Genomic DNA, 42,281 nt, shown 5'->3' with positions numbered 1-42,281 from the left:
CCTACACGGACAGCGACGCGCTCAACGGACTACACCCTCGTTCGAGAAGAGCCGGTATTGGGCCCACATGGATAGTTAGGCCAAGGGTTGCCATGCCAGCTGCAGCGGCTGACGCGAGGTGGAGTCGGAGTGTTTCTTCATCGAAGTTCTCCGGTGAAAGCAATGGATCCGTGGCGAGTGCGGGTGCATATGCCAGGGCGATGAACGCTTCTCGTTGAGCGTCCGTCATCTGCCGACTTAACGTCATTCCTCGCGATGCCGCGCGGTGGTTGATGACGACGTTTGCTATGGCGGTCAGCAGGTGCCAGTCGAGCCACCCTTCCGACTGGAGGCGTCTTGCGGTGCGGGTGAACTCTGCGTTGGCGAGCAAGGAAGCGAGTGTTGGGCCGATCACCGCCGGGAGCGTCTTGTAGCGATAGGCGATGTTCTCAAGGATCTTCTCGCTGTTCTTCTCGTAAGTGGAAGCGAGATTCTTCGGCCATTGCGTTGCGGGGCTGGGATTGACGAGGTCGACTGGGGCGCTCCAGCCGATGGGAAGCTCGGGGCGATCGGACATGACTTGGATCTGTTCGGCGGTGAGGAAGTCGGCTAGCTCGTCGTAGGGGCGGACGATTGCGGACTTGTGCATAAGGCCGCTAGCGAAAACGGTCTCCATGAGGGATGAGAAGTCTTGTTGCGAGAGCAGGGATTGGCTGACGAGGAAGTGCATGACGGCGCCGACAGTCTCGAGGTGCATGGCTTCGAGGTCGCAATCAGCAGCGGGGGTGAGGTGCAGCCTCCATGCTCCATCTGATGCTTGTTCGATAGAGTCGGCACCGCCCTGACCGTTGATCGCGTCGGCGTCGATCTCGATGTCCAAGTTCCCGCGGAAGAAGTGCGGATCGTGCCGAGCGAAGTCCGCAAGGACAACTTGAGCTGCGGCGATGAAACGTTCAGTGACCAGGACCGCCTCGCGAGCGTTCGGGCATCGAACCGACCAGGTCAATCCGAGCGCGCTCCAGTGATACTTGCGCTCCGGACCAACATCGCTGAAGAGCCGGCCCATCCCGGATCTGTCGGTGATCTCAGCGATTTCCTTCTCCGTAGACGTAGGGAGTTCGCTGACAGCGTCAAGCATGTCTGTGATCGCTGGCATCAGCCCGGAGGGCTCGAGGATTGACTCGAGCAGCGGCACGAGGGTTGGGCGAACCGTATGGGCAGCGCGGAGAATATGACACTGGTCTTGCAGCATGTTCATTAGCGCTGGATGACTGCTGAGGCTCATTGGATCTTCGAGGTAAGCGTGCTGGGCGAGCACACCTAGATAAAACGTGTGTGTGGCTGTCAGAGACTGGCCAGCGTGGTGGTCGCAGGTGGCAGCTACGAGTAGCCCGTCTGCCGTGTACCGGTTCAGCGAAGCGTCGGTCGCGCCACGGGCTGCGACAGCGGCGGCGAGCGCGTGTTGCTTGGCGGCGTGTGGGAGGTTCAGTTGGTAGTAGATCCTCGCTGCGAGCAGCAGCATGTTGATTCCACCCTCGATGGTGTCGCCGTGCCACCAGTTGATCTTTGCTGCGTGAATTTCGTGGAGCGCGTCGAGGAGTTGTCCCTCACCGTGGAATTGGAAGGCGCGATCAAGAGCCCGGTCGCCACGCGCTCCTTCGCCCTCTACCCGTTCTATAGCCGCGTCGAGACCGTCACGCACGTGCTCGTAATGGGGGTGCTTCGCCAGCTTTGTTGTGTATAGGCCGAAGATCTCCGCGGTGTCCTTGACCGGGAACAGCGGCGTGTCTTCGAGGATGTCGACGAGAGCGCGCAGCGCGGCCATGCCTTTGTCAATGTCGATCAGTTCGACGCTGGACATGTCTGCCGATCGGATTCGGTCAAGAAGCGCAGCCTTGGTTCCGGAGAACGGAATCACCTCACCATCCTCATGACGCAGGTCAGCTGGATACTTCTGGTGCAGCGCTAGGTATGCCTCCTGCGACAGTAGGAGCGCCCGCATGTTCGGGTAGGGGTCCGCGGCGAGTTGATCATCGATGCTCTTGACAAGGGTCTGGTGCCAGGCCTCTAGCTCGGAGCGTGAGATATCCGTGACGCCTCGGAGCATGGCTCCGTAGCCGAGATCCAGCAGCATTGTCGCGTCGCGAAGAATTCCGGGATCATCGAGTGTCTCGGGGACAAGCGAGAAGAATGCTCGTACGTGTCTGTCTGCCGGGCGCAGCGTCTTGGTGCCCCGCATCGTTGCCCACGCGATCTCGAACTGCGCGCGGATAGCTACTTCGTCACTGTCGGCATGCTCAAGAAGTGTTTCTGCGAAAGCGATCCACTCGGGCAGATCAGGCACGAGCGCCGGGTCTGTGCTTGCAGATCGGAGTCCGTCACGCAGATCGATGAGGTCTCCGAGGCTGGATGCGGGGAGTGTCCGGGCCAGCCACCGGGCGAAATCCTTCTCGTACCATTCGGGTCGCGGGGTAGAGGATGCTGGCCGTTCCGGGGCAAGCTCCGCTGGCAGGTGGAGATAGTCGACGGCGAGGTGGTACAGGTCGTGTTCGGCGAGCTCTTTAGACATCGCGAGGGCGTCCCAGATATCTAGCACGATGTCGTGATCAGCGCGTGCTTGCTCCTGAAGTTCGTGGCGCTTCCCGACGGCGACCGGCGCCAGAGTGAAGTAGACGACGCGATTGACGGTCTCACCGCGGCCGCAAATCGACTGTATGTCGGACCGGATCTTGGTCGTGACGTCAGCTTGCTGAGTCGTGCATGCGAGGACGACGTTCTCGTCTGTGGCGCCGACAATGAAGAGCGACGTCGGCCCCTCCTCATTGGTGAGGTTGGTCCAGTAGCTTTCCGCGTCACGTCCTTGGTCACCGCCGGCCGCAACGGGCCCGGTTGCTGGCATGAGGTTGGTGGCGATGCGCTTGCGAGCGAGTCCTAAGCTGATGGTTTCGAAGTCGTGGTGTGAGTTGGTCTCAGTGAGCGTGCTCAGCCCAAACCGGATGCGTCGCTCAAGTTCTGTTGGGCTGGTCATGGGCCAATCATCCCCCGGGCCACGGACACTGCGCGAGCAGGCCCCGGAAGGCTGCCTGACGCGGTCGGACTTGTGCCCGGACTCGTACGACGCGGCGATCGCGACGAGTTGCCCTGCCATGAGGTCCGTGAGCTTCGTCGGGCCAACGAGATTCTGAAGAGAGCCGAGTCTTTCTTCGGGGCGGAGCTCGACCGCCAACACCGGAAGTAGTCACGTTCATCGAAGCGAACAAGAACGACGTCGTCGGAGGCCGAGCCCCCGGAGTCGAGCCCATCTGCAAGCTGTTGCAGGTAGCTCCGAGCACGTACTACGCAGCGAGGGACCGTGCCCCGTCGGCGCGGGCGGTCAGCGACGCAGCGCTGACGCCGGAGCTGGTGACGCTATGGAACGCCAACTATTGCGTCTACGGGGTCCGCAAGCTCTGGAAGACGGCCCGGCGGGCGGGGATCATGATCGGCCGTGATCAGACGGGCCGGCTCATGCGGGCGGCGGGTATCGAAGGCGCGACCCGGTCGAAGCGGGTGAAGACGGCCAGACCCGATCCGGCCTCGGCGCGGCACCCGGACCTCGTGAAAAGTGAGTTCGCCGCGACCGCGCCGAACCGGCTCTGGGTGACCGACTTGACGTTCGTGCCGACCTGGGCGGGTGTCGCGTACGTCTGCTTCATCATCGACGCGTTCAGCAGGATGATCGTCGGCTGGCGGTGCGCGTCACACATGCGTACCGAGATGGTCCTCGACGCGATCGAAATGGCACGCTGGTCGAGAGGCCATCACACGAGCATTTGCGATGTCACAGCGACGCGGGGTCTCAATTCACGTCGATACGCTACGGCGAACGCCTCGCGGAGATCGGCGCGACCCCGTCAATCGGGACCGTCGGCGACTCATATGATAACGCCCTTGCCAAGACCCTAAACGGCTACTACAAGACCGAACTCGTCCGCGGGCTTGCCCGATCGGGGCCGTGGAAGACAGTCGAGGACCTCGAACTTGCTACCCTCGGGTGGGTCCACTGGCATAATACCCAGCGCCTCCACGGTTATCTCGGTGACGTCCCACCCGCCGAGTTCGAGAACGCGTTCTATGCTGGCCAAACCACCGCCGATCAGTTGGTGGAAATCAAATAGCGCGAGTCTCTATCAAATCCAGAGCGCTTCAGTTTGGCCACCAAGGCCTGATACTGCGCAGCAACTGCCCGGCTCTGGGGGCGCTTATGAGGAGCGTTCCGGAGCCGAGTCACTTCATCAAGCCCACTGTCCACGTGCCAGCAGAGTAGAGCGATACGATGTGGTGTGGTTGCGTGCCAGCTTGTCGATGAAGAGCTCTCTTGCCCTCTCCCTGCGTCCGAGGACCGACTGATGGAGTGCTTCCACGTCGCTGCGCGGTTTGAGGACGACTATCACGACCCGCAGAAGTTTCGGTTCAACCTCAATGCGCTCGTTACCACTATCAGTTCAGTACGCGAAATCCTCCAGAAGGAAGTCGAGAAGAGTGGGAAGGTGAGCGACTGGAACAGGCTCAGCGAGCCGTTCAAAAACGATCGATGGTTGAATGCCATCAAGCGTGCTCGAAATACCACGCTTCATCAGAAGGCGATTTTCGATGGCAGCCGAGTTGAGATCGGGCTGTACCGTGGGCGGCGGCACAAGCTTTCAATAGGTGCCAACGTGCGCGGCGATATTCACAGCAGGATACTGCTTGAGAAGTGGACGTCGAGCGATGCTGGTCAGCTCTTTCTGGACCCCGAGCACTCGGCTATTGGCGAGCAGTATGGCGTATGGCGTCGATACTATATCAAGGAACTCAGCGAAACTGAGGATGTCTTGATTGCCGTCCGACGGGGACTCATCCGTGCACATGACACGCTCGTCGTGGCACACGGTATATATGGGATTGACGCAGGTCACCTTCCCGACGAGCCGTTCCTCAGTGCGGATTCTCTCGCGAACGTGAGCGTACTCCTCGAAAGTGACATCGACCCCATGCTTCCCGCCAAATGGGGGTGGCCCGACGCCTAGCATGGTGCTTGCCTGGTGAAGACGATAGATCCTGTAGACCTTGACGTCGCCCGGTATCTTTGCCAGATAGGGAGACCACGCGAAGCCCACGATGAAGTGGCCAGATACTTGGCCTGGCAGCTCAATCAGGGCGCGGACGAAGAAGGCATCACTGTTCAGCACGTTGAACAGGTCAAGTCCGAGAGCGTTGTGGGCACAACGTACGAGGTGTGGGACTGCGTCACAACGGCCGGCCGATGGTGGGTGGTCACGCCGTCAAGCAATATGTACACGCAGGATGACTTCAAGAGCGCTGATGTGGTGCTTACCTTCCACGTCGGACTCACAGCGAGGATCCTCTCAAGGCAGGAGGCTCCTCTCGCCGCTGAAGGCGAAAGCATGTTCCCTGACGTGTGGCGTAAATGGGCAGACGCCGAGACCAAGATGCGTGATGCGATCGAGGCCGAGGATTTTCAAGCAGTCGGCATGCAGCTGCGCGAGACGATCATCGCCTTCATGAAGGCCAGCGCGCACGAGAGTCTGGTGCCTGAGGAGAGCCAAGCACCTCAAGCTTCGAACCCCGAATGGCTTCAACTGACGGCCGGAAAGATCGCCTCGGGTCCGTCGAATGCGCGCCTGCGTTTGTATCTCAAGTCGTTGGCAAAGGAGACCTGACAGTACGTCAACTGGCTCACGCATGCGGCTTGTGCGCAACGGGAAGACGGCGAGATCGCCGTCGTTGCGACAAGCCACCTTGTGGCGATGTACACCGCCGCCATGTTGCGGTTCACCCGCGGCGAGCCGATACGATGCCCTGTTTGCTCCTCATATCTCGTGCTCGCCGGACGTTGCTGGCGATGCGAGTGGATAGATGAGAACCACTCCGCACCCGATACGGAGCGCGTGAGCGAAGAGGAATTGGCAAAGCGACTCCTTGGGCCGCACATGCCAAGCTCGGACATCAGCACCTTCCTGTCACCGAGCCAGTACCGTTGGAACGGCTGATTGCGATGTCCGAGACGGAAGCCTCATCCGGCGGTGAAATGGGCTCGAGCATCTTCGAGGATCTGAGGCGACGCGCGGAGAAAGCGACCACCGAACTGTTGGCAAGTGATCTTGCCCAACTTGATCTGGAGGATCGGAACGCCTGGCTGCCGCGCATGACCTTGAAAGCGCTGGAGCAACGGAAACACGAGCTCAACGAAACATCACGCGCTGTTCTCGATAGCTGGCGTGAAGAGGAACGTCGCCGGTTTGAGCGCTGGCGCGCGTTGGCCGAAGCGGCTGACGAAACCTTCCAACGAGCGCTTCCTCCCAACTGGAACAACTCGCAAGTTGAGTTTCCGGAGACGGAGTTGGTCGAGGCTGTTCTTCTTGACGAAGGGCTGCCTCTCGCCTGGGTTCCACCGGCGGCCATCCTTGAGACGTTGCTGCGCGCCTCATCGGCGGATGAGCGACGTAAGCTACTGGAGGTCAACGCCAACGAGCTTGTGAGTGCATGTCTCAGCGAACTTGAGCGGCTAGAATCGAGCGAGACCGCGGAATGGCGTCCATTCGCGAAGGAGGCCGCAGACTCGATGCTCGCGGGCTATTGGTCGTCGGGGCAGGCTCTGGCGGCGAATGCGTTGGAGACGTTGGTTCGGCGGTTCATGTTACGAAGCGTTCAGGGCGTGACGAGCCGGAAGCTCAGGCCTGGTGGCCAGGGCGCTCCGGTGCCTAGTATCCGCGCAGTCGACGAGGTCAACGTCAAAGCTGTCCTCGCCACGCAGGGAATATGGGGCGCGTATGCCACATACCTTCCTGATGATCTCGATGGCATCCCAACGCGCTTCACCAGGCACGCATCGGCTCATGGCGTTTCCGTGAATCAATACAGCACGGTCAACGCTGTAGTTGCGCTCATGCATGTAGTTGCGCTCCTATGTCTCGTGGACGAAGGGTAACGAAGCGGTCCTAGCCTGGGTTGTGGATCTTCGCCCCAAGGTTCGGTAAAACGTGGAGACAGGAGGAACGGGTGAGTTCGGTAGGCGCAGAGCTAACCATGCATGGCATTCGCGAGGATGCGACGTTCGTCGGCCGCTACCTGAGCGCACTGCGGCGATCAGCGAACCGGTCGTTCGCGCCGCAACTCTCATTCTGCATGGGGAGCTACCTTGCTCTCTTCATCTACGAAGGGCTTCGCAAGCTCCGCTCGATCGATGAGACGCTCGCGCAAGAGCTTTCGTCGGGAGCAGAACAGATGATCGTGAGGTCGCGGCACAGCCTGAAGTTCTTCGAGGACACAAAGCGTGGCTTGGACGGGGTGCGGAGTGCTTTTGGCGAGGAGATCATTCCGGCCCACCGTGACTACTTTGTCGGCCTCTTGCGGTTCAAATGGCTGGAGCCCTTTGCCAAGGATATCGGCATATACCGATACGACGATCGAGTCATCTCTACAACGCACTCCGCTACCTTCGCTCTCGGGCTGGAAGCTCGCACGATCTCACAGGACGATGCTGGAGCACAAGTGCGGCAGTTCTCAGAGGAGTACGGGCAGTACTTCGGTCGGCTTGGTGCCCGCATCGACACGCATCAGACGTCTTTCCCAGACACACTGGATCCGATTGCGTTCTCGCAAAAAGTCGAGGATCTGCGCAGCGCGAAGTTCTATCCGGACACGTTCAACGGTGACAGCACGCCAGACCTCAACGCGGCACTGGTGCTGCTGCTCGGGCATCTGAACTTCATCACCTATGTCGTCGCTCCTGAGGGGTCAGAAGCGCCACAGAGCTACACGACGTTCAAGATTCGATTCCTTACGATCTACCAGGTGGTTCGGAGCCTCTCCATCCTCCGCGATGTACAAGCCGAGACGCTTCGACCTGACTCGCGGGCGGTGATTGACACGATCCTCCAGCATCCCGCCTCGATCAGCATCCTTCGAGATGACGTGCGACCGCTGCGGAATACGTTGATGCACTACGGGCTCGATTCCCGGCTTGACCCCTCCGCCGTCGATACCAGCGCGTTCATACGGTCACTCATCGCGGCGACGCTGGATGAGAATCAAGCTGATCAGTTCTTTGCCGACGTTGATAGTTGCATCTCGGTAGCGGCGCGATCCATGAACGACTGGTTTGGCAGGCCAACCTTACGACGGGGCCGTTGATCCACGATCCGATCACTCTGGTCGTGTCGTGATCTCGGCCGGCTGGGCATGGATGGGGCGTGAGTGACGGCAGAGGTCTGAGCCATGTGGTTCAGCGTGCGCATGCCTCGGAAGCGACGGCTGCGGAGACCCACGCCGAAGGGCGCTCCGGCGCATAAGCCCACACTTGAGCGACGAACGCTCGAGAACCGACTCGAGCGTCTAATTCGTGAAGTCGACAACGCGGATGATCCGGTTGCCATGCTGAACATGAGAATCGACGAAGAGCTAGGGAAGCTCGTCACGCGACTGGCTGGCCCGGCCCGATACCGTCCGCTACGACCACGTCGGCAGCAACGGAAAGATCAGCTTCCGCCGCGCCGGACGCATGCACCACCTAGGCGTCGGCGCCGACCACCGCGGCAAGCACTGCATCCTGATCGCCGTCGACACCGCCGCCACCGTCGTGCACCTGCCCATGGGCGAGATCATCGCGACCAACAGCATCGACCCCGCCAAGACCTACTGGCGCAACGCCATGAAGCCCCGCCCGCCGGCCGGAGGCTCCCACACGTGACCTATGACGCGGCGGAGCGAGCCCCCGACAGTAGCGGCGGCTGCTCTGCTGGGACCGTGCTGGAGGAAGTGGTGATGCGTCACCGAATACCCATCTCAGCCACCCGCCAAGACTCGCCACCAACCGGCTACACTCGGACTAAGCGAACCGCCCGGTTCCCTGTAAACACAAGGGAATCCGCGAGTTCCCGAGACGATCGGCGGAGGCCGGAAATCGACCGGATCCTTCAAGGGGTCGCCGGTTCAAATCTCGTCGGGGCGTTGACGCCTAGGCTTGCCCTCACGGTGAAACGGCAGGCGTCCTTCCTGCGTGAGATCGGCCGGGTCGACCATCAGCTATCAGCTGACACACCCCTGAAATACGCCCCCAGAACCCCCTCCGCATCCACCTCAGCCGCCCGCGCCGCCCGGTACATCAGCAGCGCATCCACCAGCGCCACCAGATTCGGCGCCTCGCGCTCCGCATCCTTCAAGCCGACCGCACGCAGAATCCGCGCCGCCGCATCGTGCAGCAGCTGCCGCACCGGCGCATCCTCCGTCAGCAGCCGCCGGAGCTCCTCATCGTTGCGGAGCTCGAACATGAGCGCGAACCGTGCCGCCTGCGCATCCTCCCGCGCGGCCATCCGCTCCAGCACCTCCACCGTGATGCGCGCCGCAGCCGAGGGAGTCAGTCGCGAGGGAATCTCCAGCCCCTCGACATCAGCCGCAGACCCGTCCGACAGACGCCGCACCACCAGCTCGAGCAGATCCCTCCGCGTGCGCGCGTAATACGACGTCGACCCCTTCGGCAGACCCGCCTCGGCATCGATCACCAGATGCGTGAGCCTCCGCATTCCCTGCCGCGCGATCAGACGAATCCCCGTATCGGCGATGAGCTCGCGCCTCGACATGCTTCTCCCTCGCTCTGGCCAGCAACTCTACGATCGTAGTAGCCTCTGTGATCATAGAGGATCGAAGCAGATCGGGAGGAACCATGTCGCATATCGCCGTCGTCGGGGGAGGGCGCTCCGGCCCCGCCATCCAACAAGCCCTGGAAGAGCGCGGCGCGCGAGTCACGATGCTCTCCCGCACCACCGGGTTCGACGTCCTCCACGACGACCTCGCCGGCCGAGTCCCCGACGCCGACGCCATCATCGAAGCCGCCGGCCGCTTCACCATCAGCCGAAGCGAGGCCACCAGCTTCTTCACCGCATCCACCCGCATGGTCGCCTCGGCCGCCAACCGGCTCGGCGTGCCGCACGTGCTGCTCTCGATCGTGAACTGCGATGCGCCATCGCTCCAGGGATACGGCTACCTCGCCGGCAAGGCCGCGCAGGAGCGCGTCGCCCGCCGGGAGAGCGAGCGACTGACCATCGTCCGATCGAGCCAGTGGTTCGAATTCGCCGAGCAGAACCTCGAACGGATGCGATTCGGCCCCATCGCCCTCGTGCCCGCCATGCTGCTGCAGCCCGTTGCGCTCGACGCCGTGGCCGCCGTCCTCGCCGACTGCGCGCTCGGACGGCGCGAAGGCGACCTGCACAACATCGTCGGCCCCGACCGGATGACGCTCTGGGAGATGACCCGGCAGCTGCCGACCGAGGGGAGCCCCAAACCCGTGCCGCTGCGCATCCCCACGCGCTACGGCCGCGCCTTCCACCAGGGCGCCTTCCTGCCGCGACGCGACTTCGAGACCCACGGGCCCCGATTCGCCGAATGGCTGCGCGGATAGCGCACGCCACGGCGACCCCCAGTCGCTCGGCGTCGAGGGGTCGGACGTGGAAAGCCGGCGCCGACAGCCCGAAGAGGGGCGCCCGCCAAAGCATGACTCACGAACTCACCGACTCAGCACCCGCGTGCTGCGGAAACGGCGCGCGGCGACCCGGATGAGCACGGCGCTCGCCGCCAGCGTCGCCACGAGGATGAGGCCGAGCGCGGGCAGCACCCAGTCCTGCAGGAAGAGCACGGAGGGCACGGCGACGAGCGCGGGCAGCAGCGCCACGAGCCGGATCGGACCGCCGTTGAGGCCGGCCCTGGTCTCCAGGCTGCTCGGATACAGCAGCGCGCCGAAGAGCGTCGCCGTCGCCGACCAGAGCCCCATCGAGAAGGGCACGACGACGACCGCTGCCGCATAGCCGAGCGAGGGCGACACCGACGCGCCGGTGCTCGCCGCGGTGATGCCCGCGGCGAGGAGGAAGGCGGCCAGCGCCACGCCCCACGCCGCGAAGGTCAGGACGAGCGCGGCCCCGAGATAGGCCGAGAACAGGCGGCGACGCGGGATCGGGCCGGCGAGCAGCACCTCGATGCCGCCGCCGGTGATGTCGTCCGCGACCACGCCCGGCAGGACGAGCGTGGCGACGATCGCGATCAGCGCGCCGAGGATGGCCGGCACCATCGTCAGCAGATACGAGGTCATCGGCAGGAACTCGCCGCGGCCGTCTCGCGCGGCGATGAGCCCGTCTGGAGCGCTCGGGACGAGGCCCGGGGTGTTCGCGAGCGTGTTCGCCCCTTCGGCGCCGAGCAGCACCAGCACGCCGAACCCCGCGCCCACGAGGGCGGCCAGCAGCACCGTCGCGGCGCCCTGCTGAATCCAGGACCGCCGGGTGAACGCCGATACGCGATACCGCGGTGCGAGCGAAGCGGTCATGAGTCGGCCTCCAGAAGCCGCAGGATCCGCGCCTCGGACACGGGCTCGCGCTCGGAATCGAGCTCCACGAGCCCTCGAGCTCCGAGGACGAGGAAGCGCCGCGCCAGGGCCAGCGCCTCTGGAACGCTGTGGGTGGAGTAGAGCACCGTGCGCCGCTCACCCCAGGCGCTCAGCAGCGCGCGGGTCCGCGCGGCGTAGACCGGGTCGAGGCCCGTCAGGGGCTCGTCGAGCACGACGAACCGCGGCTCCGTCATCGCCAGCCGCGCGAGGTCGACCCGCTGCCGCTGGCCGCGACTCAGCGCGCTCGCCTTCCGCTCGAGCAGCGCCGTGAGGTCGAACTCCCGGACGAGCCGATCCACCGAGACCGAGACGGCATCCGGGTAGGTGCGGGTCACCGTCGACCAGAACTCGAGATTCTGCCGCACCGTGAGGCTCGAGGCCAGCGCGGATTCGTGCCCGAGATAGCCGACCCTGGAGCGCACCGCCGCGCCGTCGGAGACGGGCTCGCCGAGCACCGCGCAGGTGCCGCCGAGGGGCGGAATGATGCCGCAGAGCGTGCGCATGAGCGTGGTCTTGCCGGCGCCGTTCCGGCCCAGCAGCGCAGTGATCCCCGGCCGCAGCGAGAAGTCCACCGGCCCCAGCACCTCCGTCTCCGCGTAGCCGACGACCAGCCCCGCGGCGCTCGACGTGTCCGCGGTCATCATTCGCCCTCCGCGGCCTCGGGAGCCGCGTGCGGGGGCTCGGCGGATGCGTACGCTCTCGGCATGAGGATCGTGCTGAGCGCGCGCCGGCGCCTGCCCGGGGCGGGGGAGTTGCCGAGCAGCGGCTCGAGCGCGGCCATGATCGCGCGGCCGAGCCGGTCCATCTCCTCATCATCGGCCCAGAACGCGGCCTGCGCGAAGCTCACGCGGTCGGCGTGCAGATCCGGCTCGCCGGAGTCGAGGTAATCGCCGAAATCGCGGATGAGGCCCGAGGTGAAGACCGTGAAAGCCGTGAGCAGTTCCTCGCCGCTCAGCGAGCTCAGCTCCTCCGGGGAGGGGTTCGCGAAGCCGGGGGCGAGCCGATAGGTCTTCTCGCTCGCGCCGCGCACCTGCTGCTCCTCGGCCACCTCGATCAGGTCGTGCTCGGCCAGGTGCGAGACGTGGCGGTAGAGGGTCGCGATCGGCACGTCCGCGAGCCGTTCGTGGAGCTGATGCGTCGTGAGCTCGCCTTCGCCGAGCAGCATCTGGACGATGCGGAGCCTTACGGGATGCAGAAGCGCCGAAGAAGTAGCCATGCCCTAATGTTATCAATATTGATATTGATAGCAATACGGCACTGCGGGCGACCCGAGCGGAGGAGCCGCGACCGCCCCATCCACTACGATCGCAACCACGGCAGACCGAGCCGAACCGGCGCGCACGACCGCGGCCGGCCTCGAACCTCAGGACAGGGGAGCCATGACGAGCGACGCGGGCGCATCGCCGCAGCCGAAGCGCGTGACCGGACTGCTCGCGCTGTGCGCGGCCTCCATCGCCACCCTCCTCGGCGGCTTCACCGCGCACCGCCTGCTCGCCGGTCTGGATCCCGAGGGCTTCTTCGGCGACCGGTTCTTCTTCGGCCCGCCCCTCGCGGTGCTCATGCTCGCGCTCATCGGCTCCAGCATCGCCCTCGTCGCCGCGCTCATGCGCCCGGGCGAGGCGAGCGGCGCCGTCTACCGGCGCGGCCCGTTCATCGCCCTCGCCCTCATGTGGGTCGCGATCCTCAGCATGCTCTCCGTCGCCGGGATCATCGTCGTCGAGCCGTACGCGACCTGGAGCATCGTCTTCCCCGCCCTGAGCCTCCCGTACATGGTGATCTCGGCCATCATCGCGATCCCGCTCGTGCAGATCCTCCCCGGGTGGCTGCGGCGCGCGGGGCTCCGCCGAGTCCAGGACTGAGCGGCCGCCGGGCCTCGCCCGCGCCGCGGATGAGGGCGCGGGGATGCGTCTCGTCGAGCCGCGGAGCGTCAGGGCTTCGCGGGCGGCCTCCCGCCCTCGCGCATCGCGGTCATCATGGCCGCGGCTCCTCCCAGCGCAGGGAGCCGAACGGCAGCTCCGCGGCGGCGGCCGCCGACGCCTCCGTGACGAGTCCGCGCTCGGCAAGCACGCGCACGCCGGAGTTCCGCGCGTCCACGAGCTGCCGCCGTACGGGCTCGGGCAGCTGCGCGAACGAGCGATCGACCCGGTGCAGGTCGGGCGCGCGCTTCAGGACGATGCGCTGCGCCGGCTCCTCCTCGACCGGCGCCCGCGAGCCGAGCGCGAGCACCGGCAGCACGGCGGCGGCCAGCCCCGCGGCGATCCACACCGGCAGCACCGCCGGCTCGCCGAGATCGAGCACGGCGAGGCCGCGGGAGTGCAGGGCGACGAGCGCCACGGCCGCGAAGACGATCACATAGGCCTGCAGGCCGAACAGGATGCGCTCCCGCGCGCGCCCGTCCCGGAGCCACAGCACGAGCGCGCCGAGCGGGATGAGGACGGCGACCCAGAACCCGACGATCGAGAGCGCGATCTGGGTGTCGAGATCGAGCTCCTCCGTTGAGAACCCCGTCCCGCCGTCGAGGCGCACGTCGATGCCGCTGAGGAAGCCGGCGATGCCGAGGATCGGGGAGACGAGCACGAGGATGCCGATCAGCACCGCCGCGCAGCCGCCCGGCCGCCGCGAGGACGCGGGCTCCTCGGCCCGATGCCCGCCGTCGCCGACCCTGCCCGGAGCGATACCGGCGCCGAGCGCCGTGAAGAGTGTGCGCACCGCGTTCCCCTGCGCGAGCTCGGCGCGTCGGTGCAGGTCGTCCGCCACCTCGTTGGCCGCGTGCGCCTCGCACAGCAGCGGATCGAGCTCGTCCCGAGGGGCCTCGCGTGCCCAGTCCACTGTGCGGGGAAGTTGCGGTGGTCGATCCATGCCCTCATGCTCCCGTCCCGGCAGGGCCCGGTCAACCGCCGCGCGCGCCGCCGGGGCGCCCGCGAAGATCGACCGCCTCGCGTGCGGGGCCGCCCGCCGTCGTGCAGCGGCGGCGTTCAGGAAGGAACCGCAGTCCACTCCTCGATGGCGCGGATGATCTCCGGGGCATCGGGAGCCGTGCGCGGCCGGAATCGCCTCACCCGCCCGTCGGGATGCACGAGGAATTTCTCGAAGTTCCATGCGACCCTGCCCGCCTTGCCCTCCGCATCGGGATGCGCGGTCAGCTGTCGATACACCGGGTGCGCGTTCTTCCCATTGACCCGCACCTTCTCGGTCATCGGGAAGGTCACTCCCCACGTGGTCGAGCAGTAGTCGGCGATCGCCTCGGAGGAGCGCAGCTCCTGCAGGAACTGGTTGCTGGGAAAGCCGATCACCGTGAATCCTCGTTCGGCGTAGCGCCGCTGCAACTCCTCCAGCTGCTCGTATTGCGGCGCGAGCCCGCACCGGGAGGCCACATTCACCACGAGGACGACCCGCCCATCCGCCAGTTCGCCGAACGTCGTCTGCCGACCGTCCAGCATCGTGACCGAGCTCGTATCGAGATCCGTCATATCCATTTCCTCCAACAGGCTGTTCTCGCGGCGAGGCGCCGAGAAACGCCCCTCCACGAATCAGGGCCGACCGATGCGGACATCGGGCCGATCTGAGTGCAGTCTCGCCCGAGGCCGCCACGAGCGCAAGGATGCTCGAAGCGGGCCTTGGCGCGGCGATCGGATCGTCCGGACCGCACTCATCCGATTCGGCTTCACGATGCGGATCTCGGCGAGTCCACGGCTTCGGGAACGCCGACGCCCGGGAGCGGTCATGCGTCCGGGCGCCGCTCCCGCACCGGTGCAATACGATGCTCCACGAGACGGCGGACAGCGGCTGATCCCGTGGCGAATACCATCGCCGGGACTCCCGAACCCGGGACATGGGCTGTGCGCGTCGTGAGGAGACCCCATGGCCGTTCCGCGGACCAAGAGCGAGCTGCTGCACGCGATCGAGGACGGATACGAGAAGCTCGCGGGGGACCTCGCCCGCGTCCCCGAGGAGCGAGCGCGCGAGGCGGCGCTGCCCGGTCACAAGGCCGGCACCGAAATGAGTCCTGCCGACCTGGTGTCCTACCTGATCGGCTGGAACGAACTCGTGCTCTCCTGGCACGAGCAGCGCCGTCGCGGCGTCGAGCCCGAATTTCCGGCGCCCGGGTTCGGCTGGAACGAGCTCGGCGACCTCGCCCAGCACTTCTACCGCGAGTACGCCGATCTGACCTGGCGGGAGCTGCTCGAGCGCTTCGCACGGGCCGAGAGGGGCGTCGTCGTCCTCGTCGCGGGGCTCGACGACGATGAGCTCTACGGAGCTCCCTGGTACGGCAAGTACACAGCGGGGCGGATGATCCAGCTCAACACCTCCTCGCCCTACGCCAACGCCCGCCGCCGAATCCGCGCGTGGCTGCGCGAACAGGGCGCAGGCGCATAGCCGCCGCGACGGCCGGGGCAGGCGCCGACGTCTCCGGTTCGGAGAACTCCTGCACTGCGCCGGATCTCCACCGGAACATCCCTGTCAACCGCCGCGCGCGCCGCGTCGGATGCGCGGGATAGCCTTGAGGGATGACCACCTCGCGTGCGGAGGCCGCCTATCAGCGTGCAGCGGCGGCGTTCAAGAATCCGACGCTCGACCTGCTGCACGGCCGGTACGCGCCGTTCGTCGTCGCCGCGCTCTCGCTCATCTTCACCCCGGAGCGGCCCACGGTGGCGATCTCGGACGCGCACGTCGAGGTCGGCGACGTCGCCGAAGAGCTCCGTGCCGCGGGCTACGACGAGGACGACCGCGGGCTCCCCGCCGGCACCGGCCGCGAGATCTGCCGCTACTGGGTGCGCGTGGGCTGGCTCGTGCCGCAGATCGACGACGGCGTCGAGGTCTACCGCCTCTCGGCGCAGGCCGTCGGCGCCCTCGAGATCGTCGGCCGCTCGGGCGCCGGCCGCGCGAAGGTGTCGCGCTCGCGCGTGCGCACCCTCCTCGAATCCGTGGAGCAGCTCTCGCAGCACGCCGAGACCGACCCCGAGCGGCGGATCGCGCGGCTGCGGGCCGAGCGCGACGCCATCGACGCCGAGATCGAGCGCCTCGGCAGGGGAGAGGTCGAGCCCCTCGAGGACGACCGGCTGCTCGAGGAGGCCGAGAACGTGCTGCACCTCTCGCGCGAGCTGCCCGCCGACTTCGCCCGCGTCGCCGAATCCATCAACGCGATGCAGCGCGACGTGGTCTCGGAGCTGCGCCGCGACGTGCGCCCAGCCGGCGAGGTGCTCCGCGAGTACCTCCACCGCGGGCAGCACGTCATGGAGGCCACCCCGGAGGGCCGCGCCTTCGCCGGCGCCCTAAAGCTCATCGGTGACCCCGAGCACATCGACCGCCTCACGGACCAGCTCGGCACGCTCCTCGCCCTGCCCTTCGCCCGCCACCTGCGCGTCGAGCAGCGCCGCGAGCTCGAGGCCATCGCGAAGCGCGTCGAGCAGGGCGTGCAGGAGGTGCTCACCGCGCAGCGCCGCGCCTCCCACGTCATCACCGCGCAGGTGCGCACCCACGACCCCGCCCGCGACCGCGAGGTCGACGACCTGCTGCGCAACGTCATGTCCGGCCTGCAGACGTGGATGCAGGATGCGAGGGGCAACGCCGCCGTCGAGCCGCTCCGCAGCCTCCCGACCGCGAACGTGGGGCACCTGCGGCAGTCGCTCAGCGACCCGCGGCCGCCCAGCGCGCCCGCGCCGCTGCGCCGGGACGAGGAGGCCGAGTTCCTCGACGCCGACACCCGCGCCTGGGGCGGGCCCTATTATCGGGAGCTCGAGGAGTACGTCGCCGGCCTCGGCGGCGAGCGCTTCGACCTCGCCTCGGCCTTCGAGGGCGTGGCGGAGGATGCGCGCCGCCCCGTGGACCTGCTCGGCCTGCTCGAGATCGCCCACCGCAACGGCATGGCCGAGGACGAGGGCATCTCGGTCGTGGAGGCGCGCCGCCCCGACGGCACCGTGCGCCGCTTCGCCTTCGGCGCCGTGAGCGCCCGCACCGCATCCCCGCACACCGACACCCCGGAAGAGCCGACCGCATGAACGACCAGATCGACCGCCCCGAGCCGGCCGAGCACGATCCCTTCATCGAGGCCGTCGCGATGGAGCACGACCCCGCCGAGTGCTTCGCGGGCGACCGCGGCGTGCTCGACCCCGAGGTGCGCCGCGTGCTCGTGCGCCTGCTGCAGCGCCGCTTCCTGCTCGCCGACCGCAACCGGGACGACTGGACCGTGCTCATGGAGCACCAGCAGGTGATCGAGTCCCGGCTGCACGACCTGTTCGTCCGGCTCGTGGTCGACTCCGAGCGCGGCGTCGCCTACAAGCAGCAGGTGCGCTCCGACGAGCTCGACGTGCCCATCCTGCTCCGCGACGAGGCCTACTCCCGCGCCGAGACGCTCGTGCTCGTCTACCTGCGCACGGTGTACCAGCGCGAATCCACGGCGGGGGAGCCCGCCGCGCGCGTCGACGTCGAGGAGGTCGAGCAGACCGTGCTCACCTACTTCACGGGCGCCGACGGCGACCTTGCCCGCCGCCAGCGGATGATCCGCGGCGCGCTCGCGCGGCTGCGCCAGGAGGGCATCGTGGACGAGGAGTCCGAGGGCCGCTACCGCATCAGCCCGCTCGTGGAGATCGTGCTGAGCGCCGACCGGCTCCGAGCGCTCGACGAGTGGCTGCGCGAGCAGGCCCGCACCGGCGGCGCGCTGCCGGCGGCTCCCGCGGACGGGTCGGAGGCCGCCGGAACGCCGGCCGAAGACCCCGGGGCGGCACCCGACGATCCCGGCGCCGCCTCCGACGGCCTCGACGCCGCGCCCGACGACCCCGACGACGACCCCCGAGCGGCCCCCGCCGCGACTCACCACGCCCGCGGAGGTGCCGCCCGATGACCATGCTCGACACACTCTTCGGGCTCATCCCCGCCGAATCCCGCGGGCAGCAGTGGCTCGCCGACGAGCTGCAGCTCGTCAACTGGGGCGGCTACGACGGCGCCCACCGCGTGCGCTTCTCGCCGACCGCGACGCTGCTGTGCGGCGGCTCCGGCTCGGGCAAGTCCACGCTCATGGACGCGTACATCGCGCTGATGATGCCGCACACCACGCCCTTCAACGGCGCCTCGAACGGCGGCGTCACGGGCCGCCCGCGCGGCGAGGAGCAGCGCAACATCCTCTCCTACGGCCGCGGCAAGCTCGACGAGTCGCGCACCGACGACGGCACGCAGGTGCGGGTGCTGCGCGGCGACGGCGAGGACACGTGGACCGCCGTGGCCATGACCTGGATCGACCACGACGGCTCGCGCTTCACCGCCGTGCGCGCCTGGTACCTCCCCGCCGCCGCGCGGGTGCTCGAGGACGCGGTCAAGGTGCGCGGCGTCGTGCACGGCGACTTCGACCTCGGCGCGCTCGAACGCGCCGCCGGGCAGCGGCTCTCGGACGCCGCGGTGCGCGCCGCCGGGCTCGAGACGATGCCCACCGACCGCGAGTTCCTCGCGCGCATCCACTCGGTGCTCGGCATCGGCGCCGCGGGCGCCGGCGCCAAGGCGATGAGCCTGCTCGCCAGGATCCAGGCCGGCCAGCAGATCACCACCGTGGACGAGCTCTACAAGCGGATGGTGCTCGAGGAGCCCGAGACGATGGCCACGGCGGACGCCGTGGTCGCGCACTTCGACGAGCTCGAGGGCACGCGGACGCGCATGGTCGCCGCGCAGCGGCAGGTGCGGACCCTGCTGCCCATCCGCGAGATGCGCGCGAGGATCGAGGAGGCCGGCGAACGGCTGCGGCTGCTCGACGAGATCGGCCGCTTCTCGGACCCCGGCTCGCTCGCCGCGCTGTGGCGGTCCGGGCGGCGGCTCGAACTGCTGCGCGCCGCGGAGGCCGAACTCGCGGAGCGCAAGCGCGCCGCCGACGCCGAGGTGCGGGCGCGCCTCGCGGCGGCGAACGCCGCGGAATCCGAGCGCGAAGGGCGCGTCGAGGTGCTCCGGAACTCCGGCGGCGACCGCCTCGACACCGCCGAGCGCGAGCTCGCCCAGGTCGAGCGCCGCCTCGCCGAGACGCGCGAGCAGCGCGCCCGCCTCGACGAGGGCATCGCGTGCCTCGACGAGGAGATCGGCTCCGCCCGGGAGTTCGCGGCGCTCGCGGACCGGGCGCGCGCCGCGCTCGCCGACCGCGACGCGAAGACCGCGCTGCTCGAGGCGTACTCGGAGGCGCGCGGCACCGCGCGGCGGCTCCGGCAGCGCCGCGAGGAGCTCGAGGGCGAGCGCCGGCTCGCGGAGCGGCGGGAGGACAACATCCCGGGCCGCCTGCACGAGGCCCGAGAGGAGCTGGCCCGCGCGGCGGGCATCCCGGCGGAGTCGCTGCCGTTCGTCGGCGAGCTCATCGAGGTGCGCACGGAGTTCGAGCCCTGGCGGGAGGCCTTCAACCTGGCGCTCGGCGGATTCGCGACCACGCTGCTCATCGACGCCGCGCGGCTCGACGACTTCCGCCGCGCCATCGAGGCGGTGCGCACGCCCGTGCGGCTGCGCTACGAGGGCGCCCGCACCGATCTCGCCGGTCGGCGGGACCTCGATCCGCTCCGGCTGCCGGGGCGCCTCGACTACCGCGAGGGCGAGTTCACCGGCTGGCTGCAGGAGCGCCTCGAGCAGCAGTTCGGATTCGTCTGCGTCGACGCCTCCGAGCACCTCCCGCGGCATCAGAAGGCGCTCACGATCACCGGGCAGGTCTCGCAGGGCGGCCGCGGCGCCCACGGCGGGCACGGCGGGCGCAACGTGCTCGGATTCTCGAGCCGGCGCAGGCAGGCCGAGCTCGACGCCGAGATCCGCGGCGTCGAGGCAGAGGTCGCGACCGCGGAGCGCGCCGAGGCGGAGGCCGTGGCCGAGCTCGATGCGCAGGACGCGCGGCAGACCGCCCACCGGCTCGTCGCCTCCCTCACGTGGGAGGAGGTCGACGTCGCCTCGGTCGAGCGCGAGCGGGGCCGCTGGCGGGGCATCATCGACGAGATCACGGCCGGCAGCCCCGAGATCGCGGCGCTGCAGCGGCAGATCGCCGAGCTCAAGGCGAAGACGACGCGGCTGCAGGAGGCCACCGGCCGGGCCAAGGGCGAGCAGGAGCGCGTCGCCGAGCAGTGGGCCGCCATCACCGACGCGGTCGACGAGGCCCAGATCGCGCTCGAGGAGGCCGAGGCGGCGGGGCGCGAGCTCACCGAGGCGCAGGCCGCCTATCTGCACGAGCGCTTCGCCCCGGCCGAGCACGCGGCGCAGGAGGGGCGCGCCGACCGCCTGACCCGCTTCGACGCGGCGCTCGAGCACGCCTCCAAACGGCTCGAAGAGGACCGGCGCGCCGCGCAGGACACGCTCGAGGAGCAGCGCGGGAGCCTCCGGCGCACGCTCGAGACGTTCCTCGACACGTGGCCCAACCCGAACCTGCGGGCGGACCCGGAGCACTCGCTCAAGGACTTCGAGCGCATCCTCGAGGAGCTCGAGACGAGCGGCCTGCACGAGCTCGAGGCGGAGTGGCGGAACAGCCTGCTCACGCTGTCGGGCAACGACCTCACCAACCTCGACTCGACGCTCGGCCGCTCGCTCCGCGAGATCCGCGAGCGCATCGAGCCGGTGAACCGGATCATGCAGGACCTGCCGTTCTACGACGACGAGCACCGGCTGCAGATCGCGCCGCGCGAGAACCAGTCCGAGGTGCGACGGCGGTTCCGGAAGGACCTGCGGGAGGTCCGCGCGCTCATCGACCGCGCCGAGTCCGACGCCGGGCGGGAGCAGGCGTACGAGCGCATGGCGCGGCTGATCAACCGCATCCGCCGCACCGCCCCCGACTTCGCCGACCTCGTCGACGTGCGCAACCACGTGCGCGTGAGCGCCGAGAAGATCCACGCCGAGACCGGTGCGCACGCCGCGCTCTACGACCACATCGGGGAGAAGTCGGGCGGCGAATCGCAGGAGCTCATCGCCTTCATCGTGGGCGCCGCGCTGCGCTACCAGCTCGGGGACGCCGACGCCGAGCGGCCGCGGTACGCGCCCGTCTTCCTCGATGAGGCCCTCATCAAGGCGGACGCGCACTTCACCAAGCGCGCGATCGGCGCCTGGCGCGGGCTCGGGTTCCAGCTCATCATCGGCGCCCCGAACGACAAGTACAGCGCGATCGAGCCGCACGTCGACGTCGAGTACGACATCCTCAAGGACACCCGAGGCCGCTCCTGGGCGAAGCCCAAGGTCGGCCTCGCGGAACCGCAGGGCCAGGGCGACCGAGGGAAGGCCGCCGAAGGAGCGGTCATCGGTGCTGTCGGCCCGACCGAGTGAGAAGCGCACTCTCGAATGACGGGGCATTCCCTGGATTCCGCCATAAACCATTCATTCTATTGGTAATACTGCTAGAATCATGGCAGTTTTGGAGGTATCGATGGACAAGCGCACTGCTCCGGTCAAGCGCGCCATGTCCGCGCTCGGGGAGCAGACCGCGTTCATGCGCCGGATCACGCACATGACGGCGAAGACCACGGCCGCCCGAGCCGGCGTGAGCCTGATGACGTTGCGCAAGTTCGAACGCGGCGAGAATGTGGAACTCGCCTCCGCGCTGGAGATCCTCCGTGCGGTAGGACTGCTCGAGCAGGTCGTCGAAGGCGCTGATCCGCTCAATTCCGAGCAGGGGCGGGCTCGCCTCGCCGCGTACATGCGGAAGAGCCGCTGATGAGCCCGGCCGACTACCCGATCACGGTCACACTGCAGCTCCCCGACCTTCGCGAGGTAGCGGTCGGCGTCATCTCGGAGCAGCGGGTTCCGCCGCGTCGATCACCGGTCATGACCTTCATCTACAGCGATGAATACCTCGCGGATCCGTCGGCCTACCCCTTGTCGCCGGATCTGCCCCTGACCGGCGGATTGCACACGCCGCCGGTGCATACGGACGTGTTCCTCGCCTTTCGAGACGTGCAGCCGGACCGGTGGGGCCGTCGACTCATCGAGTCGATCGAGCGCCGCAAGGCCCGAAGCGCTGGCGAGCGGTTCCGCAAGCTCACCGAGCTGGACGTCCTGATGCGTCTGGCCGACCGGACGAGGCAGGGGGCGCTCCGCTTCGGCAGCCCGGACACGGATGGCGATGACGAAACTCGCCAGGTGCTCGCCTCGACCGAATTCATACCGACGCTCGCGCGGATCGCCAGCCGCATCGAAGCCGATGAGGAACTCTCCGAAGAGGCCTTGAGCATGCTTCCGACGGGCACGGGCGCGGGCGGCGCAAGGCCGAAGTTCAACGTATCGACCGGCGACGGTGCGCTCATGCTCGCCAAGCTGCCCAGCCGTGAGGACCGATGGAACGTCGCGCTCTGGGAGGCGGCGACCGCGCAGGCTGCCGCCGATGCCGGGATCGAGACTCCGCGAATCCGCTACATGGCGGCGGACGGCGAAGGATACGGGGTGACGCTTCTCCGGCGATTCGACCGCACGGATGGGGGCGAGCGAATCGGGTATCTGAGCGGGGCCGCGGTGCTCGGGCTCGCACGGGCAGATGCATACACCTACGAGGAGCTCGCTGCGGAGGCGATGGCCGGGACCGCCGATATGGACCGTCTGGGCGAGCAGCTGTTCCGTCGGATCGCGTTCAGCGTCCTCGTCAACAACGTCGACGATCATGCACGGAACCATGGATTTCTCAGAGGGCCCGACGGATGGGATCTGTCCCCCGTCTTCGACGTCAACCCGTTCCCGGACATCACCGAGGCGACGCCGATCGACGCCCAGGACGATCCCGAAGAACGAGACCTGCGAAGGCTCCTCGAGGGGAGGGACGGCTATCGGATGACACTCGAATGCGCGCGAGCGGCGCTGGCCCAGGTCGCCGATGCCGCCGGCACGATACCGGCGCGCGCCCGTGCGCTCGGCGCGACCGAGCGCGAGATGCGGCTCTTCGCCCCTGTGTTCGAGGGGGCGCAGTTTAACACCGCTGGGCGTCTCGCGGGAGGGCTGCCCCTCGGCTCGGCATCCCGAGTCCGACGTCGAGACTCCTTCGGCAGGTTCGCCGCAGACGGCGACCCGCTTTCGCGATCCACCCGTTGAATGCGGGGGTGCACCGGGCTCCTCCCGGCTACTGCATCATCGGGCTAGGCTGACCGGGTGCAGAGCGGAGGCGAGGGCGAGATGGCGGAGTTCGCGCGCAGCACGGCGGTGCCGCACCTGGAGTCGCGGCGCTCGTGCCGGCAGAACCGCTGCTATCGGGCGCACGCCCACGACGGGTTCTCGATCGGGCTGATCGAGGCGGGCGACTCCGTGCTCGCCGGCCCGCTCGAGGGCGCCATCCGCCTCGAGCCCGGCGACATCGCGCTCATCCCCGCCGGGCAGGTCCACGCCTGCAATCCCGACCTCGGAGCCTGGCGCTACCAGATGACCCACCTCGACCAGCGCTGGGCCGCGGACCTCGCGCCCCGCGACGCGCACGCGCTCTTCTCGGGCATCAGCGTGCTGCGCCGCGACGACCTGCCGGGCCTCGTGCGCGAGACCGCCGAGGCGGTCTTCGAGGACGCCCCTCGCGACCGCGTCGAGGCGGCGTTCGCGGCGCTGCTGCGCGAACTCGCCTCCGCCTCGCCCGCGCACCGGATCGCCGGCCGCGCCGACGCCGAGCTCCTGCAGCGCCTCGCCCCGGCCATGCGGCGGCTGCGCGAGGACGAGGCCAATCCGCCGCTCGCGGAGCTCGCCGAGCTGGTCGGCATGACGAAGTACCGGCTCGTGCGCTCGATGCGGGCGGCCACCGGGCTCTCGCCGCTGGCCTGGCGGCAGAACGCCCGCATCATCCGCGCCCGGCGGCTGCTCCGCGAAGGGCGCCCCATCGCCGACATCGCGCACGACCTCCGGTTCGCCGACCAGAGCCACTTCCACCGCGTCTTCCGCGCGCACGTCGCGGCCTCGCCCGGCGCCTACCGCGGCTGAGCGCAAGAACGTACAAGACCCCGGCCGCGCCCGCTCCCGATACTTGGCGAGTCCACCGTCAAGACCACCGTGGGGGAGCGCATGGAGCAGTTTCTCGCCGTCGCGATCGCGCACTTCGTCTCGCTGCTCATCCCGGGCGTCGACTTCTTCCTCATCGCCCGCGTCGCACTGGCCGGCGGCTGGCGCAACGCCACCGGCGCCTGCCTGGGCATCGCGCTCGCGAACGGCGCCTTCATCGCGGCGGCGTTCTCCGGCATCGCGCTCATCACCCGGCCGCCGCTGCTCGACGCGATCCAGGCCGTGGGCGGCGGATTCCTCGTCTTCATGGGCATCGCGTTCCTGCGCTCGCCCGCGAGGATCGACCTCGAGCACGGGCCGAGCGCGGCCCGGGGCACGTGGCTGCGCAACCTCGGCCTCGGCCTCGCCTCGGGGCTGCTCAACCCCAAGAACGCGCTGTTCTACGTGAGCCTCGCCGCGGCGGTGCCGGGGGAGCCGCCGCTCACGCTCGCGCTCTACGGCGCCTGGATGTTCGGGATCGTGCTGGCCTGGGACGTGCTCGTCGCCGTCATGCTCGGCTCCCGGCGGGCACTCGGGCGGATGCGGCGCGCGCTGCCCTGGCTCGGCAGGGGCGCGGGCGTCTTCCTGCTCCTCTTCGGGGCGGGGATGCTCCTCGGGTCGGCGATGCGGGCGCTCGCGTAGTGCCGGCGATGCGTGCGGTCGCGTAGCGCTGGCGATGCGGGCGCTCGTGTAGAGCGGGTCGGGGTCCGCCGGGGCGCTGCGGCCCGCCGGGGCTACCGCGACTCGTCGGGCCTCGCGGCGTAGAAGTCGCTCACGGCGTCGAGGAAGCGCGCGACCACCTCGAGCTCCGACGGCGCGAACTCCCCGCTCAGCGCGGCGAACTCCTCGTCGGTGCGCCCGTACACGTTCCGCAGCGGCGCGATGGCGTCCTCCTCGAGCTCGATGCGGGTCCGGCGGCGGTCTTCCGGATCGGGCGCGCGGCGGAGAAACCCGGCCTGCTCGAGCCGGTCGAGCAGCTTCGTGACGGTGCTCGTGGGCATGCCCGTCGTATCGCTGATCCGCCGGGGCGTGCGGACATCCTCGCGGAGCACCAGCAGATGCAGCGTCTGCAGATCGGTCACCCGCAGCCCGTGCTCCCTCGCGATCCGCTCGTTCCCCAGCACGGCGTGCACCACCTGGCGCTGCAGCGCCGCGCGCACCCGCGCGGCGGGATCCTCGCCCATCCTCATCCTCCTTGCTACACTCTTCCCGAAACGGGAATAACTCGATTCGGGAATATTCCGTCAGTGTAGTCGAGCGGCGGGGGAGCGGAGCGCGATATGAGGATCCTGGTGGCTGGCGCGACCGGCATGGTCGGCGGGCACGTGGTCGAGCAGGCCCTTCGACGAGGGCACGAGGTCGTGGCGCTCGCCAGGGACCCGTCCGGGATCGCCGTCGAGCATCCGCGGCTCGGGACGGCGGCGGCGGACATCCTCGATCCCGACTCGGTCGAGCCGCTGCTCGAGGGGATCGACGCGGTGGTGAGCACCGTGGGCATCGGCACGTCGAGGCGGCCGACCGTCCTGTACTCGGAGGGCACGCGCAACCTGCTCGCGGGGATGGCGCGGCACGGGGTCGAGCGGATCGTCGTCATCTCCTCCGAAGTCGCCGAGCACTGGGCGCACCAGGGGCTCTTCAAGCTCTGGGTGGTGCTGCCCCTGCTGCAGCGATTCCTCGGCGCGACCTACGACGACATGCGCCGCATGGACGTCGTCCTGTGGGAGTCCGCGGCGCAGTGGACGGCGATCCGGGCCCCGCGGATCCGGTCCGCGGGCGCGAAGGGCCGCTACCGCCTCGACCCGGCCGGGCCGCTCGCCCGCGGCTGGTCCATCACCGCCCCCGACATGGCGAGCGCGCTGCTCGACATCGCGGAGCGGGACGACCTGGGCCGCCGGCACGTCCACGTCGCCGGCTGAGCGGCTCGCGTCCCCGCGCGCCGCGGGTCACGCGGAAGTCCCCGACCGGCGGCCAGTCGCGAGCCGGGCGAACCCGGTCAGGCAGAGCACCGCGATCAGCATGAGCGCGGCCAGGCCGAGCAGCAGGAGCGGGAAGCCGAGCGGCAGCTGCGCGATCATCGGGCCGATGCTCGCCCCGAGGAAGAGGACGAAGCCGTTCAGCGCCATCCCGCCCGCACGGTTCGGCGCCGCGGCCTCGCCGAAGAGCGTGATCATCGCGGGCACCGCGAGCGCCACGCCCGTGACGAACACGAGGCTCGTGAGCGCCGTCCCGAGCAGCGAGCCCATCAGCGCTGCCTCGAGCAGCAGGCCCGCCGCCGCGAGCCCGAAGCCGAGCCGGGCGACGCTGGCCACGCCGAGGCGGCGCGAGAGCGGGCCGGCGAGCAGCGAGGCGAACATGCCGGGCAGTCCGACGAGGCGCATCCAGATCACCTGCGAGGGCTGCAGTCCGAGCTCCGCGACGTGCGGGCCGAGCGCGGTGTACATCGCCACGAAGGAGAGCAGCAGGGTGAGGTGCGCCGCGCTGAGCAGCAGCACCGAGGGGCGGATCGCCACCCTGCCGACCGCCGCGAAGCGGCCGGCGAGCCCCGAGTCGCCGACGGCGCGGCGCGGCTCGACGACGAGCGCGGCGATCCCCAGCAGGCACAGCGCGAGGACCGCGCCCGAGCCGAAGAAGAGCCACCGCCAGCCCAGGGAGAGCGCGATGGCCGAGGCCGCTGCCTGTCCGCCGATGCCCGCCACCAGGAATGCCGTCGACATCGCCCCGATCGCCGTGGCCCGCCGGTTCGGCGGCACGGCCTCCGAGAGGTAGGCCAGCGCGACGGGCGCGAAGCTCGAGGCCACCGCGCCCTGCGCGCCGCGGAGCACCGCGAGCATCGGCACCGAGCTCGCGAAGCCGCTGCCGATCGTCGCGACGGCGAGCGCGATCAGGCCGATCGCCATGATCCGCTTCCGGCCGTACTGGTCGGCCAGCGGGCCCCACACGACGAACCCCGCCGCGTAGCACAGGCTGAAGACCGTCGAGAGCGCGAACGTGACGTCGGCGTCCAGATCCTCGCCCACCGGGGAGATGAGCGGGATGGCCGAATAGAGCTGGGTGAGCACGAAGAAGGCGGTCGCGACGAGCAGCGCGATCGTCGCCCCGGTCGCGGGATGCTCCCGGCCGGATCGGCTCGTGGTGCTCGAATCGTCGATGCGTGCGGACATCGCGCCCCTTTCCAACGTGTACGTTGGAATCGACCGTAGTACGCTCGGGGCGGATAAGCAACGCGAGCGTTGGAGATTGGCGGAGGGCGATGGCATGGCGTGGGACACCGAGGGCACCAAGCGCAGGATCCTTGACGCCGCCGTGCTCGAGTTCGCCGCGCACGGCCCGGACGGCACCACCGTCGAGCGGATCGCCCGCGCCGCGGGCGTGAACAAGGAGCGGGTCTACAACTACTTCGGCGGCAAGCGCGAGCTGTTCGCGTCGGTGCTCCGCGAGGAGCTCGCGAAGGTCGCGCGGGACGTGCCCGTCGAGTCCTTCGCCCGGGAGGACGTCGGCGACTACGCGGGCCGCGTCTACGACTACCACCGGGAGCATCCGGAGCTCGGCCGGCTGATGCGCTGGGAGGGGCTCGCCTACGACGAGGAGGTGCCCGACGAGGCGGCCCGGCGCGGATACTACGCCCGCAAGACCGCCGCGATGGAGGCGGGGCAGCGGGAGGGCGCGGTCGACGCCGGCCTCGACGCCGACCACCTGATGTTCCTGGTGCTCGCGCTCGCGGGATGGTGGACGGCGGTGCCGCAGGTCGCCCGGATGATCACGGGTGCAGAGAGCGAGGCCGAGCACGCCCGGCGCAGGGCGTCCGTGGTCGCCGCCGCCCGGCGCCTCGCGGAGCCCGGCGCCGGCTGAGGGCCGCGCATCCGCCGTCGCTCCGGGGCGGCCGGCCGCTCAGCCCGCCTCGTGGACGAGCACGGTCTTGCCGACGGTGCTCCCGTCGCGGAGCGCCGCGAGCACCCGCGGCGCCTCCCGGATCGGCGCGCGCTCCGCGACGTGCACGAGGACCTCGCCGGAGGCGACCAGGGCGAGGGCGCGGCGGAGGTAGGCGCCGACGGTGCGCGGATCCGCGGCGGACAGCGCGCCGAGGTTGAATCCCAGCACGCCGATGCCGTTGAACCAGAGCGTGTTGCTGCTGATGCGCTGATCGCCCGCCTGCGCCGCATCGCCGACGGCGAGCAGCCGGCCGCCGAGGCGGAGCAGGCCGAGGCTCGTCGCCCGGCCGGGCCCCGAGACCGGGTCCGCGATCACGTCGAACCGCCCGGGCTCGGCGCCCTCGAGGTCGGCGCGCAGCCAGACCTCGTCGTAGCCGAGGTCGAGGGCGGCCCGTCGCTTCGACTCGCTCCCGACGACGCCGACCACGCGGCCGGCGCCGAGGGCGCGGGCCACCTGGCCGAACTGCGATCCCAGACCGCCCGCGGCGGCGTGCACGAGCACCCGCTCGCCCGGCCGGAGGCGCGCGACGCGCTCCAGCGCGAGCAGCGCGGTGGTCGTGTTCGAGGGCACGACCGCCGCGATCGCCGGATCCATGCCCGGCGGGATCGGGGCGACCAGGTCGGCGTGCGTGACGGCGACCCGCCCGTAGGCGCCGCCGGTGTTGATCGTGAGCGCCGCGACGGGCTCGCCGGGGGCGACGCCGTCCACGCCCTCGCCGAGGGCCCGGACCCGCCCGGCCGCCTCGATGCCCGGCACCCAGGGCAGGGGATTGTCCACCAGTCCGCCCGCGAAGAGCGCCTCGACGTAGTTCGCGCCCGCGAATCCGACGTCGATCGCGACCTGGCCCGGCCCCGGTTCGGGCGCCGGGATCTCGTCGTAGCGCAGCCCCTCGGGGCCGTCGTAGCCGGTGATCTGCATGGCCTTCATGCGCGTGCTCCTCGTCGTTATATCAGATTGCTGTACAGTATCAGTAAGCTGATATAGGAACGTAGCAGACTGCTGCGACTCGAGGGAAGGCGGAACGGATGCGGCGTCGATTGGGAGGGACCGGCCGAGAGATCGCGCCGCTCGGTCTCGGGTGCATGGGGATGAGCTGGGGCTACGCGGAGCGCGGCCGGGACGACGCGCGCTCCGCCGCGGTCATCCGCGCGGCGCTGGACGCCGGCGTGGAGCTCATCGATACGGCGGGCGTCTACGGCGACGGCCGCAACGAGGAGCTCGTGGGCCGGGCGATCCGAGGGCGCCGCGAGGACGCGGTGATCGCGACCAAGGGCGGCCTCGTGGTCGACGACCTCGCGAGCCGCCGCATGCATCGGGACGGCCGCCCCGAGACCCTCCTGCGGCAGGTGGACGAGAGCCTGTCCCGTCTCGGCGTGGAGCGGATCGACCTGTTCTATCTGCACCGCGTCGACGAGCGCGTGCCGGTGGCGGAGAGCTGGGGCGCGCTCGCGACGGCGGTCGAGGCGGGCAAGGTGCGATGGCTCGGGCTCTCCGAGGTCTCCGTCGCCCAGGCCGATGCCGCGCACGCCGTCCATCCGGTCACGGCGATCCAGTCCGAGCTGTCGCTGTGGACGCGGGATCCGCTCGGCGGCGCGGGAGAGACCGGCGCCGGGAGAGGGACCGGCGCGGCGGGAGAGACCCGCGCCGCGGGAGGGGCCGGCGCCGCAGGCGGGGCCGGCGGCGGCACCGAGCCCGGCGGCGACCTCCTCGGATGGACGCGGGAGCACGACGTGTCGTTCGTCCCCTTCGCCCCGCTCGGGCGGGGCTACCTGACGGGCACGCTCGCGCCGGGGGAGTTCGAGGACGACGACTTCCGGGCCGCCAATCCGCGCTTCACCCCGGAGGCCTTCGCCCGGAACCGCGCCATCGTCGACGCGGTCTCGCGGATCGCCGCGGCGCACGGGGCGACTCCGGCGCAGGTGTCGTTGGCCTGGCTGCTCGCCCGCTCCGAGCGCATCATCCCGATCCCGGGCACGCGCAGCGGCGCGCACCTGGCCGAGAACCTCGCTGCCGCGGACCTCGAGCTGAGCGGTGCGGAGCTGGGCGAGCTCGACGCGCTCCCGGCGCCGTACGGCTCGCGCTATTGAACGGCGGCGCTACCCGGATGCCCCGGGACGCCCGGGCGCCCCGGCCTCGTCCGCCTCGGCCTCATGTGCCCCGCCCCGCAGCGCCGCCGCGATCCTCCGCAGCAGATCGCGGGCGGCGGCGTGCTCCTGCGCGGTGAACGCGTCGGCCAGCCGCTCCTCGACGGCGCGGGCGCGCTCGTCCGCGCGCAGCAGCAGCGATTCTCCCTCTGCGGTGAGCTCGGTCACGAGCACCTTGCGATGCGCCTTCGCAGGGGTCCGCTCGATGAGCCCCTTGCGCTCGAGCTTCGCGAGGATGGTCGCCATCGTCTGCGGGGTCACGGCCGCCACCCTGGCCAGCTGGGCCGAGGACTGGCCGGGCGCGTAGTACAGCGCCATCATCGCCGCGTACTGCGCCACCGTCAGGTCGAAGGGGCGCAGCGCCTCGGACTTCGCGGCGATGAGCGCCTGCTCCGCCTGCTTCACGAAGTTCCCGAGCCGCGCATCCGCATCCTGCGCGAAGGCCTCCTCGCCCCGCCTGGGCGGGCACGGCCGGGGGACGCCGTCGGGTCGTGTCTCGGTCATCTGCCGATCCTATCCGTGCCGGCCGGATGCGGCGCGGCCCGCGGCGGGGATGCGCACCGGGCGGAGGCGGGCGAGAATGTCCGTATCGCGGCGCGGTCCGCGTCGGAGAGGGAAGGGGCCCGCATGAGGATCGGCGAGCTGTCGCGGCGGGCGGGCGCGAGCATCCGCTCCCTGCGCTACTACGAGGAGCAGCGGCTGCTGCATCCGACGCGCTCGCCGGGCGGCTATCGGATGTACGACGAGGGGGACGTGGTTCTGGTGCGGCGCATCCGGGCGCTGCTGGCGGCGGGGCTCGGCACGCGCACGATCCGCCCCATCCTGCCCTGCCTCGCGGAGCACGAGGACGGGCTGGGGCTCGCGTGCCCCGACCTCTACGACGAGCTGGTCGCCGAGCGGGACGAGCTGCTCGGGCGCATCGCGACGCTGCGCGGCTCGGTCGACGCGCTCGAGGCCGTCATCGCCGCGAGCCCCGAACCCGCCCGGGGAGACGGGCGGGCTTGACCCTGACACCGATGTGAGGCCCTAGCCTCGGTCGCATGAGCAGACGAATCGCGTATCACGAGTACGGCGGCCCCGAGGTCCTCCGCGTCGAGGACGAGCACCCGGAGGCGCCCGGCGCCGGGCAGGTGCTGGTCCGCGCGGAGATGATCGGGGTGAACCCCGTCGACTGGAAGATGGTCGCGGGCTTCTTCCGGCGGACCGATCGCGCGCCCTTCCCGCACGTCCCGGGCTGGGCGGCCACCGGAATCGTCGAGGCCGTCGGCGGCGAGGTCGCGGGCCTCGGCATCGGCGACCCGGTGATCGTCGGCGCGCGGGGCGGCGCGTACCGCGAGCGGCTCGTCGTGGACGCCGCGCTGGTCGTGCGCCGGCCCCGGAGCCTGGACCTCGCGCAGGCCGCGGGGCTGCCGTCCTCGGCGGTGGCGGGCTACTCGCTGGTCGACCACCTCGGCGTGGCCGAGGCCGACACCCTGCTCGTGCACGGCGCCGCGGGCGCCGTCGGCGCGGCGGCCGTGCAGATCGCGGTCGACCGCGGCGCCCGGGTCGTCGGCACCGCGTCGCCCGCCAACCACGACTACCTCCGCTCGCTCGGGGCCGTGCCCGTGGCGTACGGCGCGGGGCTCGTCGACGCGCTGCGGCGGCTCGGCCCCGTCACGGCGAGCGCGGATGCGGTCGGCGGCGCGGAGTCGGTGGCGGCCACCCGGTCGGCGCTCGCCCCCGGCGGCAGGGCGGTCACGGCCTGGGGCGACGAGCACTCGCAGGCGGCGGGCATCCCCTGGGTGCGGCACGCCGAGGACGAGCTCGAGCGCACGGTCGCCCTCGCCGAGCGGGGCGCGCTCGAGGTGCGCGTCGGCGAGGTCTTCCCCCTCGCGCGGGCGGTCGACGCGCTGCGGCTCAGCCGCACCGGGAGGGCGCGGGGGAAGATCCTGCTCGAGCCCTGACGCCCCGGCGCGGCATCAGCGCACGCGGTAGACCCGCTTGCCGCGGACACCGTCACCCGGCTCGGCGGCGAGCAGCCGCTCCCAGCCGCCCTCGACCTCGACGCTGATCTCGAGGCGGCCGTCGTCCACGAGCGCGAGCAGGTGCCCGAGCGCCTCGTCCACCGCCTCGGGGATGCGCACGCTCAGCAGGTCGATCCGGCGGCCCGCGAGCGAGCCCGTGTCGACGGCGGCGCGCCGACCCGAGGCCGATCCGACCAAGACGGCGCGCCCGCCCGGGCGGACGTGATCGAGCAGCTCGGCGAGCAGCGGACCGCCCACGGCGTCGATCACCGCGTCCACGGCGCCGAGCGATCTAGCCTCCGCCGCGTCGAGGAGCCGGATCGCGTCCCCGCCGGGTCGCTCGAGCAGCCACACCGCCGCTCCGGGGCTCCGGACGGGCGCCGTCACCGCGGCTCCGGCCTCGGCGGCGAGCTGGACCGCGAGGTGCCCGACGCCGCCGGTGGCGCCGGTGATCGCGACGCCGGTGCCGGGGCGGATGCCCGCCATGCGGATGGCCTGCAGCGCGGTCATGCCCGCCACCGGGATGGAGGCCGCGACCGCATCGCCGACGCCCTCGGGCACGGCGGCGAGGCAGCCTCGGCGCACCGAGCGGTATTCGGCCCATGCGCCGGAGAAGCCCCAGGTCGCGACCCTGGTGCCGACGGCGGGGCCGAGGCCGTCCGCGCTGGTCTCGACGACCGTGCCCGCCGCGTCCCAGCCGACGACCCGGCCCGGCTCCCAGGCGAATCCGTGCTCGCCGCGGTTCTCGGAGATCGTCGCGACCCGGACGAGCACCTCGTCCGGCTGCTCGCGCCGCGGCACGGGGGCCTCGGCGAACCGGAAGGCCGTGCCGTCGTGGATGATCGCGCGCATGGCGCCGCGGGCGGCCGGCTCGGTCGATCGCTGCTCGGTGGTGTGCATGGTGCTCCTTGCTCGGGAATCGGGGTGGTGGGATGAGGTTGGGGAGGGGCGGGGATCGCGCTCGGCGCCGCGCGGGAGAGAGCCGTTCACGGCTCCGCCCGGGCGGGGGCCTCGAGGTCGGATGCGGATTCGCGCGCCGAGGCGCGGCCGCGACGGGCCGTGGCGGCGATCGCGGGGAGCATGGTGAGGAGGGCGGCCGCGGCCAGCGCGGCGCCGACCCAGAGCGGCGCCCGCAGGCCCGCGACGTCGATGGCGAGCCCGCCGATCGCGGAGCCGATGACGACGCCGAGCGTGATGAACGAGGAGTGCGCGGTCTGCACGAGCGAGCCCGTGCCGCCCGCGCCCTGCACGCGCATGATCATCGCCGGGTTGAGCGTGATCCCGACCAGCCCGACGCCGGCCATCGCGATCACCGCGGGGATCGGCAGGTGCGCGAACAGGCCGAAGCCGACGAGGAACGCGACGTTGAGCAGCAGGCCGGCCACGATCACCGCGATGGTGCGCGACTGGGCGAGCCGGGCGACGACGATGTTGCCGAGGACCGTCGCGGCGCCGTAGCCGAGCAGGAGCAGCGGCACGACGGACTCGGAGAAGCCGGAGACCTCGGTGAGGATCGGCGCGAAGTAGGAGAAGGCGGCGAACGTGGCGCCGATGATCAGGGTCGAGGTGGCCATGATGCCCCACAGCCGCGGACTCCGGAACGCCCGCAGCTCGGCCCTCAGGCCGCCGGCCCCGTCCGGCTCCAGGCGGGGGAGCGCCAGCATCGTCACCGCGGCGATGACGATCGTCAGCGCCGCGATGGCGTAGAACGCCGCGCGCCAGCCGAACGCGCCGCCGATGAGCGTGGAGAGCGGCAGGCCGAGCGCGGTGCCGAGCATGAGGCCCTGCATCACCACGCCGGACGCCCGTCCGCGCAGCTCGGGGGCGGTGACCTGCGCGACGGCGGAGAGCGAGACGCCGAAGAAGGCCCCGGAGGCGGCTCCCGTCACCAGCCGGCCGAGGAGCATCGCGCCGTAGGAGTCCGAGAGCGCCGCGATCGCGTTGCCGATGAAGAACACGACGAACAGGGCGAGGAGCGCGCGGTCCGTCCGCAGCCGCATCACGGCGACGGTGAGCACCGGGCCGCCCAGCGCCATCGCCAGCGCGTACGCCGTCACGAGATAGCCGATGCGGGGGATCGTGGCCCCGAGGTCCCGGGCCATCTGCGGCATGAGGCCGCTCACGATGAGCTCGCTGCTGACCATCACGAATACGCCGAGCGCCATGAGGTAGGCCGACAGGGGGATGCGTGTCACGGGTGCACCTTTCTGTATTTCAAAGTCAAAAACTTGGTCGAGAGTATGCCGCCCCCGGCGGAGGCGGCGGTTCAGGCCAGCAGCGTGGCGATGCCGGCCAGGGCGGTGCGCTCCAGGACGTCCGCGGGCGTGCCGGCCTGGCCCATGATGCGGATGCCGTTCACGACGGTCACGAAGAGGGCCGCGCCCTCGGCGGGGTCCGCGTCCTGCGGTACCGAGCCGTCCAGCCGCCCCGCCCGGATGGCGCCCTCGAGCAGCTCCAGTCGCTCGCGCAGGTCGCGATCGAGGATGCGGGCGATGCGCTCGTCCCGCTCCCGCAGGCCCGGCGTCATGAGCGAATGCACGACCATGCATCCGGCGCCGTGCCCGGCCCGGCGCGCCGTGCGCTCCTCGTCGATCACCCGGCCCATGATCACGCGCAGGCGCTCGGCGCCGGTGAGCGCGGTGTTCTCGAGCACCTCCGCCTGCCGCTCCCGATAGGTCGTCGCGTAGCGCTCCAGGGCGCGGACGAACAGCTCGTCCTTGGAGGTGAAGGCGTTGTAGAGGCTGCCTCGCCGCACCCCCGCGGCCTCGCAGAGCCGCTCGGTGGACGTGTCGGCGAAGCCGTGCACGCGGAACTCCGCCGCCGCGGCGTCGAGCACGGCGGCCTCGTCGAATTTCCTCGGTCTGCCCATGCCGGAGACGCTATCTCGTTTTTGATGATGAAGTCAATAACCGGCGTCCGAACCTCGCCGCCAGCGCCTGGGCGGCCGCCCGGGTTCCGACGGGTTGTGCCGCGGTCGCCAATCGTGCGAGAATTCTCGCACAGTTACCGTGCGACTATTTTCGAACGATTGGAGTGCGCGATGTCCCCACGCAGCTACGAGCATCCCGAGACCGAGGAGATCGCGATCCCGCGCGTGCTCTTCGCGCTGAGCGAGCCGCTGCGGCTGAACATGGTGCGGATGCTCGCCGAGCGGGGCGAGGTCGACAGCATCGAGCTCGGGCCCGATCTGCCGCGCTCGACGCTCACGCACCACACGAGCCTGCTGCGCGAATCCGGCGTGGTCTTCGTGCGCGGCGAGGGGCGAAAGTGCATGATCGCACTCCGCGCCGACGACCTCGAACGCCGATTCCCCGGGCTCCTGGGCACCGTGCTCTCCGGCTACGCGCAGGACGCGGACGAGCGGGAGGGCGACGCATGATGCGGAGGATCTGGCCGCTCGTGGTCGCCGCGATCGCGCTGGGCATCGACGCCTACGTGCTGGCGGGGGTGCTCCCGCGGATCGCCGACTCCCTCGCCACCACGGTCGCGATGATCGGCCTCGGCGTGACGGCGTTCACCGCGGCCTACGCGGTCGCCGGCCCGCTGCTCTCCGGGCGCCTGACGCGGGGCAGCACGGCGCGCGCGCTGCTGATCGCGCTCGGCGTGTTCAACCTCGGCAACCTCGTCACGACCCTGGCGCCCGGCATCGAGGTGTTCCTCGTCTCCCGCGTCATCGCCGGCGCCGGGGCGGGCATCCTCACCGCCGTCGCGACCGCGACCGCCGCCGCGATTGCGGCCGAGCGCGAGCGCGGGCGGGCGATGGCGATGGTGACCTTCGGGCTCTCCACCGGCACCGTCGCGGGCGTCCCGGTCGGCATGCTCCTCGGGCAGTCCCTCGGCTGGCGGTGGACGATGGGCCTGGTGGTGGTCATCGGCGTGCTCAGCATGGCCGCGCTCGCGCTCCGCGCCCGCACCCTTCCGCGGCTCGACGCGGAGGCGGGCGGCCCCGCCATCCGGGTGCTGCGCACCGGCCGGACCGCCGTCGGGGTGCTCGCGGCGTTCCTGCTCGGCGTCGCGAGCCTCGGGCTCTACACCTATCTGCTGCCGATGGCCGAGTCCGCGGGGCTCGGCGACTGGGGGCTCGCGCTCGTCTGGGCCTGGGGGATCGGGGGAGTCTCGGGCTCCGCGCTCGTGGGGCGGCCGCTCGACCGGTACGGGCCGAGGCCGCTGCTGCTGGCGCTGCCCGCGCTGCTCGGCCTGAGCTTCGTGCTCGTGCAGCTCGTCGCCGCGCCGGCGGCGTGGCTGATCGCCGCGGCGGTGTGGGGCGCCGCGGGCTGGGCGAGCGTGCCGACGCTGCAGCAGGCGCTGACCGGGGATCGGCCGGCGCAGGCGATGCCGATCATCGCCTTCCAGATGGCCGCCATGTACCTCGGCTCGGCGGCCGGCTCCGCGCTCGGCAGCGGCCTGCTCGGCGCCGGTGCCGAGGCGGCCGACCTCGCGGCGTGGGCGCTCATCCCCGCAGGGCTCGCCCTGGTGCTCGCCGCCTGGATCGCGCTGGCGCGCTCGAAGGGGCGCCCGTCGGCGGAGGGGTCGGAGGCGAAGGACGGGGACGAGTCCGGCGGCTATCCGCGTGCGCGGCCCGCGGCGTGCGGCGCCACGAGCAGCGCGCCGTAGGCGAGCACGAGGAAGAAGGCGATCGGGCCCTGCTGGGAGTCGGCGAGGAGCGGGTACCGGCCGGTGGCGACGCCGTAGACGACGGCGTCGAGCAGGAGCCCGGTCGCCGCGATCCCTGTGCCGAACCGGAGGCGCGACTCGATCGAGTCGATCCGGGTGCGCCGGTACAGCAGGGAGGCGAGGACCGCGAGGCCGAAGGCGAGCGCCGCGAAGACGAGGATCACGAGGACGCCGGCGCGGGAGCCCTCCTCGGGGACGAGCGCGGGGCCGAGGGTGAGGATCAGCGCCGTGGCGACGACCCAGATCGCCGCGCCGTAGCCGATCGCGACGAGGAGGTCGTGCCGGGGCGAGGTGGAGGATGCGGTGTCGGACATGCTCCCAGTATTAGTGAAACGACTGTGGTAAGAATAGGACATGGCTCGCCCCAGGGATCCCCAGCGCACCGCCGACCTGCTCGCCGCCGCCGCGGACTCGGTGCAGCGGACCGGGATCGCGGGCACCACGCTGCGGCCGCTGGCGGCGGAGCTGGGGGTCGCGCCGCGCACGCTGCTGTACCACTTCGGCAGCAAGGAGGGGCTGCTCGTGGAGGTCGTCCGCGCGCTTCGGCGTCGGCAGCCGACCATCGCGGAGCTGCTCGACGACCCCGCCCGCGGAGCCGGCGATCCCGTGCAGCGCCTGGTCGAGGCGGTGGCGGCGCTGTGGCGCGAGGCGAAGGGCGAGGAGGCCCGTCCCTTCCTGGCGCTCTACTTCGAGCTCGCCTCCTCGGCCATCCGCGACCCCGAGCGGTACCGGCCGCTGCTGCTCGAGGTCGACCGGGAATGGGGCGAGGCGATCTCGGCCCACCTCCTCGGCTGCGGAGCGGCGGCGGAGGAGGCCCGCGCCATCGCGGACGCACTGCTGATCGGCTATCGCGGCGCGCTCGGCTTCGCCCTCGCCACCGGCCGATGGGATGCCGCGGACGCCTCGATCCTCGCGCTGGCGGCCGACCTCCGCCGGCGCGCATCGGCCGCGATCGGCGGTTCTGGCGGTTCTGCGGAGGAGGGGCGCGCGGGCTGAGGCGCGCGCAGCCGCGCCGAGGGAAGCGCTTCGGGGAGCGGCGGGGCGCTACCGGCCCTCGTCGGTCGCGACATCGCCAGGCGGTGGAGCTCCCTGTGATCCAGCGTTGCATCGCGAGTGATTCCCCGCACGGCTTCTGGACATCCGGAGTGGTACGACAATGTGGTACGACACATGAGAATGAGCGGAGGCCTCAGCCATGTCCATCTCTGCAAGCGAGGCTCGTAAAACCCTCTTCCCCTTGATCGAGCGAATCAACGCCGATCGGGACGCGGTGGAGATCGTCTCCCGCAAGGGCAACGCCGTCTTGATGCCTGCCGACGAGTATGCGGCATGGCAGGAGACCGCCTACCTGTTCCGGTCCCCTGCGAATGCACGCAGACTGCTCGACGCCTATGAGCGGGCACGAGCAGGCAAGGCCGAGGAGCATGAGCTCGACCGAGGCGAGTGATGATGCGTCCCGCCTGGGACAAAGCCGGCTGGGACGATTACCGGCACTGGCAGACTGCCGACCGGCGCGTCCTGAAGCGAATCAACGCACTCATCGACGGCTGTCTGCGCCAACCATTCGAAGGCATCGGGAAACCCGAGCAGCTGAAGTACGGGGCCCAGGGGGCCTGGTCGCGACGTATCACCGACGAGCATCGCCTCGTCTATCTCGTCGACGGAGAGGATCTCATTATTCTTCAGGCTCGGTACCACTACTGAGCACCGCTCTTCGTGGATGCTGCTCGCCTTCTCCCGGTTCGAGCACGTGCCGGTGGGAGAAGGAGCGCTTCGGGGTGGGGCGCTACCTGTCCTGTGCGGTCGCGGCGCGGTTGAACTCCATCGCGATCCCCACCCACGAGGCGAGTTCCGCATCCCCGTCGATCGCGGCGGCCTCGACCTCGATCCAGCCCGGCCCCATGTCGCGGCCGGGGCCCATCTCCGCCTGGCGGGCGCCCGGCCGGCGGAGGAGCTCGTCGTGCCGGGCGGCGTCGACGCGCACCAGCAGGCCGCCGTCTTTGAGCGCGCTGACGAGCATCTTCTCGCGGATCATGAACGACCTGCCGCCGAACATGGACACCTCGCGCCGCACCGGCTCATCGGCGAGCACGCCGCGGAGCCGCTCGACGAGTCCGGTCTGCCCGGGAGTCATCGGAGCCCCGCCTCAGTCCTGGGGCGGGCCGTAGGAGAGCCGGTCGAAGATCAGCACGCTCCGGGCGATCCTGCCCTCCTCGACGGTGAAGAGCTCGGCGGCCGGCGTCGTGGCGGTCGCCGCCGTCTGCGGGTAGTAGAAGAGCGCCACGCGATCCCCGTCCGCGAACCCGGCGATATCGCCGATGCCGGTGAGCATCGGGGCGAATCCGCCGATGAACTCGCGGTAGGCGTCCTTGCCCGCGAGGTCCGCGCCGGGGGCGCGGCAGACGATGTCGTCCGCGACGAGGCGCATGGCTCCCTCGACGTCCCCGCCGGTCCAGGCGCGGTGGTACTGCTGAACGATCTCGAAGGGGGTGTGCTCGGTCATGGTGCTGCTCCTGTGTCGTGCCGCGGGCGCGGCGTCGGGTAGGTTCAATCGGGAAGCGGTCGCCATCGGTCCGGCCCGGCGTCGGCGCCCGCGCCGACGAGCGCGAGCCGGGGCAGGAAATTCGCCCAGCCGTCCGCGTGGCCGCGCACCTCGGCGTCGGGCAGGTCGGAATGGCGGAGGTCGACCCGCGTTCCGCCCTCGATCGGCGTCAGCCGGAACTCGACCCTCGAGGCGCCGGCGGGGAGGTCCTCGCTTCCGGCGAACCCCCAGGAGACGACGACGCGGCTCGGACGATCGACGTGGAGGTATTCGCCGCGCACCGGATGGCCCGCGATGTCCACCGCGAACCTCCCGCCGGGCGTCGGGTCGAGATCCGCGTAGCGGCCCATCCATGCCGTCATGCCCTCGTTCGTGGTGAGGTATTCGAAGACCGTCTCGGGAGAGGCGGCGATCTCGATGGAGTCGCGGAACTCAGCCATGATCCCGCGCCTCCCGCGCCTCGATCGCGGACTTGAGGTCGGCGAGCCTGCTCGGCCAGAAGTCGTCCAGGTAGGAGCGCACCGCCGCGAGGCCGTCCGTCTCCACCGCGTACAGATGGCGCGTGCCCTCGCGGGTGGCGACCGCCAGGCCGGCCTTGCGCAGCACCCCGAGATGATGGGAGGCCGTCTGCTGCGAGAGGCCGAGCTCCTCGGCGATCGCGCCGACCGGCTGCGGTGCGGATCGGATGACCCGCAGGATCGCCCGCCGATTCCCGTCGGCGAGCGCGCGCAGCGCCAGGTCCAGATCTGCCGCGGCCTCGATGCTCATCCGGTGTCTCCCTCCTCGGCTGAGGGCACCATAGCACAAGTATCTATTTGTACTAATAGATATCGGTGGATTCTCGAGCCGAGTCGATCGCCTCCTCCCATCCGTGGACGACCACCTTGCCGACGGTGCGCCCGCGCTCGACCAGCTCGTGCGCCTCGCGGAGGGCGGCGGGGGAGATCGGCCCGAGCACAGTCGCGGCCGTCGACCGGATGCGCCCCCGGTCCACGAGGTCGGCGACCGCGTCCAGCAGCCGGTGCTGCTCGATCATGTCGGGGGTCTCCAGGAGCGGCCGCGTGAACATGAGCTCCCAGTGCCACGAGATGCTCCTGCCCTTGAGCGGCGAGACGTCGCGCGGGCCGTCGTCGATCGCGACCACGTGGCCGAACGGGCGCACGATCTCCGCGTACCGCTCGATCTGCCCCTCCGAGTGCGCGGTGAACAGCCGGTCGACCCCCTCGGGTGCGATCTCGAGCACCTGCGCGACGAGATCCTCCCGATGGTTCACCACATGCTCGGCGCCGAGCTCGCGCATCCGCGCGGCCCGCGCGTCGTCCGAGGCGGTCGCGATCACGGCGACGTCGGGAAGCAGGGCCTCGGCGAGCTGGAGCATGACGGAGCCGACGCCGCCGGTCGCGCCGATCACGAGCAGGGTGCCGGCGGAGTCCTCCTCGAGGCGGAGCCGGTCGAACAGCGCCTCCCACGCGGTGATGGCCGTGAGCGGCAGCGCGGCGGCGTCGGCGAAGGACAGCGCCGTCGGCTTGCGGCCCACGATCCGCTCGTCCACGAGGTGGAGGCGCTGATTCGTGCCGGGGCGGCCGATGCTGCCGGCGTAGAACACCTCGTCGCCCGGGGCGAACAGGGTCGCCTCGGCGCCGACCGCGCGCACCGTGCCGGCCGCGTCGAAGCCCAGCACCCGGAACCCGTCCGCGGGGGCGCCCGCGCGCAGCTTCACGTCGACCGGGTTCACCGACACGGCTTCGACCTCGACGAGGAGGTCGCGGGGCCCCGGCTCCGGCACGGGCACCTCGCGGGAGAGCAGCGCCTCGGGATGGGCGGCGGGCAGGTTCTCGGAGTATCCGATCGCAGTCGTCTTCATGGCTGCCATGCTTCCCCAGGACCACCGGTTACCGTCAAGGGCCTCTGGTACCTTTCGGATACCATGGGTGCATGAGACGCGACGAGGACGGGTGCGGGCGGAACGACGTGTACGCGGCGATGTGCCCGTGCCGAGAGATGCTGGACCTGCTCGCGAACAAGTGGAGCGCGCTGGTGATCGGCGCGCTCGAGGACGGCCCGCGGCGCAACGGGGAGCTCAAGCGACGGCTCGAGGGCATCAGCCCCAAGGTGCTCTCGCAGACGCTCAAGCGCCTCGAGGCGCACGGACTGCTCACCCGCGCCGTCTATCCCGAGGTGCCGGCCCGCGTGGAGTACGAGCTCACCGGGCTCGGGCGGAGCGCCGCCGCGCCGCTCGAGCAGCTGCGCGACTGGGTCGAGCGGCACGTCGGCGACGCCGAATAGCGCCGTCGCCGCGCCGCAGCGATCCCATCCGGATGCCGGGCCGGGAGGCGCGCCCCCGGACGCCCGGGTCGCGGCGCGCCGCCCGGCCGGCCCCTCAGTCCGCCGCGGCCGGCGTCTCCCGGCGCGCGGGCAGGCGCACGAGTCCCGCTCCGCCGAGGGCGAGCAGGAGCGCGGCGCCGACGGTCATCGCGGCGGCGAAGCCGAGTCGCTGCACGCCGAATCCGGCCAGGAGCGGGCCGAGCGCGAGGCCGGCCGCGTAGGCGAGGTTGTAGAGCGCGAACGAGCCGCCGAGCGTGGGCGGGTCCGAGCGGAATCCCTGCTCGCTGATGAGCGTGGTCGCCGGGGCGAGCAGCAGCGCCGAGGCGACGCCGAGCAGC

The 42,281-nt window shown here is 70.3% G+C and carries 47 protein-coding genes and 1 pseudogene (1 of these 48 only partly in view); 27 read left to right on the top strand and 21 right to left on the bottom strand.

All coding sequences use genetic code 11. The features are described from left to right. Position 1: 1 nt before the first annotated feature. The gene (locus FM112_RS13800) at positions 2-3,007 is read right to left on the bottom strand and encodes a hypothetical protein (RefSeq protein ID WP_087008571.1); all 3,006 of its coding nucleotides are present in this window, start codon (positions 3,005-3,007) and stop codon (positions 2-4) included. A gap of 120 nt (positions 3,008-3,127) precedes the next feature. Between FM112_RS13800 and FM112_RS13795 the strand changes: the two are divergent. The 6 genes and pseudogenes from FM112_RS13795 to FM112_RS13775 all read left to right on the top strand — a co-directional run. After that, a pseudogene (locus FM112_RS13795) lies at positions 3,128-4,136 on the top strand (IS3 family transposase); the annotation flags it as partial. Positions 4,137-4,367: 231 nt separating this feature from the next. Beyond that, complete coding sequence (locus tag FM112_RS13790; protein ID WP_140400698.1) at positions 4,368-5,027, top strand: hypothetical protein; 660 nt, start codon at positions 4,368-4,370, stop codon at positions 5,025-5,027. A 108-nt stretch (positions 5,028-5,135) separates the two neighbouring features. Further along, positions 5,136-5,681, top strand: coding sequence for a hypothetical protein (locus FM112_RS13785; RefSeq protein WP_140400697.1), 546 nt, complete (start codon positions 5,136-5,138; stop codon positions 5,679-5,681). Positions 5,682-5,998: 317 nt separating this feature from the next. Beyond that, positions 5,999-6,949, top strand: coding sequence for a hypothetical protein (locus tag FM112_RS16950; protein WP_140400696.1), 951 nt, complete (start codon positions 5,999-6,001; stop codon positions 6,947-6,949). A 71-nt stretch (positions 6,950-7,020) separates the two neighbouring features. Then, on the top strand, positions 7,021-8,154 hold the full coding sequence (locus FM112_RS13780; RefSeq protein WP_140400695.1) for a hypothetical protein: 1,134 nt from the start codon (positions 7,021-7,023) through the stop codon (positions 8,152-8,154). 367 nt (positions 8,155-8,521) lie between these two features. Next, on the top strand, positions 8,522-8,710 hold the full coding sequence (locus tag FM112_RS13775) for a hypothetical protein (protein WP_087008563.1): 189 nt from the start codon (positions 8,522-8,524) through the stop codon (positions 8,708-8,710). Positions 8,711-9,041: 331 nt separating this feature from the next. Here FM112_RS13775 and FM112_RS13770 read toward each other — a convergent pair whose 3' ends face one another. After that, positions 9,042-9,599 (bottom strand): TetR/AcrR family transcriptional regulator, encoded by a 558-nt coding sequence (locus FM112_RS13770; protein WP_087008561.1) that lies wholly within the window; start codon positions 9,597-9,599, stop codon positions 9,042-9,044. Between the two features lie 83 nt (positions 9,600-9,682). Here FM112_RS13770 and FM112_RS13765 point away from each other — a divergent pair, with 83 nt between their 5' ends. After that, positions 9,683-10,417, top strand: coding sequence for an NADH(P)-binding protein (locus tag FM112_RS13765; protein WP_087008558.1), 735 nt, complete (start codon positions 9,683-9,685; stop codon positions 10,415-10,417). A 105-nt stretch (positions 10,418-10,522) separates the two neighbouring features. On the opposite strand, the gene FM112_RS13760 is transcribed toward FM112_RS13765, so the two are convergent. From FM112_RS13760 to FM112_RS13750, 3 genes are read right to left on the bottom strand one after another with little or no spacing between them, the layout of a single operon-like run. Further along, a complete protein-coding gene (locus tag FM112_RS13760; RefSeq protein WP_087008556.1) occupies positions 10,523-11,332 on the bottom strand; it encodes a hypothetical protein in 810 nt (269 codons plus the stop codon). Next, complete coding sequence (locus tag FM112_RS13755; RefSeq protein WP_087008554.1) at positions 11,329-12,033, bottom strand: ABC transporter ATP-binding protein; 705 nt, start codon at positions 12,031-12,033, stop codon at positions 11,329-11,331. Before FM112_RS13755 ends, FM112_RS13760 begins: the two co-directional genes overlap by 4 nt. Further along, positions 12,033-12,608 (bottom strand): helix-turn-helix domain-containing protein, encoded by a 576-nt coding sequence (locus FM112_RS13750; protein WP_087008552.1) that lies wholly within the window; start codon positions 12,606-12,608, stop codon positions 12,033-12,035. Before FM112_RS13750 ends, FM112_RS13755 begins: the two co-directional genes overlap by 1 nt. 163 nt (positions 12,609-12,771) lie before the next feature. Here FM112_RS13750 and FM112_RS13745 point away from each other — a divergent pair, with 163 nt between their 5' ends. Then, positions 12,772-13,251 (top strand): hypothetical protein, encoded by a 480-nt coding sequence (locus FM112_RS13745; RefSeq protein WP_087008549.1) that lies wholly within the window; start codon positions 12,772-12,774, stop codon positions 13,249-13,251. A 112-nt stretch (positions 13,252-13,363) separates the two neighbouring features. Here the strand turns inward: FM112_RS13745 and FM112_RS13740 are convergent, their stop codons facing one another. Continuing rightward, positions 13,364-14,251, bottom strand: coding sequence for a hypothetical protein (locus FM112_RS13740; protein ID WP_140400694.1), 888 nt, complete (start codon positions 14,249-14,251; stop codon positions 13,364-13,366). A 116-nt stretch (positions 14,252-14,367) separates the two neighbouring features. Then, entirely contained in the window at positions 14,368-14,862 is a 495-nt protein-coding gene (locus FM112_RS13735) for a glutathione peroxidase (protein ID WP_087008545.1), read from the bottom strand. Positions 14,863-15,253: 391 nt separating this feature from the next. Here FM112_RS13735 and FM112_RS13730 point away from each other — a divergent pair, with 391 nt between their 5' ends. From FM112_RS13730 to FM112_RS13695, 8 genes are all read left to right on the top strand, one after another. Further along, complete coding sequence (locus FM112_RS13730) at positions 15,254-15,769, top strand: ClbS/DfsB family four-helix bundle protein (RefSeq protein ID WP_087008543.1); 516 nt, start codon at positions 15,254-15,256, stop codon at positions 15,767-15,769. 131 nt (positions 15,770-15,900) lie between these two features. Further along, positions 15,901-17,391: a DUF3375 domain-containing protein gene (locus tag FM112_RS13725; protein ID WP_087008541.1), complete on the top strand. Its 1,491-nt coding sequence runs from the start codon at positions 15,901-15,903 to the stop codon at positions 17,389-17,391. Beyond that, positions 17,388-18,233, top strand: a complete 846-nt coding sequence (locus FM112_RS13720) for a DUF4194 domain-containing protein (protein WP_369678174.1) — start codon at positions 17,388-17,390, stop codon at positions 18,231-18,233. The genes FM112_RS13725 and FM112_RS13720 overlap by 4 nt, the downstream gene beginning before the upstream one ends. Further along, positions 18,230-21,649, top strand: coding sequence for an ATP-binding protein (locus FM112_RS13715; protein ID WP_087008539.1), 3,420 nt, complete (start codon positions 18,230-18,232; stop codon positions 21,647-21,649). The genes FM112_RS13720 and FM112_RS13715 overlap by 4 nt, the downstream gene beginning before the upstream one ends. Positions 21,650-21,749: 100 nt before the next feature. Beyond that, positions 21,750-22,037, top strand: coding sequence for a hypothetical protein (locus FM112_RS13710; RefSeq protein WP_087008537.1), 288 nt, complete (start codon positions 21,750-21,752; stop codon positions 22,035-22,037). Continuing rightward, positions 22,037-23,401 carry a type II toxin-antitoxin system HipA family toxin gene (locus FM112_RS13705; protein WP_087008535.1) on the top strand — a complete coding sequence of 455 codons (1,365 nt, stop codon included), beginning with the start codon at positions 22,037-22,039 and terminating at the stop codon, positions 23,399-23,401. The genes FM112_RS13710 and FM112_RS13705 overlap by 1 nt, the downstream gene beginning before the upstream one ends. Before the next feature lie 57 nt (positions 23,402-23,458). Beyond that, positions 23,459-24,268 (top strand): AraC family transcriptional regulator, encoded by an 810-nt coding sequence (locus FM112_RS13700; protein WP_254910506.1) that lies wholly within the window; start codon positions 23,459-23,461, stop codon positions 24,266-24,268. Positions 24,269-24,349: 81 nt separating this feature from the next. After that, entirely contained in the window at positions 24,350-24,967 is a 618-nt protein-coding gene (locus tag FM112_RS13695) for a LysE family translocator (RefSeq protein ID WP_087008531.1), read from the top strand. A 92-nt stretch (positions 24,968-25,059) separates the two neighbouring features. Here FM112_RS13695 and FM112_RS13690 read toward each other — a convergent pair whose 3' ends face one another. Beyond that, a complete protein-coding gene (locus tag FM112_RS13690; RefSeq protein ID WP_254910505.1) occupies positions 25,060-25,509 on the bottom strand; it encodes a MarR family winged helix-turn-helix transcriptional regulator in 450 nt (149 codons plus the stop codon). A 108-nt stretch (positions 25,510-25,617) separates the two neighbouring features. On the opposite strand from FM112_RS13690, the gene FM112_RS13685 reads away from it, so the two are divergent. After that, positions 25,618-26,241, top strand: coding sequence for an NAD(P)-dependent oxidoreductase (locus tag FM112_RS13685; RefSeq protein ID WP_254910504.1), 624 nt, complete (start codon positions 25,618-25,620; stop codon positions 26,239-26,241). A 27-nt stretch (positions 26,242-26,268) separates the two neighbouring features. On the opposite strand, the gene FM112_RS13680 is transcribed toward FM112_RS13685, so the two are convergent. Beyond that, the gene (locus FM112_RS13680) at positions 26,269-27,486 is read right to left on the bottom strand and encodes an MFS transporter (protein WP_176386837.1); all 1,218 of its coding nucleotides are present in this window, start codon (positions 27,484-27,486) and stop codon (positions 26,269-26,271) included. 94 nt (positions 27,487-27,580) lie between these two features. Here FM112_RS13680 and FM112_RS13675 point away from each other — a divergent pair, with 94 nt between their 5' ends. Then, positions 27,581-28,174 carry a TetR family transcriptional regulator gene (locus FM112_RS13675; RefSeq protein WP_087008526.1) on the top strand — a complete coding sequence of 198 codons (594 nt, stop codon included), beginning with the start codon at positions 27,581-27,583 and terminating at the stop codon, positions 28,172-28,174. Between the two features lie 39 nt (positions 28,175-28,213). On the opposite strand, the gene FM112_RS13670 is transcribed toward FM112_RS13675, so the two are convergent. Further along, entirely contained in the window at positions 28,214-29,182 is a 969-nt protein-coding gene (locus tag FM112_RS13670; RefSeq protein WP_087008524.1) for a zinc-binding dehydrogenase, read from the bottom strand. Positions 29,183-29,280: 98 nt separating this feature from the next. On the opposite strand from FM112_RS13670, the gene FM112_RS13665 reads away from it, so the two are divergent. Beyond that, positions 29,281-30,342, top strand: a complete 1,062-nt coding sequence (locus tag FM112_RS13665; RefSeq protein ID WP_087008522.1) for an aldo/keto reductase — start codon at positions 29,281-29,283, stop codon at positions 30,340-30,342. Between the two features lie 9 nt (positions 30,343-30,351). On the opposite strand, the gene FM112_RS13660 is transcribed toward FM112_RS13665, so the two are convergent. Next, positions 30,352-30,903 carry a MarR family winged helix-turn-helix transcriptional regulator gene (locus FM112_RS13660; RefSeq protein ID WP_087008521.1) on the bottom strand — a complete coding sequence of 184 codons (552 nt, stop codon included), beginning with the start codon at positions 30,901-30,903 and terminating at the stop codon, positions 30,352-30,354. 123 nt (positions 30,904-31,026) lie between these two features. Here FM112_RS13660 and FM112_RS13655 point away from each other — a divergent pair, with 123 nt between their 5' ends. Then, on the top strand, positions 31,027-31,404 hold the full coding sequence (locus FM112_RS13655; protein WP_087008519.1) for a MerR family transcriptional regulator: 378 nt from the start codon (positions 31,027-31,029) through the stop codon (positions 31,402-31,404). 35 nt (positions 31,405-31,439) lie between these two features. Then, a complete protein-coding gene (locus FM112_RS13650) occupies positions 31,440-32,342 on the top strand; it encodes an NADP-dependent oxidoreductase (protein ID WP_087008517.1) in 903 nt (300 codons plus the stop codon). Positions 32,343-32,357: 15 nt separating this feature from the next. Here FM112_RS13650 and FM112_RS13645 read toward each other — a convergent pair whose 3' ends face one another. The 3 genes from FM112_RS13645 to FM112_RS13635 all read right to left on the bottom strand — a co-directional run bounded on the left by FM112_RS13645 (position 32,358) and on the right by FM112_RS13635 (position 35,271). After that, a complete protein-coding gene (locus FM112_RS13645; RefSeq protein ID WP_087008515.1) occupies positions 32,358-33,302 on the bottom strand; it encodes a zinc-binding dehydrogenase in 945 nt (314 codons plus the stop codon). 86 nt (positions 33,303-33,388) lie between these two features. Continuing rightward, positions 33,389-34,597, bottom strand: coding sequence for an MFS transporter (locus tag FM112_RS13640; protein WP_217874586.1), 1,209 nt, complete (start codon positions 34,595-34,597; stop codon positions 33,389-33,391). A gap of 71 nt (positions 34,598-34,668) precedes the next feature. Further along, entirely contained in the window at positions 34,669-35,271 is a 603-nt protein-coding gene (locus FM112_RS13635; protein WP_087008513.1) for a TetR/AcrR family transcriptional regulator, read from the bottom strand. Positions 35,272-35,442: 171 nt separating this feature from the next. On the opposite strand from FM112_RS13635, the gene FM112_RS13630 reads away from it, so the two are divergent. Continuing rightward, positions 35,443-35,781: a helix-turn-helix transcriptional regulator gene (locus FM112_RS13630; RefSeq protein WP_087008511.1), complete on the top strand. Its 339-nt coding sequence runs from the start codon at positions 35,443-35,445 to the stop codon at positions 35,779-35,781. Then, the gene (locus tag FM112_RS13625) at positions 35,778-37,016 is read left to right on the top strand and encodes an MFS transporter (RefSeq protein ID WP_087008509.1); all 1,239 of its coding nucleotides are present in this window, start codon (positions 35,778-35,780) and stop codon (positions 37,014-37,016) included. Before FM112_RS13630 ends, FM112_RS13625 begins: the two co-directional genes overlap by 4 nt. Here FM112_RS13625 and FM112_RS13620 read toward each other — a convergent pair. After that, a complete protein-coding gene (locus FM112_RS13620) occupies positions 36,965-37,390 on the bottom strand; it encodes a hypothetical protein (protein ID WP_087008507.1) in 426 nt (141 codons plus the stop codon). The genes FM112_RS13625 and FM112_RS13620 overlap by 52 nt on opposite strands. 40 nt (positions 37,391-37,430) lie before the next feature. Here FM112_RS13620 and FM112_RS13615 point away from each other — a divergent pair, with 40 nt between their 5' ends. The 3 genes from FM112_RS13615 to FM112_RS13605 all read left to right on the top strand — a co-directional run bounded on the left by FM112_RS13615 (position 37,431) and on the right by FM112_RS13605 (position 38,780). After that, positions 37,431-38,072: a TetR/AcrR family transcriptional regulator gene (locus tag FM112_RS13615; RefSeq protein ID WP_087008505.1), complete on the top strand. Its 642-nt coding sequence runs from the start codon at positions 37,431-37,433 to the stop codon at positions 38,070-38,072. A 199-nt stretch (positions 38,073-38,271) separates the two neighbouring features. Beyond that, entirely contained in the window at positions 38,272-38,523 is a 252-nt protein-coding gene (locus FM112_RS13610; protein WP_087008504.1) for a type II toxin-antitoxin system Phd/YefM family antitoxin, read from the top strand. Positions 38,524-38,525: 2 nt separating this feature from the next. Beyond that, positions 38,526-38,780: a Txe/YoeB family addiction module toxin gene (locus FM112_RS13605; RefSeq protein ID WP_087008588.1), complete on the top strand. Its 255-nt coding sequence runs from the start codon at positions 38,526-38,528 to the stop codon at positions 38,778-38,780. An 82-nt stretch (positions 38,781-38,862) separates the two neighbouring features. Here FM112_RS13605 and FM112_RS13600 read toward each other — a convergent pair whose 3' ends face one another. From FM112_RS13600 to FM112_RS13580, 5 genes are read right to left on the bottom strand one after another with little or no spacing between them, the layout of a single operon-like run. Continuing rightward, the gene (locus FM112_RS13600) at positions 38,863-39,210 is read right to left on the bottom strand and encodes a TfoX/Sxy family protein (RefSeq protein WP_087008503.1); all 348 of its coding nucleotides are present in this window, start codon (positions 39,208-39,210) and stop codon (positions 38,863-38,865) included. A gap of 12 nt (positions 39,211-39,222) precedes the next feature. Next, positions 39,223-39,579, bottom strand: coding sequence for a nuclear transport factor 2 family protein (locus FM112_RS13595; protein WP_087008500.1), 357 nt, complete (start codon positions 39,577-39,579; stop codon positions 39,223-39,225). Positions 39,580-39,623: 44 nt separating this feature from the next. Then, positions 39,624-40,058, bottom strand: coding sequence for an SRPBCC domain-containing protein (locus FM112_RS13590; protein ID WP_087008498.1), 435 nt, complete (start codon positions 40,056-40,058; stop codon positions 39,624-39,626). After that, entirely contained in the window at positions 40,051-40,386 is a 336-nt protein-coding gene (locus FM112_RS13585; protein ID WP_087008496.1) for a helix-turn-helix transcriptional regulator, read from the bottom strand. The genes FM112_RS13590 and FM112_RS13585 overlap by 8 nt, the downstream gene beginning before the upstream one ends. A 52-nt stretch (positions 40,387-40,438) precedes the next feature. Continuing rightward, positions 40,439-41,482 (bottom strand): zinc-binding alcohol dehydrogenase family protein, encoded by a 1,044-nt coding sequence (locus FM112_RS13580; RefSeq protein WP_087008494.1) that lies wholly within the window; start codon positions 41,480-41,482, stop codon positions 40,439-40,441. Between the two features lie 71 nt (positions 41,483-41,553). Here FM112_RS13580 and FM112_RS13575 point away from each other — a divergent pair, with 71 nt between their 5' ends. After that, entirely contained in the window at positions 41,554-41,904 is a 351-nt protein-coding gene (locus FM112_RS13575; protein ID WP_087008492.1) for a helix-turn-helix domain-containing protein, read from the top strand. A 94-nt stretch (positions 41,905-41,998) separates the two neighbouring features. Here FM112_RS13575 and FM112_RS13570 read toward each other — a convergent pair whose 3' ends face one another. Further along, on the bottom strand, positions 41,999-42,281 hold the 3' end of the coding sequence (locus tag FM112_RS13570; protein ID WP_087008490.1) for an MFS transporter. Its footprint extends 914 nt past the window's final position; the window shows 283 of its 1,197 coding nt (coding positions 915-1,197); its start codon lies off the right edge, out of view; its stop codon occupies positions 41,999-42,001.

The sequence above is a fragment of the Gulosibacter sp. 10 genome (assembly GCF_900163695.1).
GTDB lineage: Bacteria > Actinomycetota > Actinomycetes > Actinomycetales > Microbacteriaceae > Gulosibacter.
The sequence above is the reverse complement of the archived record's forward strand: the minus strand, read 5'-3'. Positions and strand labels throughout refer to the sequence as shown.

Bases quoted from the DNA above. Each gene is read 5' to 3' on its own strand.
- FM112_RS13575 (WP_087008492.1), top strand. From the start codon at position 41,554: ATGAGACGCGACGAGGACGGGTGCGGGCGGAACGACGTGTACGCGGCG.
- FM112_RS13580 (WP_087008494.1), bottom strand. From the start codon at position 41,482: ATGAAGACGACTGCGATCGGATACTCCGAGAACCTGCCCGCCGCCCAT.
- FM112_RS13665 (WP_087008522.1), top strand. From the start codon at position 29,281: ATGCGGCGTCGATTGGGAGGGACCGGCCGAGAGATCGCGCCGCTCGGT.
- FM112_RS13660 (WP_087008521.1), bottom strand. From the start codon at position 30,903: ATGACCGAGACACGACCCGACGGCGTCCCCCGGCCGTGCCCGCCCAGG.
- FM112_RS13670 (WP_087008524.1), bottom strand. From the start codon at position 29,182: ATGAAGGCCATGCAGATCACCGGCTACGACGGCCCCGAGGGGCTGCGC.
- FM112_RS13720 (WP_369678174.1), top strand. From the start codon at position 17,388: ATGAACGACCAGATCGACCGCCCCGAGCCGGCCGAGCACGATCCCTTC.
- FM112_RS13625 (WP_087008509.1), top strand. From the start codon at position 35,778: ATGATGCGGAGGATCTGGCCGCTCGTGGTCGCCGCGATCGCGCTGGGC.
- FM112_RS13650 (WP_087008517.1), top strand. From the start codon at position 31,440: ATGAGCAGACGAATCGCGTATCACGAGTACGGCGGCCCCGAGGTCCTC.
- FM112_RS13645 (WP_087008515.1), bottom strand. From the start codon at position 33,302: ATGCACACCACCGAGCAGCGATCGACCGAGCCGGCCGCCCGCGGCGCC.
- FM112_RS13690 (WP_254910505.1), bottom strand. From the start codon at position 25,509: ATGGGCGAGGATCCCGCCGCGCGGGTGCGCGCGGCGCTGCAGCGCCAG.
- FM112_RS13680 (WP_176386837.1), bottom strand. From the start codon at position 27,486: ATGTCCGCACGCATCGACGATTCGAGCACCACGAGCCGATCCGGCCGG.
- FM112_RS13740 (WP_140400694.1), bottom strand. From the start codon at position 14,251: ATGGATCGACCACCGCAACTTCCCCGCACAGTGGACTGGGCACGCGAG.
- FM112_RS13615 (WP_087008505.1), top strand. From the start codon at position 37,431: ATGGCTCGCCCCAGGGATCCCCAGCGCACCGCCGACCTGCTCGCCGCC.
- FM112_RS13715 (WP_087008539.1), top strand. From the start codon at position 18,230: ATGACCATGCTCGACACACTCTTCGGGCTCATCCCCGCCGAATCCCGC.
- FM112_RS13595 (WP_087008500.1), bottom strand. From the start codon at position 39,579: ATGACCGAGCACACCCCCTTCGAGATCGTTCAGCAGTACCACCGCGCC.
- FM112_RS13760 (WP_087008556.1), bottom strand. From the start codon at position 11,332: ATGACCGCTTCGCTCGCACCGCGGTATCGCGTATCGGCGTTCACCCGG.
- FM112_RS13655 (WP_087008519.1), top strand. From the start codon at position 31,027: ATGAGGATCGGCGAGCTGTCGCGGCGGGCGGGCGCGAGCATCCGCTCC.
- FM112_RS13600 (WP_087008503.1), bottom strand. From the start codon at position 39,210: ATGACTCCCGGGCAGACCGGACTCGTCGAGCGGCTCCGCGGCGTGCTC.
- FM112_RS13635 (WP_087008513.1), bottom strand. From the start codon at position 35,271: ATGGGCAGACCGAGGAAATTCGACGAGGCCGCCGTGCTCGACGCCGCG.
- FM112_RS13730 (WP_087008543.1), top strand. From the start codon at position 15,254: ATGGCCGTTCCGCGGACCAAGAGCGAGCTGCTGCACGCGATCGAGGAC.
- FM112_RS13630 (WP_087008511.1), top strand. From the start codon at position 35,443: ATGTCCCCACGCAGCTACGAGCATCCCGAGACCGAGGAGATCGCGATC.
- FM112_RS13770 (WP_087008561.1), bottom strand. From the start codon at position 9,599: ATGTCGAGGCGCGAGCTCATCGCCGATACGGGGATTCGTCTGATCGCG.
- FM112_RS13710 (WP_087008537.1), top strand. From the start codon at position 21,750: ATGGACAAGCGCACTGCTCCGGTCAAGCGCGCCATGTCCGCGCTCGGG.
- FM112_RS13725 (WP_087008541.1), top strand. From the start codon at position 15,901: ATGACCACCTCGCGTGCGGAGGCCGCCTATCAGCGTGCAGCGGCGGCG.
- FM112_RS13745 (WP_087008549.1), top strand. From the start codon at position 12,772: ATGACGAGCGACGCGGGCGCATCGCCGCAGCCGAAGCGCGTGACCGGA.
- FM112_RS13705 (WP_087008535.1), top strand. From the start codon at position 22,037: ATGAGCCCGGCCGACTACCCGATCACGGTCACACTGCAGCTCCCCGAC.
- FM112_RS13675 (WP_087008526.1), top strand. From the start codon at position 27,581: ATGGCGTGGGACACCGAGGGCACCAAGCGCAGGATCCTTGACGCCGCC.
- FM112_RS13755 (WP_087008554.1), bottom strand. From the start codon at position 12,033: ATGACCGCGGACACGTCGAGCGCCGCGGGGCTGGTCGTCGGCTACGCG.
- FM112_RS13620 (WP_087008507.1), bottom strand. From the start codon at position 37,390: ATGTCCGACACCGCATCCTCCACCTCGCCCCGGCACGACCTCCTCGTC.
- FM112_RS13605 (WP_087008588.1), top strand. From the start codon at position 38,526: ATGCGTCCCGCCTGGGACAAAGCCGGCTGGGACGATTACCGGCACTGG.
- FM112_RS13765 (WP_087008558.1), top strand. From the start codon at position 9,683: ATGTCGCATATCGCCGTCGTCGGGGGAGGGCGCTCCGGCCCCGCCATC.
- FM112_RS13775 (WP_087008563.1), top strand. From the start codon at position 8,522: ATGCACCACCTAGGCGTCGGCGCCGACCACCGCGGCAAGCACTGCATC.
- FM112_RS13790 (WP_140400698.1), top strand. From the start codon at position 4,368: ATGGAGTGCTTCCACGTCGCTGCGCGGTTTGAGGACGACTATCACGAC.
- FM112_RS13800 (WP_087008571.1), bottom strand. From the start codon at position 3,007: ATGACCAGCCCAACAGAACTTGAGCGACGCATCCGGTTTGGGCTGAGC.
- FM112_RS13590 (WP_087008498.1), bottom strand. From the start codon at position 40,058: ATGGCTGAGTTCCGCGACTCCATCGAGATCGCCGCCTCTCCCGAGACG.
- FM112_RS13750 (WP_087008552.1), bottom strand. From the start codon at position 12,608: ATGGCTACTTCTTCGGCGCTTCTGCATCCCGTAAGGCTCCGCATCGTC.
- FM112_RS13610 (WP_087008504.1), top strand. From the start codon at position 38,272: ATGTCCATCTCTGCAAGCGAGGCTCGTAAAACCCTCTTCCCCTTGATC.
- FM112_RS13735 (WP_087008545.1), bottom strand. From the start codon at position 14,862: ATGACGGATCTCGATACGAGCTCGGTCACGATGCTGGACGGTCGGCAG.
- FM112_RS13585 (WP_087008496.1), bottom strand. From the start codon at position 40,386: ATGAGCATCGAGGCCGCGGCAGATCTGGACCTGGCGCTGCGCGCGCTC.
- FM112_RS13695 (WP_087008531.1), top strand. From the start codon at position 24,350: ATGGAGCAGTTTCTCGCCGTCGCGATCGCGCACTTCGTCTCGCTGCTC.